Raw genomic sequence first — 57,671 nt, forward strand, 5'->3', positions numbered from 1 at the left:
ACGGTGCTCGCCGTGGCCGTAGCGCTGGTGGTGCTCGCGGAGAGCATCCGTTTCTGGGTGTCCTCCGGAGCACCCGCTGTACATGACGAAGGAGAACCCGCATGATCGGCCTCGTACTGGCGGCCGGCGCCGGCCGGCGTCTGCGCCCCTACACCGACACGCTGCCCAAGGCCCTGGTGCCCGTCGGCCCCGAGCAGGACGGCGGCGCGAAGACCGTCCTCGACATCGCCCTGGGCAACTTCGCGGAGGTCGGACTCACCGAGGTCGCGGTCGTGGTCGGCTACCGCAAGGAGGCCGTGTACGCGCGCCGGGCGGAGCTCGAAGCCACGTACGGCGTCACGATCACCCTGATCGACAACGACAAGGCCGAGGAGTGGAACAACGCCTACTCCCTCTGGTGCGCCCGTGAGGTCCTGAAGCAGGGCGTCATACTCGCCAACGGCGACACCGTGCACCCGGTCTCCGTCGAGAAGACCCTGCTCGCCGCCCGTGGACAGGGCCAGAAGATCATCCTCGCCCTCGACACGGTGAAGCACCTCGCCGACGAGGAGATGAAGGTCATCACGGACGGCGACGACGCCGTCTCGAAGATCACCAAGCTGATGGACCCGGCGTCCGCCACCGGCGAGTACATCGGCGTCACCCTCATCGAGCCCGAGGCGGCCGACGAGCTCGCCGACGCCCTGAAGGTCACCTTCGAGCGCGACCCCGACCTGTACTACGAGGACGGCTACCAGGAGCTGGTGAACCGCGGCTTCCGCGTCGACGTGGCCCCGATCGGTGACCTGAAGTGGGTCGAGATCGACAACCACGAGGACCTGGCGAAGGGCCGTGAGATCGCGTGCCAGTACTGACGAGGCTCATCCCGTCCCCGGTCGTCGTCGACATCAGCGGCGGCGCCCTGGACGGGCTGGCCGGGCTCCTCGCCGACCAGCGGATCTCCGCGTCGGGGAAGCTCGCCTTCGCCATAAGCGAGGGCTCGGGCCAGGCGCTGCGCGAGAAGCTCGCGCCGGTGCTGCCCGGCGCCGACTGGTACTCGGTCGCCGACGGCACCATCGACTCGGCGGTGCGGCTGGCCGACGGCATCAAGGGCAAGCGGTACGACGCGGTGGTCGGCCTCGGCGGCGGCAAGATCATCGATGTGGCGAAGTACGCGGCGGCCCGGGTGGGCCTGCCGATGGTGGCCGTCGCGACGAACCTCTCGCACGACGGCATCTGCTCGCCGGTATCGACTCTGGACAACGACAACGGACGCGGCTCCTACGGGGTACCGACCCCCATCGCGATCGTCGTCGACCTCGACGTGATCCGCGAGGCGCCGCCCCGCTTCATCCGCTCCGGCGTCGGCGACGCGATCTCCAACATCTCGGCCATCGCCGACTGGGAGCTGTCCCACCAGGTCAACGGCGAAGCGGTCGACGGACTCGCGGCGGCCATGGCCCGCACCGCGGGCGAGGCGGTCCTGCGCCACCCCGGCGGGGTCGGCGACGACGAGTTCCTGATGGTGCTCGCCGAGGGGCTCGTCCTCTCCGGCATCGCGATCTCGATCAGCGGCGACACCAGGCCCTCGTCGGGCGCCTGCCACGAGATCAGCCACGCCTTCGACCTGCTCTTCCCCCAGCGTGCGGGCAGCCACGGCGAACAGGTGGGCCTCGGTGCCGCCTTCGCGATGCACCTGCGCGGCGCGGCCGACGAGGCTGGACTCTTCGCGGACGTCCTGCGCAGGCACGCCCTGCCCGTACTGCCCGGGGAGCTCGGCTTCAGCGTGGACGAGTTCGTCCAGGCCGTCGAGTACGCCCCGCAGACCCGCCCCGGGCGCTTCACCATCCTCGAACACCTCAACCTGTCCACAGACCAGATCAAGGACGCTTACGCCGACTATGCAAAAGCCATCGGTAGCTGAACTCCGCCCGGTCGTTCACCCTCCGGGCGTCAAGGACCGGCGGAGCGGCGAGCACTGGGGCGGCCGGTTCTACATGCGCGAGGTATCGCTGCGCATCGACCGCCACCTGGTGAACACGCGCATCACGCCCAACCAGCTGACCTATGTGATGACCGTCGCCGCCGCCTTCGCCGCCCCCGCCCTCCTCGTACCGGGGATCTGGGGCGCGGTGCTCGGCGTGCTGATGGCTCAGCTCTATCTGCTTCTCGACTGCGTCGACGGCGAGGTCGCCCGCTGGAAGAAGCAGTACTCGATGGTGGGCGTCTACGTGGACCGCGTAGCCGCCTATGTGCTCGACGCCGCGGTGCTGGTCGGCTTCGGTCTGCGCGCCGCCGACCTCTGGGGCTCCGGGCGGATCGACTGGCTGTGGGCCTTCCTCGGCACCCTCGCCGCCCTCGGCGCCGTCATGATCAAGTCCGAGACCGACCTCGTCGGCGTCGCCCGTCACCAGCAGGGGATGCCGCCGGTCAAGGAGACGGCGTCCGAACCGCGCTCCTCCGGCATGGCACTGGCCCGCCGTGCGGCCGGGGCGCTGAAGTTCCACCGGCTCGTCCTCGGGATCGAGGCGTCCCTGCTGATCCTGGTCCTGGCGATCGTGGACCAGATCAGGGGGGACCTGTTCTTCACCCGGCTCGGTGTCGCGGTACTGGCCGGCATCGCGCTGCTGCAGAGCGTGCTCCACCTCGTGTCCATCCTGGCTTCGAGCAGGCTCAAGTGAGCGCCCCGATGAAGGTCGGCGCGGTGATCATCACCATGGGCAACCGCCCCGACGAGCTGCGCGCTCTGCTCGACTCGGTCGCCAAGCAGGACGGCGACCACGTCGAGGTCGTCGTGGTCGGCAACGGCGCCCCGGTGCCGGACGTCCCCGAAGGCGTACGCACCGTGGAGCTGCCCGAGAATTTGGGCATCCCCGGCGGCCGGAACGTCGGCATCGAGGCCTTCGGGCCGGGCGGCAGTGACATGGACGTCCTGCTCTTCCTCGACGACGACGGTCTGCTGCCGAACACCGACACGGCCGAGCTGTGCCGCCAGGCCTTCACCGCCGACCCCGAGCTGGGCATCATCAGCTTCCGGATCGCCGACCCGGACACCGGAGTCACCCAGCGCCGCCACGTCCCGCGGCTGCGCGCCTCCGACCCGATGCACTCCTCTCGCGTGACGACGTTCCTCGGCGGAGCCAACGCCGTACGGTCGAAGGTCATCGGCGAGGTCGGCCCGCTCCCCGGCGAGTTCTTCTACGCGCACGAGGAGACCGACCTGGCCTGGCGGGCCCTCGACGCGGGCTGGATGATCGACTACCGCGCCGACATGGTCCTCCACCACCCGACGACCGCCCCCTCCCGGCACGCGGTCTACCACCGCATGGTGGCCCGCAACCGGGTCTGGCTGGCCCGCCGGAACCTTCCCGCACCACTGGTGCCGGTCTATCTGGGCGTCTGGATGCTGCTCACGCTGCTCCGCCGGCCCTCCGGGGCCGCGCTCAAGGCCTGGTTCGGGGGGTTCAAGGAGGGCTGGACGACGCCCTGCGGACCCCGTCGTCCCATGAAATGGCGTACCGTCTGGCGGCTGACCCGACTGGGTCGGCCCCCGGTGATCTGAGAAGCTCCACCCTGAGAGCATCGGGCGTATTTTTGGGACCTGGCCCCTGCGCCTCGCCTGCACCCGATTCCGGCAGCGCATCTTGAACACGAAAGTTTCAACTTGTGAGTGACACAACCCATGGCGGTGCGGTCGCGCTGAGCGACCGCCCGTCTCCCGACGACGGTCTGTCCTCGGCCGAGCTGGCCGGAAAGTACGGCCTGTCGGTGAGCGGTGCCAGGCCTGGGCTCCTGGAGTACGTCCGCCAGATCTGGGGCCGACGCCACTTCATCCTGGCCTTCTCCTCCGCGAAGCTGTCGGCCCAGTACAGCCAGGCCAAGCTGGGGCAGCTGTGGCAGGTGGCCACCCCCCTGCTCAACGCGGCGGTCTACTACTTCATCTTCGGCCTGCTCCTCAACACCAAGAGGGGGCTGTCGCACGACGTCTTCATCCCCTTCCTGGTGACCGGGGTGTTCGTCTTCACCTTCACGCAGAGTTCGGTGATGGCCGGCGTCCGCGCGATCTCGGGCAACCTCGGGCTGGTGAGGGCGCTGCACTTCCCGCGCGCCTCGCTGCCCGTCTCGTTCGCCCTCCAGCAGCTCCAGCAGCTGCTGTACTCGATGATCGTGCTCGTGGTGGTGGCCGTCGGCTTCCACAGCTATCCGTCGCTGTCCTGGCTGCTCGTCATCCCCGTGCTCGCGCTCCAGTTCGTGTTCAACACGGGACTCGCGCTGATCATGGCGAGGCTCGGCAGCAAGACCCCCGACCTGGCGCAGCTGATGCCGTTCGTGATGCGCACCTGGATGTACGCGTCCGGCGTGATGTTCTCCATCTCGGTGATGCTCAAGGGCAAGCCGCCGTGGATCGCGCACGTGCTCCAGTGGAATCCGGCCACGGTCTACATGGACCTGGTCCGGTTCGCCATGATCGACGGGTACGGATCCGAGAATCTGCCTCCGCACGTCTGGGTGGCCGCAGCGGGCTGGGCGGTTCTGCTGGGCGTCGTGGGCTTCGTGTACTTCTGGAAGGCTGAGGAGCGGTACGGCCGTGGCTGAGGAAATGAACCAGGCGCGCATCCCCACGGTCATCGCCGACGATGTGCACATCGTGTACCGCGTCAACGCCGGTGGCGGCGGCAAGGGCGCGGCCACCGCGGCGCTCAGCCGGATCGTGGGCAAGGACAAGAGCGCGTCGCGCGGAGTCCGCAAGGTCCACGCCGTACGCGGGGTGACCTTCACGGCGTACCGGGGCGAGGCCATCGGTCTCATCGGATCCAACGGGTCCGGCAAGTCGACCCTGCTGCGGGCCATCGCCGGACTGCTGCCGACCGAGAGCGGCAAGGTCTACACCGACGGCCAGCCCTCCCTGCTGGGGGTCAACGCCGCGCTGATGAACGACCTGACCGGCGAGCGCAACGTCATCCTCGGTGGCCTGGCCATGGGCATGTCGCGCGAGGAGATCCGCGAGCGGTACCAGGGGATCGTCGACTTCTCCGGCATCAACGAGAAGGGCGACTTCATCACCCTGCCGATGCGGACGTACTCCTCCGGCATGGCGGCCAGGCTCAGGTTCTCCATCGCGGCGGCCAAGAACCACGACGTCCTCATGATCGACGAGGCGCTGGCGACCGGCGACCGCAAGTTCCAGATCCGTTCGGAACAGCGCATCCGCGAACTCCGCAAGGAGGCCGGCACGGTCTTCCTCGTCAGCCACAGCAACAAGTCGATCAGGGACACCTGCGACCGCGTCCTGTGGCTGGAGAAGGGCGAGCTGCTGATGGACGGTCCGACCGAAGAGGTCGTCAAGGCGTACGAGAAGGAGACCGGCAAGTAACCGGTCCACCGCAGAAGCCCCCCGCCGGATTTTCCGGCGGGGGGCTTCTCGTCTGCGGATCGCCGGACGGACCCGTCGGCCGCGGCGGGATCCGGGCATCCGGCGGCGCGTCACGCACTGCTCCTGATGAGTCAAGTGATCGTCAAGTACTGTGCGCGCAGGGAAGGTTGTCGGCGATTGAAGTGTTCTTGTGATGTGCGCTGCACCCCGCCGACGTGCCAGGCGTTGTACAACGTAAGCTGTACCGGTGCTGATTCACGGCAAGTGGGGCCATAACCCCGCGTCGCCATCCCGGCGTCGCCTTGCCTGAAGGTCCGCGCGGCGTGTCCGAAATGGGATGTATTGAGTCAGCAGTGTAGAACGGGAGATGTGACGGCAATGGCAACGGACGTGTCCCAGCTCCGAGATGTTCTCGCCGTTCCCGCGCCTGGCAGCATGCGGTGACGGGCGTCCGGGACGCGGGCACCGACAGCCATGCGCGCACCACGCTCGACAAGGCCTCCGGCGAGAACTTCCCGGTGGCCCCGTTCTTCCTGCCACGTGCCTGGCGCGACGACCTGATGGCTGTGTACGGGTACGCCCGCCTCGTCGACGACATCGGCGACGGCGACCTCGCCTCACCCGCCACCGACGCCCGCCTCCTGGGCCTCGATCCCGCGCTGGCCGACGACCGGCTCGCGATGCTCGACGCCTTCGAGGCCGACCTCCACCGGGTGTTCGGGGACGCGCAGGAACAGCCGCGCCACCCCATCCTGCGCACGCTCCGGCCGACCGTCCGCCGCTGCGCCCTGACACCCGAGCCGTTCCTCGGGCTGATCCGGGCCAACCGCCAGGACCAGACGGTGCGGCGCTACGAGACGTACGAGGACCTCCTCGCGTACTGCGAGCTCTCGGCCAATCCCGTCGGCCGCCTCGTCCTGCAGATCACCGGTACCGCCAGCCCGGAACGCATCCGGCGCTCCGACGCCATCTGCACCGCGCTGCAGATCGTCGAACACCTCCAGGACGTCGCCGAGGACCTCGGCCGCGACCGCGTCTATCTCCCCGCCCTGGACATGAAGCGATTCCACGTCCGGGAAGCGGATCTGGCCGTGCCGAGCGCGGGTGCTTCCGTGCGGGCGCTCATCGCCTACGAAGCCGAACGCGCCCGGGGTCTGCTGAATGAAGGCACCCCGCTGGTGGGTAGCGTCCACGGCAGGCTCAAGCTGCTGCTCGCCGGGTTCGTCGCCGGTGGAAGCGCCGCTCTCCAGGCGGTCTCCGCCGCCGGATTCGACGTGCTTCCCGGACCGCCCAAGCCCACGAAGCTCACGCTGTTGCGCGAAGTGGGAGCCGTCTTGCGAGGAACGCGTAGAGAGGGGTGAGCCGGACAGTGGAGGGACACACGCTGGTCTCCGGGCCCGTAATGGCTGCATACACGTACTGCGAGGCAGTCACGGGGCAGCAGGCGCGTAATTTCGCGTACGGCATCAGGCTGCTGCCCGCCGACAAGCGGCAGGCGATGTCCGCGCTGTACGCCTTCTCGCGCCGCGTCGACGACATCGGCGACGGTGAACTGGCGCCCGACGTCAAGCAGGAGCGGCTGGAGTCGACCCGCGAACTGCTCGGACGGATCCGTGAAGGAGCCGTCGACGAGGACGACACCGACCCGGTCGCGGTGGCCCTCGCCGACGCGGCACGCCGGTTCCCGATTCCGCTCGGCGGGCTCGACGAACTCATCGACGGCGTACTGATGGACGTGCGCGGCGAGACCTACGAGACCTGGGACGACCTGGAGGTCTACTGCCGTTGCGTGGCCGGTGCGATCGGCCGGCTCTCGCTCGGCGTCTTCGGCAGCGGCACCGGCACGGCCGACGCCGAACGGGCCTCCGAGTACGCCGACACGCTCGGTCTCGCCCTCCAGCTCACCAACATCCTGCGCGACGTCCGGGAGGACGCGGGCAACGGACGCACGTACCTGCCCGCCGACGACCTCGCCAAGTTCGGCTGCTCCGCGGGCTTCCACAGCGCGACGCCGCCCGAGGGCTCCGACTTCGCGGGTCTGGTGCACTTCGAAGTGCGGCGCGCCCGCGCGCTCTTCGCCGAGGGGTACCGGCTGCTGCCCTACCTCGACCGCCGCAGCGGAGCCTGTGTCGCCGCGATGGCGGGCATCTACCGCCGTCTCCTGGACCGCATCGAAAGGGACCCCGAGGCGGTCCTGCGCGGACGTGTCTCGCTCCCCGGCCGGGAGAAGGCGTACGTCGCGGTGCGCGGCCTCTCCGGTCTCGACACCAGGCACATCTCGCGGCAGAGCGCCCGGAGGCGCGCCTGATGCCCCTCGACAGACCCGCTCCGCGAACCGCGGTCCGGCGGCACTCAACCTCCCGGGGGACCGGCGCGTCCCTGACTGCGATGCCCTGCTGTCCGGACCCGGCCGCCGGGGCCGAGAAGGAGGGCGTATGACAGCCGGAGGAACGCGCTCCGCGCACGCGGTGGTGATCGGCGGAGGCCTCGCCGGGGTCACGGCCGCGCTCGAACTCGCCGACGCCGGAGTGCGGGTGACCCTGCTCGAAGGCCGGCCGCGGCTGGGCGGCCTCGCCTTCTCCTTCCAGCGCGGCGAGCTCACCGTGGACAACGGCCAGCACGTCTACCTGCGTTGCTGCACCGCCTACCGCTGGTTCCTCGACCGGGTCGACGGAACGGCCCTGGCTCCGCTGCAGGACCGGCTCGACGTTCCCGTACTCGACGTCGCACCGGCCGGTGGCCCGCGGCTGGGCCGGTTGCGCCGCAGCGCGCTGCCCGTGCCGCTGCACCTCGCCAGGAGCCTCGCGACCTATCCGCATCTCTCGCTCGCCGAGCGGGCGAGCGTCGGCCGCGCCGCGCTGGCTCTCAAGGGACTCGACCTGGCCGACCCGGCACTCGACGCCGTCGACTTCGCGAGCTGGCTGCGCCGCCACGGCCAGTCGGACCGCACCATCGAGGCCCTCTGGGACCTGGTGGGCGTCGCCACACTCAACGCCACCGCACCCCACGCCTCGCTGGGACTCGCCGCGATGGTCTTCAAGACCGGGCTGCTCTCCGAGGCGGGGGCCGCCGACATCGGCTGGGCCCACGTACCGCTCGGCGAACTGCACGACACACTCGCCCGCAAGGCGCTCGACTCCGCGGGGGTGCGCACCGAACTGCGTACCCGTGTCACGGACATCTCCCGTAACGACAACTCCGGTGCGGGCGAGGAGAGTTGGCGCGTCGAGGTGGACGGCGGGACGCTCACGGCCGACGCCGTCGTGCTCGCGGTGCCGCAGCGTGAGACCCATGCCCTGCTCCCCGAAGGCGCGCTCGAAGCCCCCGGGAATCTGCTGGAGATCGGAACCTCACCGATCCTCAACGTCCATGTCGTGTACGACCGCAAAGTACTCCGGAAGCCCTTCTTCGCCGCGCTCGGCACCCCCGTCCAGTGGGTCTTCGACCGCACGGACGCCTCGGGGCTGAAGGGCGGCGGGCAGTACCTGGCGCTGTCCCAGTCCGTCGCGGACGACGACATCGACCAGCCCGTGTCCGTGCTGCGGCAGCGTTATCTTCCCGAGCTGGAACGGCTGCTCCCCGCCGCGCGCGGCGCGGGTGTACGGGACTTCTTCGTCACCAGGGAACGGACCGCGACGTTCGCGCCCGCCCCCGGTGTCGGGCGACTGCGCCCGGGTGCACGTACCCGGACACCCGGGCTCTATCTGGCGGGTGCGTGGACCGCCACCGGCTGGCCGGCGACCATGGAAGGCGCAGTGCGCAGCGGCTTCAGCGCCGCTGGTGCCGCGCTCTCCGGACTCGGCCGCCCCCACGATCATCCGCTTCAGGAGGCGGCATGAGCACTGTTACTGGAACAAGAGGAGAGCCTGTGACCCCGGCCGCAGACACCGTCGACATCGTCGCGCTTCTGGAGCGCGGACGGACCCTGTCCTCACCGGTGCTGCGCGCTGCCGTTGACCGGCTCGCACCGCCCATGGACACCGTCGCCGCCTACCACTTCGGCTGGATCGACGCCGAGGGCCGCCCCTCCGACGGGGACGGCGGCAAGGCCGTGCGCCCGGCGCTCGCGCTGCTCTCGGCGGAGGCCGCGGGCGCCGCGGCGGAGGTCGGCATCCCCGGCGCCGTCGCCGTGGAACTCGTCCACAACTTCTCGCTGCTGCACGACGACCTGATGGACGGGGACGAGCAGCGCCGCCACCGGGACACCGTCTGGAAGGTGCACGGCCCCGCCCAGGCGATCCTCGTCGGCGACGCGCTCTTCGCACTGGCGAACGAGATCCTGCTGGAGCTCGGCACCGTGGAGGCCGGACGCGCCACGCGCCGGCTCACCACCGCCACCCGCAAGCTGATCGACGGTCAGGCCCAGGACATCTCCTACGAGCACCGCGAACGGGTCACCGTCGAGGAGTGCCTGGAGATGGAGGGCAACAAGACGGGCGCCCTGCTCGCCTGCGCCGTCTCCATCGGCGCGGTGCTCGGCGGCGCCGACGACCGGACGGCCGACACGCTGGAGGCGTACGGCTACCACCTCGGCCTGGCGTTCCAGGCCGTCGACGACCTGCTCGGCATCTGGGGCGACCCGGAGGCGACCGGCAAGCAGACCTGGAGCGACCTGCGCCAGCGCAAGAAGTCCCTGCCGGTCGTCGCGGCACTCGCGGCCGGCGGACCGGCGTCGGAACAGCTGGGCGAACTGCTCGCTGCCGACGCCAAGAGCAATGACTTCGACACCTTCTCCGAGGAGGAGTTCGCCGCACGGGCGGCTCTCATCGAAGAGGCGGGCGGCCGGGAGTGGACCTCCCAGGAAGCCCGCAGACAGCACGCGATCGCCATCGACGCGCTCACCGGTGTCGAAATGCCGGAAAGGGTAAGGGCGCAGCTCATCGCGCTCGCCGACTTCGTCGTAGTACGGAAGAGATGATCACCATCGCCACATAATTCGCAGTCGCCGGCCGGCGTCCGTGGACGCCGGCCGACGGAGACCCCAGCACAGCAGAGGAAGTACTGCACGAAGGGGAAGCCATGACAGCGACGACCGACGGAAGCCCCGGAGCCATGGAGCCCCGCGCAGCCTCGGCCAGTGAAACAACCGAAACTATCCCCGTCGGCGATCCGGTACGTGACGCCGCCGAGCGGGCCGCAGCGAACTCCGTCGAGTACCTGCTCCGAGCCCAGGACGCCCAAGGCTGGTGGAAGGGCGATCTGGAAACCAACGTCACCATGGACGCCGAGGATCTGCTGCTGAGACAGTTCCTCGGAATCCAGGACGCGCGGACCACCGAGGCCGCGGGCCGGTTCATCCGGGGCGAGCAGCGCGAGGACGGCACCTGGGCCACCTTCTTCAAGGGCCCCGGTGAACTCTCCGCCACCATCGAGGCGTACGTGGCCCTGCGGCTCGCCGGGGACGCACCCGACGCACCGCACATGGCACTCGCCTCCTCCTGGATCCGCGCCCACGGCGGGGTCGCCGCGAGCCGGGTGTTCACCAGGATCTGGCTCGCGCTCTTCGGCTGGTGGAAATGGGACGACCTCCCCGAGCTACCACCTGAGATGATTTTCCTGCCGAAGTGGTTCCCGCTCAACATCTACGATTTCGGCTGCTGGGCCCGGCAGACGATCGTGCCGCTCACCGTCGTCTCGGCGAAACGCCCGGTACGCCCGGCCCCCTTCGCCCTGGACGAGCTGCACATCGACCCCGGCGACCCCAATCCGGCCAAACCGCTTGCATCCGTGTCCAGTTGGGACGGGGCGTTCCAGCGTCTCGACAAGGCGCTGCACGTCTACCACCGCATCGCACCGCGAAGATTCCGCAAGGCGGCGATGAACGCGGCGGCCCGCTGGATCATCGAGCGGCAGGAGAACGACGGCTGCTGGGGCGGTATCCAGCCACCCGCCGTGTACTCGGTGATCGCCCTGCACCTGCTGGGATACGACATCGACCACCCCGTGATGCGGGCGGGCCTCGCGTCGCTGGACCGGTTCGCCATCTGGCGCGAGGACGGCGCCCGCATGATCGAGGCGTGCCAGTCCCCGGTCTGGGACACCTGCCTGGCCACCATCGCGCTGGCGGACGCGGGGCTGAGCCCCGATCACCCGGCGCTCGTCAAGGCCGCCGAGTGGATGCTCGGCGAAGAGATCGACCGGCCCGGCGACTGGTCCGTACGCCGTCCCGAACTGGCCCCCGGCGGCTGGGCGTTCGAGTTCCACAACGACAACTACCCCGACATCGACGACACCGCCGAGGTCGTCCTGGCCCTGCGCCGCGTTCAGGTGCCGGACCGGGGGCGCCTGGAAGGTGCCATCGCGCGGGGCGTGCGCTGGAATCTCGGTATGCAGTCCAAGGACGGCGCCTGGGGAGCCTTCGACGCCGACAACGACAGTCCGTTCCCGAACCGGCTGCCGTTCTGCGACTTCGGTGAGGTCATCGACCCGCCGTCGGCCGACGTCACCGGGCACGTCGTGGAGATGCTCGCCATCGAGGGGAAGGCCCACGACCCGCGCACCCGGCGCGGGATCGAGTGGCTCCTCGCCGAACAGGAGGCGACCGGAGCCTGGTTCGGGCGCTGGGGCGTCAACTACATCTACGGCACCGGGTCGGTGATCCCGGCACTCACCGCGGCCGGGCTGCCCACCTCCCATCCGGCCATCCGCCGTGCGGTCTCCTGGCTGGAGTCCGTACAGAACGAGGACGGCGGCTGGGGCGAGGACCTCCGCTCCTACAAGGAGGAGGAGTGGATCGGGCACGGCGCCTCGACCGCGTCGCAGACCGCCTGGGCACTGCTGGCGCTGCTCGCGGCGGGGGAGCGGGAGAACAAGGCCGTGGAGCGGGGCGTCAGCTGGCTCGCCGAGACACAGCGTCCGGACGGCGCCTGGGACGAGCCGTTCTTCACCGGCACCGGCTTCCCCTGGGACTTCTCGATCAACTACAACCTCTACCGGCAGGTCTTCCCGCTCACCGCACTGGGACGGTACGTCCACGGTGAGCCCTTCGCCGCGACCCGGCAGGGGAGCTGATGGCGGAGGCTCCTGACAGTGCGCCGCTGCTGATCGCCTGTGCGCTCGGCATCGAGAAGTTCGCCCTGCGCACCGGCGGGCGCGGCGGCGCACCGGGTCCGGTGACCGTACTCCGTACGGGCATGGGGCCCGAGGCGGCGGCACACGCCGTCACCCGCACGCTCGGCGAGGCCCCCGCGCGGGACTCCGCCGTGATCGCCTCCGGCTTCTGCGCCGGTCTGCTGCCCGGGATGAACCCGGGCGACGTGATCGTCGCCGACGAGACCAGGGACGGCGCGGGGGTCACCCCCTGCGTGGGCACCGAACTCCTCGCCAAGGCGCTGGCCGCCGCCCTGCCCGGCCGAACCGTGCACACCGGTCCGATGACCGGCTCAGACCATGTAGTACGCGGCCACGAAAGGGCCGAGCTGCGTGCCACAGGGGCGATCGCCGTGGACATGGAATCCGCGGCGACGCTCTGGAGCGCCGTAAGGGCCGGGCCCCGCCCGGTTGCGGCCGTACGAGTGGTCGTGGACGCTCCAGAACATGAACTCGTCCGAATCGGGACGGTACGCGGTGGAATATCGGCCTTCCGCGTTCTCCGTGCCGTCCTTCCAGCTTTCTATGAATGGCACCGTTCTTTGCTGCTCCCCAGGAGGTGAGCTAGATGGCCATGCCGCTCCGTCAGACCATCAGGGTCGGGACGTATCTCTTCGAACAGAAACTCCGCAAGCGCGAGAAATTCCCATTGATCGTCGAGCTGGAGCCTCTCTTCGCCTGCAACCTCGCGTGCGAGGGCTGCGGGAAGATCCAGCACCCGGCGGGAGTTCTCAAGCAGCGCATGCCGGTGGCACAGGCCGTGGGCGCGGTGCTCGAATCGGGCGCTCCGATGGTTTCCATCGCAGGTGGCGAGCCCCTGATGCACCCGCAGATCCATGAGATCGTGCGGCAGCTGGTGGCGAAGAAGAAGTACGTCTTCCTCTGCACCAACGCGATGCTGATGCGCAAGAAGATGGACAAGTTCACCCCCTCGCCCTATTTCGCGTTCACGGTGCACATCGACGGGCTGCGCGAGCGGCACGACGAATCCGTGGCGAAGGAGGGGGTGTTCGACGAGGCCGTGGAGGCCATCAAGGAAGCCAAGAAGCGCGGATTCCGGGTCACCACCAACTCCACGTTCTTCAACACCGACACCCCGCAGAACATCATCGAGGTACTCAATTACCTCAATGACGATCTCGAAGTGGACGAGATGATGATCTCGCCCGCCTACGCCTACGAGAAGGCACCGGACCAGGAACACTTCCTGGGTGTCGAGCAGACCCGGGAACTCTTCAAGAAGTCGTTCGCCGGCGGGAACAGGGGACGGTGGCGTCTCAACCACTCGCCGCTCTTCCTGGATTTCCTGGAAGGCAAGGTCGACTTCCCGTGCACCGCGTGGGCGATCCCCAACTACTCGCTCTTCGGCTGGCAGCGCCCCTGCTACCTGATGAACGACGGGTACGTCCCCACGTACAAGGAGCTCGTCGAGAAGACCGACTGGGACAAGTACGGACGCGGCAAGGACGACCGCTGCGCCAACTGCATGGCGCACTGCGGCTACGAGCCGACCGCCGTACTCGCCACGATGGGCTCGCTCAAGGAGACCATCCGTGCCGCCCGAGAGACGGTCTCCGGAAACCGCGGGTGACGTGATGACCGGTGGGGAGCCGGTGACACCGGCTCCCCCCGCGCCGCCGGCCCGGCCTGTCGCGGTGCGCCGCCCCTCGCGGCGCATCCAGGCCGGGCCGGCGGCAGTCGCGCCGGGGTTCCCGACGCCGCTGTGAGCGATAAGAAATCCGAGAGGGGGCCCAAGCGTGTCGATCTTGGAAAATATCCGGGGGCCGCGCGACCTGAAGGCGCTGGAAGACACTGAACTCGGTGAACTGGCAGAGGAAATAAGGGAGTTCCTGATCCAGGCGGTGGCCAGGACCGGCGGACATCTGGGACCGAACCTGGGGGTCGTCGAACTCACCATCGCCCTGCACCGGGTGTTCGACTCGCCCGCCGACCGCATCCTGTGGGACACCGGCCACCAGAGCTACGTGCACAAGCTGCTCACCGGCCGGCAGGACTTCTCCAAACTGCGCAGCAAGGGGGGCCTCTCCGGCTATCCCGCCCGCGCGGAGTCGGAACACGACGTCATCGAGAACTCGCACGCCTCCACGGTCCTGGGCTGGGCCGACGGCCTCGCCAAGGCCAACGAGGTGCGGGGCAGGACCGGCCATGTGATCGCGGTGACCGGCGACGGAGCGCTCACCGGCGGGATGGCGTGGGAGGCGCTGAACAACATCGCGGCGGCCGGTGACCGCCCGCTGATCATCGTCGTCAACGACAACGGACGGTCGTACGGGCCCACGATCGGCGGCCTGTCCCACCACTTCGCCACGCTCCGGACCACCGACGGCTACGAGCGCTTCCTGGCCTGGGGCAAGGACGTGCTCCACCACACCCCCGTCGTGGGGCAGCCGCTCTACGAGTCGCTGCACGGCGCGAAGAAGGGGTTCAAGGACGCCTTCGCACCCCAGGGGATGTTCGAGGACCTGGGGCTCAAGTACGTCGGGCCGATCGACGGGCACGACCTGGAAGCCGTCCAGACGGCGCTGGTCCGCGCGAAACGCTTCCACGGTCCGGTGCTCGTGCACTGTCTGACCGAGAAGGGCCGCGGATACCGGCCCGCCCTGGAGGACGACGCGGACCGTTTCCACACCGTCGGCGTCATGGACCCGCTGACCTGCGAGCCGCTCGCCGCGTCCAGCGGCCCGTCCTGGACCTCGGTGTTCGGCGCGGAGATCGCCGAGATCGGCGCCGAACGCCCCGACGTCGTGGCGGTCACCGCGGCGATGCTGCACCCGGTCGGGCTCACCGAATTCGCCGAACGGTTTCCCGACCGGGTCTGGGACGTGGGCATCGCCGAACAGCATGCGACGGTCTCCGCCGCCGGACTCGCCACCGGCGGACTCCATCCGGTGGTCGCGGTGTACGCGACCTTCCTCAACCGGGCCTTCGACCAGCTGCTGATGGACGTGGCGCTGCACAGGTGCGGGGTGACGTTCGTACTCGACCGGGCAGGTGTGACCGGGGACGACGGGGCCTCGCACAACGGCATGTGGGACATGTCCCTCCTCCAGGTCGTGCCCGGCCTCCGGATAGCCGCGCCCCGCGACGCCGACCAGCTCCGGGCCCAGCTGCGGGAAGCCGTCGACGTCGACGACGCGCCGACCGTGCTGCGCTTCCCCAAGGAATCCGTGGGCGAGCCGGTTCCGGCGATCGACCGGGTGGGCGGGATGGACGTACTGCACCGCGCCGACCGCCCCCAGGTGCTTCTGGTGGCCGTCGGCGTACTCGCGCCGGTCTGCCTGCAGGCCGCCGAACTCCTGGAGGGCCGGGGGATCGGCTGTACGGTCGTCGACCCCCGCTGGGTCAAGCCGGTGGACGAGCAGCTGCCCCCGCTCGCCGCCGGGCACCGGCTGGTCGCGGTCGTCGAGGACAACAGCCGCAGCGGCGGTGTGGGCTCGGCCGTCGGGCAGGCGCTGCGCGACGCGGGCGTGGACGTACCGCTGCGGACCTTCGGAATCCCCGAGCAGTTCCTCCCGCACGCCAAGCGAGGCGAGGTACTGGCCGACATCGGGCTCACGCCCGTCGAGATCGCAGGACGGATCAGCGCCGCCCTGAAAGCCAAGGAGAAGACGGAATGACGGAAGGCGCGCCCAAGGGGTTCGACCTGGCGACCCTGCTGGCCGAGCGGGGCGGTGAGCGTTACGAGCTGCACGCGCGGTACCTGAACCACCAGCTGCCGCGGATGCTGCACACCATCGGCTTCGACCGTGTCTACGAACGGGCCGAGGGAGCCCACTTCTGGGACGCGGACGGCAACGACTACCTGGACATGCTCGCGGGCTTCGGCGTGATGGGGCTCGGCCGCCACCACCCCGTCGTACGCAAGGCACTGCACGACGTGCTGGACGCCTCGCTCGCCGATCTGACGCGCTTCGACTGCCAGCCGCTGCCCGGCCTGCTCGCCGAGAAACTGCTGGAGCACTCGCCGCACCTGGACCGGGTGTTCTTCGGCAACAGCGGCACGGAAGCGGTGGAGACCGCGCTGAAGTTCGCCCGGTACGCCACCGGGAAGCCCAGGATCCTTTACTGCTCCCACGCCTTCCACGGGCTGACGACCGGCTCGCTCTCGGTCAACGGGGAGGACGGCTTCCGGGACGGATTCGCGCCGCTGCTGCCCGACACCGCGATCGCGATGGGCGATCTGGCTGCGCTGGAGCGGGAGTTGAAGCGCGGGGACGTGGCCGGTTTCGTCGTCGAGCCGATCCAGGGCAAGGGCGTCCTGGCGTCGCCGCCCGGATTCCTGCGGGCCGCCCAGGAGCTGCTGCACCGTCACAAGGCGCTGCTGATCGCCGACGAGGTGCAGACGGGGCTCGGCCGGACCGGGGACTTCTACGCCTACCAGCACGAGGAGGGCGTCGAGCCGGACCTGGTCTGTGTGGCCAAGGCCCTCTCCGGCGGATACGTCCCCGTCAGCGCGACGCTCGGCAAGGACTGGATCTTCAAGAAGGTCTACTCGTCCATGGACCGGGTGCTCGTGCACTCGGCCAGCTTCGGATCCAACGCCCAGGCGATGGCCGCCGGGCTCGCGGTCCTCTCGGTCATGGAGGACGAGCAGACCGTCGCCAACGCCCGGGTGACGGGGGAGCTGCTGAAGTCGCGGCTGGCGGCGCTGATTCCGAAGTACGAGCTGCTGCACGACGTCCGCGGGCGCGGGCTGATGATCGGTATCGAGTTCGGCCGTCCTTCGTCGCTGAAGCTCCGCAGCAGGTGGACGATGCTCCAGGCCGCCCGCAAGGGACTCTTCGCGCAGATGGTCGTCGTACCGCTGCTGCAGAAGCACCGCATCCTCACCCAGGTCTCCGGCGACCATCTGGAAGTGATCAAGCTGATCCCGCCGCTGACCATCGGTGAGGCCGAGGTGGACCGCTTCGTCGAGGCCTTCACCGCTGTGATGGAAGACGCACACGGCGGGGGCGGTCTGATGTGGGACTTCGGGAGGACACTGGTGAAGCAGGCCGTAGCCAACCGCTGACCCGTCCTGCTGGACCCATGGATTTTGCCTCAGAGGCAAGAAATTTGCCTCTGAGGCATTTTGCTGTCCCAATGGGTACATGAGCACTCCCGCCGAGGAACTCCCCGACGTCGCGCCGCGCCTGCGTGAACTGCGCCGCCGCGGACGTCTCACGCTGGAGGCCGCCTCCCACCGGGCCGGTCTCTCCCCGGCGCACCTCTCCAGGCTGGAGACGGGCGCGCGGCAGCCTTCACTGCCGATGCTGCTCTCCCTCGCCCGGATCTACGGCACCACCGTCTCCGAGCTGCTCGGTGAAATGCCGCCCGAGCGGGAGCCCGTCATCCGCGGCGGGAGGAGCGAGCCGGTCGAGGCCGACGGCTGGACGTACCACACGGCGGGCGGCTCCGGGCGAGCGATGCAGGCCCTGCGGGTGCAGGTCCCGTACGGGGCGCAGGGCGAGCTCGTCCGCGTCCATCCCGGCGAGGAGTGGCTGTACGTCCTCACCGGGAGGCTGCGGCTGAGCCTCGGGGACGCCGTGCACGAACTCGCCCCCGGGGACAGCGCCCATTTCGACTCGCTCACCCCGCACCGCATTGCCGCGGCCACCCGCGAAGGGGCCGAACTGCTCTTCGTGCACACCCTGTTGCAGAGCCCGGATCTGCACTGATGCCCCGCAACCAGATCAGTTCCGACGAGAGGCCTGCCATGTCCGCCATGAACAACGAGGAGAAGAAGTTCCCGCGGGGACTCGTCATAAGGCTGTTCGCCTACCTGGTGGCGGGCCATCTCTTCGCCGGGTTCATCTACCTGCTGTTCACGCTGGGCGGCCAGCAGTAGGCGCACCCGGCGGGCGGAGGCGGGGAACGGGGCGCGGTCGGCTCAGGACGCGTCGTCCAGCAGCCGGGCGCGCAGCTTCTCCCGCGTCTGCGGGGTGACCTTCAGCCCCTCGGCGATATAGCGGTCGGTGGTGCCCCACACCTCGTCGATGGTGGCGAATGCCCTGTCCAGGTACTCGGCGCGGGCCTCGAAGAGCGGGCTCAGCAGGCTCATCACCTCGGGGGACCGTGCGGCGGCCGACTGGTCGCCGCGCTTGACCTGGTACCGCCGGTGCGGTTCGTTCGACTTGAGGTAGTCGGCCTTGATGGCGTCCCGCTCCACGCCCACGGCGAGCAGCGAGACCGCTATGGACAGCCCGGCCCGGTCCTTGCCCGCCGCACAGTGCAGCAGGGCGGGGACACTGTCCTCGGCGAGGGCGTGCAGAACCTGGCTGTGCTCGGCGGTACGGGTGGTGATGATGGTCCGGTACGAGTCGGCCATCCCGTCCGCGGCGCGGCCGTCCCCGAGGGCCTCCCGCAGCTTGTCGAGCTTGCCGTCGCGGACCATCTTCCAGAACTCGGAGCCGTCCGCCGGGTCGGTCAGCGGGATGTTCACGTGGCGCACCCCGGGCAGCTCCACGTCCCGGCCGTCGAGCGCCAGATCCGCCGCGTTGCGGAAGTCGAAGATCGTGTGCAGCCCGAGCGAGGACAGGAAGGCCGCGTCCTGCTCCGTGGCGTGCGCGAGGTGACCGCTGCGGAACAGCCTTCCCTGCCGCACCCGACGCCCGTCCACGGTCGGCAGCCCGCCCACGTCACGGAAGTTGCGTACCCCGGCCAGCTCGGGTTCTGTCGACGGGACCTGCGGCAGCTGCTGTGTCACGGGGGCTCCTCCGTGTCTGCCGACGAGGGCCGGTGGCCGCCGTCGGCGCGGTATGGACCTGCTGATCCGGGCCGCGTCCTACGGCCCTGCGATTTCCGACGATACGACATCGGTTCCTCATGCAACCATCTCGCCCGGCGCCGCGGGGGCGGCGGTCTTATTCCAGCTTTACCAAAACTGACCGGGTGGTCTATCTCACGGCCTGTCACCCCCCTATTACGGTCGCGTAGGTCACATCGCGCGGTGCAGGATGAGCCGTTGTGGCAGACGATTCGGCAACAGAAAACAGCGACATCATCGGGTCGTACGCGGCGATCGGCGACAGTTTCACCGAGGGCGTCGGCGACCCCGGCCCCGACGGAACCTTCGTGGGCTGGGCCGACCGGCTCGCCGTGCTTCTCGACGACCGCGTCCCCGAGCACACCTTCCGGTACGCGAACCTCGCCGTGCGCGGACGCCTCCTCGACCAGATCGTCGAGGAGCAGGTCCCGCGCGCCAAGGAGCTCGCCCCCGACCTGGTCAGTTTCTCCGCGGGCGGCAACGACATCATCCGTCCGGGCTCCGACCCGGACGACGCGGCCGAGCGCTTCGAGCGGGCCCTCGCCGACCTGTGCGGTTCGGTCCGCACCGTCATGGTGACCACCGGCTTCGACACCCGGGGCGTTCCGGTCCTGCGCCATCTGCGCGGCAAGATAGCGACGTACAACGAACACGTCCGGGTCATCGCCGCACGGCACGGCGCCCCGGTGCTCGACCTCTGGTCGCTCAAGACCATCCAGGACAGGCGGGCCTGGGACGACGACCGGCTGCACCTCTCGCCCGAGGGGCACACCCGGGTCGCGCTCCGCGCCGCCCAGGTGCTGGGACTCGACGTACCGGCGGACCCGGACCAGCCGTGGCCGCCGGAGCCGCCGCGCGGCTCGGCCGAGGTGCGCCGCGACAACATCCACTGGGCGCGCGAGCACCTCGTCCCGTGGATCGGCCGCCGGCTGCGCGGCGAGTCCTCCGGGGACCATGTCGAGGCGAAGCGCCCCGACCTGCTGCCGCTGTGACCGGCCTCCGGCGCGGTCCCGGCCGAGAGGTCACCCGACAGCCTCCGAGGGGCCGTCCGGTTCGGGGATCGTTCACGGGCCCGTCCCTCCTCCGTCGCGTCGTCCGCACATAATGGATCGACATCGAACACCAGGAGGTCCCTGTGCCCGATTCCCGTTCTCTGCGGCCACGGCTCCGCGCACTGCGGCCGGAGGGCTTCGGTGCGGACCCGGCCGGGGAGCGAATGGCGCGCATCCGCCGCTCGCCCAACTTCGCCGACGGGGTGTTCCAGAACCCGGTGGGGGCCAGGACGCGACCGGCCGGATCCATGGGGGAGTTCGCGAAGGTCTACTTCCGCAAGGAGGAGCGGGTCCTCAGGTCTCCCGGCGGGACCGTGCCCGTACACGCCACGACCCTCGCCGACCTCGCCAAGCCGCCCGTTTCGGGGCTGCGGCTCACCTGGATGGGGCACTCCACCGTGCTCGCCGAGATCGACGGGCGGCGGGTGCTGTTCGACCCGGTCTGGGGCGAGCGCTGCTCCCCGTTCTCCTTCGCCGGGCCGAAGCGGCTGCACCCCGTTCCGGTGCCGCTCGCCACGGTCGGGTCCGTCGACGTCGTGGTGATCTCCCACGACCACTACGACCATCTCGACCTCCCCACCATCAAGGCCCTGGCACGTACGGACACGGTCTTCGTGGTGCCGCTCGGTGTCGGCGCCCATCTGGAGCGCTGGGGCGTGACCCCGGACCGGATGCACGAGCTGGACTGGAACGAGACCGCCGAGGTGGCCGGGCTCCGGCTCACCGCCACCCCCGCCAGGCACTTCTGCGGACGTGGCCTGCGCAATCAGCAGCACACGCTCTGGGCGTCCTGGGCCGTCGCGGGTCCGGACCACCGGATCTACCACAGCGGCGACACGGGGTATTTCCCCGGCTTCAAGGACATCGGCGCGGAGCACGGGCCGTTCGACGCCACGATGATCCAGGTCGGGGCGTACAGCGAGTACTGGCCCGACATCCACATGACCCCTGATGAGGGCATCCGTACCCACCTGGACCTGCAGGGCGGCCCGCACGGGGTGATGATGCCGATCCACTGGGGGACGTTCAATCTGGCGTTCCACCCGTGGGCGGAACCTGCCGAGCGGACGATGCTGGCCGGACACAAGGCCGGTGTCGCCACGGCCGCGCCACGGCCGGGCGAGCCGTTCGAACCGGCGGACCGGCCGGAGGTGACGCCGTGGTGGCGGTCGGTCGCCGCGCTGCCCGAGCACGGCTGGCCCACCTGGCCCCCGGCGGAGACGGGGCGGCCCCGGCCCACCGGTACCTCCCGGCGGACCGCCGGCGCCACCGAGTGACGGGCGGTCCGGGTACTCCGGGCGGCTGAGGAACGCCCCCGGCGGGAAGCGCGGTCCGGGGGGCGCCTTCACCGCGATGCGACGGCCGTACTCTCCCGTTCCAGTAACTGGGGGAGCGGTACCTGCACGGCGCGGGCGGGCCCCCCGTCGACCAGTGCGGTCAGTTCCCGGGCCGCGGCCCGGCCGAAGGCGACCGTGTCCCGGGAGAGCGCCGTCAGCCACGGATGGACCATGCGGCACAGTGCCGAGTCCTCGAAGGAGACGATGGACACGTCACGGGGAACGCCGAAGCCGAGGCCGGTCGTGACCGCGGCCCCGGCCGCCGCCATCACGTCGTTGTCGTAGACGAGAGCGGTGGGCGGTGCGTCGCCCAGCAGGACCCGGCGGGTGACCGCAGCGCCCTCCGTGTCGGAGTAGTCCGTCGGTACCGAGCGGACCTCGGCCAGGCCCCGGCGGTCGGCCTCGGCGCGCAGCGAGCGGATGCGGCGCTCGGTGTGGGCGAGTGAGGGCAGGCCCGCGATGTGCACGATGCGCCGGTGGCCGAGTGCGTGCAGACGGCCGACGACGGAGGCCATCGCGCCTGCGTCGTCGGCCCGGATCTGCGACAGATTCGGGTGGGAACCGGGCAGTCCGCCGATGACCACCCCGGGCAGCCCGAGTTCGTCCAGCAACTCCGGGCGGGGGTCGTCGACCCGCAGATCGACGACCAGGACGCCGTCGACGCGGCGCTCGGCCCACCAGCGCCGGTAGACCGCGCACTCGGCTGCCGTGTCCTCCACCACCTGGAACAGCAGGCCCAGGTGACGCTCCGCCAGAACTTCCTGGATGCCGGAGATCAGCTGAAGGAAGAACGAGTCGACGCCCAGCATCGCCGCGGGCCTGGCCAGCACCAGACCCACGGTCGCGGAGCCCTCGCCGGAGAGCGCGCGGGCCGCGGTGTTCGGGCGCCAGCCCAGCTGTTCGGCGACCCGGCGCACCCGGTCGCGGGTGATCTCCGAGACGCCCGGCCGGTCGTTCAGCGCGAACGAGACGGCGCTCTCCGAGACACCGGCGCGGCGGGCGATGTCCTTCATCGTCGGACGGCGTGCCGCGCTGCGTCTGGCCGGCGGAGTGCCGTCGCCCGACGGGAGGTTCGTTGTCACCCGTACTCGCCTTCCCAGCGTTCCGATTACTCCGCGTGTGCGCTCTGTCGCGCATCATACGGCCCCTGGCACGCGTCGGCCGACGCTGTTCGTTCCGTGGACTAATGCGCTTGAGTGCAAGCAACCTAAAGCGCATTAGTAGTTCAGCGCAACCCTTGATGTGCACCTGCCTGACCTGCACAGTTGGACCTGGGAGCGAGTTCGGTCGGGCGAATGTATTGACTTTTCCGCAGCAGGCATTGCAATGTCTGCTGGGTGTAGACGTCCGGCGGCCTCGCAGCGTCGGCCTGCGCCTTCACGCCTGGTCCGAGCAAAGGAGCCGTTCACCGTGCGTATCTCCCGCAGAGCAGTCGCCGCTGCCGTCGTTCTTGCCACCGTCCTGCCGCTCAGCGCCTGTGGCGGTGGGGCCGACTCCGGCTCCGCCGACTCCTCGGGCAAGATCGAGGGCAACATCACCTTCCAGACCTGGAACCTGCAGGCCAACTTCAAGGACTACTTCAACGGCGTCGTCGCGGACTTCGAGAAGAAGTACCCGGGCACCCATGTGAAGTGGGTCGACCGTCCGGCCGAGGGGTACCCCGACAAGATCAGCGCCGACGCCGCGGGCGGCACGCTCCCCGATGTCGTCAACGTCTCGCCCGACCTGGTGGCCCCGCTGGCCAAGGCCGGCATCGCGATGGACCTCGACAAGGACAAGACGGCGGCGAAGTACGCCAAGGAGTACCTGCCCGGCGCCTGGAAGAGCCATCAGATACCGGGCATGCAGGGCACCTACGCCTTCCCCTGGTACCTCAACACCGGGCCGCTCTTCTACAACAAGACCCTCTTCGAGGAGGCGGGCCTCGACCCCGCGAACCCGCCGAAGACGTACGACGAGGTCTTCGCCGCAGGGCTGAAGATGGCCAAGAACAGCAAGGGCAAGATCGCGACCCTGGCGAACATCCCCACCATCGAGGACTTCGGCCGCTACGGCGGGCAGCTCATGAACAAGGCGGGCACCGGCTTCGCCTTCAACGACGCCAAGGGTGTCGAACTCCTCACCCACTACAAGGAGTTGTACGACGCGAAGGCGCTCGACCCGGAGGCGCTGACCGCCACCCCCGAGTCGACGGGCCACAAGTTCCAGACCGGGTCCGTCGCGATGAACCCGGGCAGCGCGCTCGACCTGGACAACTTCAAGAAGCAGGCCCCGAGCCTCTACAAGAACATCGGGATCACCGACCAGGTCAGCAGCACGGGCCACGCCAACATGTACGTCATGGGCGTGATGGTGAACTCCAGGACCAAGAAGAAGCCCGCCGCCGTCGCCTTCGCCCACTTCGTGACCGACGCGACCCGGCAGATGGAGTTCGCCAAGAAGGTGGCCATCTTCCCGAGCACCGAGGGCTCCCTGGACGACCCGTACTTCACCAAGGAGGACGGCACCGACGTGACCCGGGTGCGCGTCGCCGCCGCCAAGTCGCTGAAGACGGCGGTCAATTACACGCCGGTCCTGTTCAGTGACCAGATGAAGACCGAGCTGCGCAACGCGGTGGCGCGGGCGCTGCAGGGCAAGGAGAGCCCGAAGGAAGCCCTTGACAACGCTGTCAAGGCCTGTGACCGCCTCCTGCAGCAGAGCTGAGCCGAGCCCGCGATGAACTCCTCCACCGCCCCCGAGGTGATCTCCTCGGTCAGTACGCCGGCGGGCCCGGCCGACCGGAGCCACGGCTCCGGCGGCCGTGCGGCCCGCAGTGGCATCAGGCGCCAACTTCCCTTCAGTCCCTGGCTGTTCGCCGCGCCTGGACTGCTGGTCGTCGGCGTGTTCATCCTCTATCCGTTCTTCAGCACCCTGGTCAACGCCTTCACCGACCGCCGGACCCTCGTGCCCGGCCACTTCGTGGGGCTCGCGAACTTCCAGGAACTGCTGCACGACGACATGTTCTGGATCGGGCTGCGCAACAGCGTCCTGTACATGGTCGGTGTCGTCCCCGCACTGGTGATCCTGCCGCTGCTCCTCGCGATGCTGGTGCAGCGGCACATCCCCGGAATCGCCTTCTTCCGCGCGGCGTTCTACACCCCGGTCGTCGCGTCCATCGTCGTCGTCGGCCTGATCTGGGTGTGGATGCTCGACGACCGCGGACTGATCAACGCGCTCCTCGAAGCGGTGGGGATCGGCAAGGTCGGCTTCCTCAGCGACCAGTGGCTGCTGCTCGGCAGCGCGATGGCGGTCACGGTCTGGAAGGGGCTCGGCTACTACATGATCATTTATCTCGCCGCGCTGTCGAACGTCCCCCGCGAACTGCACGAAGCCGCCTCGGTCGACGGAGCGGGCGCCGTACGCCGCTTCTTCGCCGTCACCGTTCCCGCGGTCCGCTCCACCATGGTGCTGGTGGCCGCGCTCGCCTCGGTCAGCTCCTTCAAGGTGTTCTCCGAGGTCTATCTGATGGCCGGACCCAGCGGGGGCCCGGCAGGCGAGGACACCACCCTGGTGATGCTCGTCCAGCGGGTGGGCACCGGACTCTCCGGCCGCGTCGGCTACGCCTCGGCCATCTCGGTCGTGGTGTTCGTCGTCACCGTCGTACTGATGCTTCTGGTGCTCCGCGCCGACCGCAGGGAGGACGCGTGAAGACCATGACGATCACGGACAAGGACGGGAAGCGCGTCCCCGGCTGGCAACTCGTCCTCCGCTATGTGCTGCTGCTCGCGGTGCTCGCCCTGACCGTGGGCCCGTTCGTGTGGCAGCTGTCCACCTCGCTCAAGGGCCCGACCGAGGACATCTTCAGCTCACCGCCGAAGTTCCTGCCCAGCCACCCCACTTTCGGCAACTACACACGCGTCGCCGACACCATCCCCGTGTGGGACTACGCGCTGAACTCCGTCAAGGTCGCCGCCGCCAACGTCGTCACCAACTGCGTCGGCGCCGCACTGGCCGGCTACGCGCTGGCCCGGCTGCGCTACCGGGGGCGCAAGGCCGCCACCCTGGCGTTCATCCTCGCGATGCTCGTCCCCGTCGAGGGCATCATCATCGCCCAGTTCACGACGATGCGTGACCTCGGCCTGAACAACACCCTGATCGCCGTGCTGCTGCCCGGCAGCATCGGCGCGATGAACGTCCTCCTGATGCGCAACGCCTTCCTCAACCTCCCGCAGGAGGTGGAGGAAGCGGCCTTCGTCGACGGGGCGAACGTCTGGCAGCGGTTCCTGCGCATCGCCCTGCCCGCGGTGAAGGGGACCCTCGCGGTCGTCGCGATCTTCGCGTTCATGGGCTCGTGGGACGACTTCCTGTGGCCCCTGATCGTCCTCAGCGATCCGGACCACTTCACCCTGACCATCGGCCTGAACTATCTGCACGGCACCTTCGCCAACGACGAACGCCTCGTCGCCGCGGGCACGATCATCGCCGTACTCCCGCTGATCATCCTCTTCGCCGGACTGCAGCGCTTCTTCTTCCGCGGGGTCGGCGAGGGCGCCGTCAAGGGCTGAGCCCCACCCCATCCGTGCCGCACCACAGAACCAGGACACTTCCTCCCCCATGAGCTCCTCCGTTCCGCGCTTCGGCGCCAACTACACCCCCAGCCAGGGCTGGTTCCACCACTGGCTCGACTTCGACATCGACGCCGTACGCGCCGACCTCGACGCGATCGCGGGCCTCGGCCTCGACCACATCCGGGTGTTCCCGCTCTGGCCGCTCTTCCAGCCGAACCGCACCCTGATCAGGCCACGCGCCGTCGAGCAGCTGGTGCAGCTCGCGGACGCGGCCGGGGAGCGCGGCCTCGACGTCGATGTGGACGGGCTGCAGGGCCACCTGTCGAGCTTCGACTTCCTGCCCGCCTGGACCCGGACCTGGCACCGGCGCAACATCTTCACCGACCCGGATGTCGTGTCCGGGCAGGCCGAGTACCTGCGTACGCTCGCGGCTGCCCTCGCCGACCGGCCGAACTTCATCGGCATGACCCTCGGCAACGAGATCAACCAGTTCGCGAGCGGCCCCCACCCCGATCCGGACCGCATCTCGACCGGCCAGGCGGAGAGCTGGCTGCGCCGGATGCTGGAGGCCTGCGAGGAGGGCGCGCCCGGGAAGATGCATCTGCACGCCGAGTACGACGCCGCCTGGTACCAGAACGAGCAGCCGTTCACCCCCGCGCACTCGGCCCGCCTCGGCGCCGCCACCACCGTGCACTCCTGGGTCTTCAACGGCACCGCGCAGCGGCACGGCCGGACCGCCGTGCCCACCGAGCACCACGGCGCGTACATGATCGAGCTCTCCAAGGCGTGGGCGCTCGACCCGCACCGGCCGGTGTGGCTGCAGGAGGTCGGCGCCCCCGCCCCGCTCGTCCCGGCCGAGCACGCCGCCGCCTTCACCGAGGCGACCGTGGCGAACGCGCTGGACTGCGAGGACGTCTGGGGTGTCACCTGGTGGTGCTCCCACGACGTGTCACGCTCGCTGGCGGACTTCCCCGAACTGGAGTACAGCCTCGGCCTGTTGACCAACGACGGGCAGATCAAGCCCGCCGGACGGTCCATCGCCCGGATCGTCGAGGAGTGGCGCGGCAGGGAGAACCGTCCCGCGCCCCGCGCCACCGCCCTCGTCGTCGACGCGGGCGACGACGAGACCGCCCCCCGGCGCTCGACCTGCGCCCCCGGCGGAGAGTTCTTCGAGGCCTTCTTCCGGCTCACGGCGGAGGGTGTCCGCCCCACCGCCGTACTCGCGAGCCTCGCCGCCGACCAGGAGCACCTGGCTGCCCGGGGCATCACCGAGGTCCTCACCCCGGACCAGGTTCGCTGACCGGTGACCTGCCCCGCCCTCGCACCACCGGTAGTACCGACCCGCACCCCCACTCACAACGGAGTACCCCCTCATGCATGACGACCGCGCCCTGGTCGAAGGCCGCCTCAAGCGCGTACTCGACGAGCGCATCCGCCCCGCCGTGTACCCCGAGTCCGTACCGCTGGACGTCGCGGTGTGGAACGCACCGGGCGAGCCCGTCCCCGTCGCCGAAGGGCTTGCCGCCACGCCCGAACCGATCGCGGTCGGCGACGCGTGGGGGGCTCCCTGGGGGACCAGCTGGTTCCGCGTCACCGGCACCGTCCCCGCCGAGTGGGCGGGGAAGAGCGTCGAGGCGATCCTCGACCTCGGCTTCGACGAGAACATGCCCGGCTTCCAGTGCGAGGGGCTCGTCTACCGCCCCGACGGCACGCCCGTGAAGGGGCTCAACCCGCGCAACCAGTGGGTCCGCATCGGGGCGCCCGTCAGCGGCGGCGAAGAGGTCCGGCTGCACATCGAGGGCGCGTCGAACCCGGTGATCCTCGACTACCACCCCTTCCTGCCGACCCGGTTGGGCGACAAGGAGACGGCGGGCACCGAACCGCAGTACAAGCTGGCCCGGATGGACCTGGCGGTCTTCGACGAGACGGTGTGGCAGCTCGTCCAGGACCTGGAGGTGCTGGGTGAGCTGATGGCGGAACTGCCCGTCGACGGCGCCCGCCGCTGGGACGTCCTGCGCGCGGTCGGCCGTGCGCTCGACGCGGTCGACCTGCAGGACGTGAACGGCACAGCAGCCGCCGCCCGCGAGCAGCTCGCCGGTGTCCTCGCGTCGCCCGCGACGCCGTCCGCCCACCGCATCAGCGCCGTGGGCCACGCCCACATCGACTCGGCCTGGCTGTGGCCGCTGCGCGAGACGGTGCGCAAGGTGGCGCGTACGACGTCGAACATGACCGCGCTCCTGGAGGACGAGCCCGAGTTCGTCTTCGCGATGTCGCAGGCGCAGCAGTTCGCCTGGATCAAGGAGCACCGGCCCGAGGTCTACGCGAAGGTCAAGGAGGCCGTCTCGGACGGGCGGTTCGTGCCGTCCGGCGGGATGTGGGTCGAGTCGGACACGAACATGCCGGGCTCGGAGGCGATGGCCCGCCAGTTCGTGCACGGCAAGCGGTTCTTCCTCGACGAGTTCGGCATCGAGAACGACGAGGCCTGGCTTCCCGACACCTTCGGCTTCGCCGCCGGGCTGCCCCAGATCATCAAGGCCGCCGGGTCCAAGTGGCTGCTCACCCAGAAGATCTCCTGGAGCCAGACCAACAAGTTCCCGCACCACACCTTCCAGTGGGAGGGCATCGACGGCACCCGGATCTTCACGCACTTCCCGCCCGTCGACACGTACAACTGCTCGATGAAGGGCAGCGAAATCGCCCACGCGGCGAAGAACTTCAAGGACAAGGGCGTGGCGGAGCACTCGCTCGCGCCCACCGGCTGGGGCGACGGCGGGGGCGGCACGACCCGCGAGATGATCGCGAAGGCCGCCCGGCTGCGGGACCTCGAAGGCTCCGCGACGGTGACCTGGGAGACGCCCACCGACTTCTTCACCAAGGCGGAGGCGGAGTACCCGAACGCACCGGTCTGGGTCGGCGAGCTCTACCTGGAACTGCACCGCGCGACCCTGACCAGCCAGGCGAAGACCAAGCAGGGCAACCGGCGCAGCGAACATCTGCTCCGCGAGGCCGAACTGTGGGCGGCGACCGCGGCCGTGCGGGCCGGATTCTCCTACCCGTACGAGCAGTTGGACCGGATCTGGAAGACCGTACTGCTGCACCAGTTCCACGACATCCTGCCGGGATCGTCGATCGCCTGGGTGCACCGCGAGGCCGAGAAGACGTACGCCGCCGTCGCCGCGGAGCTGAACGGCATCATCGACGCCGCGCAACGCGCACTCGCCGGTGACGCGTCGGCCGGCTCGGAGCTGGTCTTCAACGGCGCCCCGCACCAGCGGAACGGCGTCGCGTTCGGCGGGGCGTCGGCGCCGGTGGCCGGTCCGGCGGCCCGGCTCACCGCGCGCGAGGGCGGCGGCTTCGTGCTCGACAACGGCCTGCTGCGGATCGAGGTCGACGGCCGGGGTCTGGTCGTCTCCGCGTACGACATCGAAGCGGACCGCGAGAGCGTGGCGCCGGGCAGCGCGGCGAACCTGCTGCAGATCCACCCGGACTTCCCGAACATGTGGGACGCCTGGGACGTCGACGAGTTCTACCGGAACACCGTCACCGACCTCACGGACGCCGACGAGGTCTCCCCGGTCGAGGACGCGGGCACCGTCGCGGTGCGCGTGGTCCGCAGCTTCGGCGAGTCGAAGGTCAGCCAACTGCTGACCCTGGCGCCCGGGGCCAAACTGCTCGACATCGCCACCGAGGTCGACTGGCACGAGACCGAGAAGTTCCTCAAGGCCGCCTTCCCGCTGGACGTGCACGCCGAGCGGTACGCGTCGGAGACGCAGTTCGGGCACTTCTACCGTCCGACCCACACCAACACCAGCTGGGAGGCCGCCAAGTTCGAGGCGTGCAACCACCGCTTCGTCCACCTGGAGGAGCCGGGCTGGGGCGTCGCGCTGGTCAACGACTCGACCTACGGTCACGACGTGACCCGCACCGTCCGCGCGGACGACGGCGGCACGACGACCACGGTGCGGGTCTCCCTGCTGCGTGCCCCGCGCTTCCCCGACCCGGAGACCGATCAGGGCGTCCACCGCTTCCGGCACGCGCTGGCGCCGGGCGCGAGCGTCACCGACGCGGTGCGTGAGGGCTACCGCGTCAACCTGCCCGAGCGGCGGGTGACCGGCGACGCCGAGGTCGCCCCGCTGGTGTCGGTCGACAACGACGCGGTGGTGGTCTCCGCGGTCAAGCTCGCCGACGACGCGAGCGGAGACGTCGTCGTCCGTCTCTACGAGGCGGCCGGCGGCCGGGCCCGCGCCCGTGTCGCAGCGGGCTTCGAGGTCGCCGGAGCGGTCGCGACCGACCTCCTGGAGCGCACCCTGGAGGACGCGCCGCTGCCCGAACTGGCCGACGGCGCGGTGCGGTTGACGCTGCGGCCCTTCGAGCTGGTGACGCTGCGGCTGAAGCGCGGCTAGCCCCGACCGGGCCTACCGGAGCCCGTGGTCCCGCCCTCTGCCCGGGGGCGGGACCACGGCGTCCGGTAGCGGCGCCGCTGCGTCAGGCGGTGCCGCGGGCGGCGCAGCGGTGGCCGGCGCGGTCCGTCGCTGGACGGTGACCAGTGCGATCCCGCCGCAGCACACCGCGAGCAGTGCGAGCTCGGCCGCCGACGGAGCGGCGGCCGAGCCGAGCGCCCAGTCCCCGAGCCGCACCGTGAACGGGACCGCGAGCTGGACGGCCGCGGTGAAGACCGGGCCGCGGAGCAGGATGAGCCGGTGCTGCACGAGGTAGGCGGGGGCGTAGACCGCCGCGCCCAGCAGCACGATGCCGCCGGTCGCACCGAGGGACGGCGGGCGGTGCACCAGGGCGGGCAGGGACATCGGTACCAGCAGACAGGTCGCCGCGCCGAGCAGTACGGGCAGTACGGCGAGCGGCGGCAGATGTGCGAGCCGGTCGCGGTAGAGGAACCCGTACACCGCGAAGGCGACGGTCGCCGCGCCCGCGAGCAGCAGGCCCATCGCGTCGATGTCGCCCGCGTCGGCGCCGAGCGCCGCGTACCCCGCGGCGGCTGCTGCCGCCACAGCCGCGCCGAGCACCTTGCGTACCGTCGACCGCTCCCCGAAGCAGACCGCCCCCACGGCCACCGAGGCGCACGGCATCAGCGCCACGACGAGGTTGGTGAGCGAGGTGCCGATGCGGGGGATGGCGAGGAGGGTGCCCGCCGCGTACCCGGCGAAGCCGAGCAGCCCCAACAGCCAGACGGTGCCGGGCCGGGCCACCGCCCGTCGCAGGTCGGCCCGGCCGGCGGAGGTCGAAGCGGCGACCGCGGTGAGCGCCGCGCAGCACACCGCGGTGCGGCCGACCGCGACGATCAGCGGGTCGGTCCCGGTGACCAGGGACCCGGAGAGCAGCCAGGTACCGGAGAGCAGCAGCACCAGGGCAACCGGCATCAGGGAGCGCCTTTCGACAGAGGTCCGCGGTCGCCGGTCACGGCCGCCCGGCCGGATTCGGCCGGGCGCCCGGCAATGCGGGTGGCAACGACGCACAGAATAGTTTCGTCACCTGGTCACACAACAGTGCGCTGACAACGCGGCAGCTGTCCGTGCCGCGTCACCCGGAACACGCCCCGGGTCAGAACAGGCTGCGGTCGTCGCTCCGGGCGTCCTCACGGACGATGTACCGGTCGTAGAGACCGGCGCGCGCCGTGCGCCGCCACGGCCTGGCCAGTGAGTTCACGATGGCGTCCGAACCGCACTCGATGTCGACGACCACCACCGACGGCGTCCCGTCCCGCGGACACCGGACGGCCCACTCGCCGTCCGGGGCGACCACCCCGGCCGGTGCGACCGAACTCTGCTGTGCGGGCACGGAGAAGCTGGCCCAGTAGCTGTTGACCGCGGCGTGCCCCCGTACTTCGGTGGCGAAGCCCGGGGCGCCGCCCGTCGTCGAGAAGAGGACGCAGTCGACGTCGAGCCGCTCGTACTCGCCGAAGATCTCGGGGAAGTGGGCCTCCATGCCGAGCGAGCACCCGAACCGCACGGCGTCGACCTCGAAGGTGACCGGCACCGAGCCGGGCGTGTACATGTAGGAGACCTTCGTGTTCGACAGCATGCGTTCGTCGTAGCGCGTCACCACCACGCCCCGGTCGGAGATCACATACAGACTGTTGTGCGGCCGGTTCGGCCCGGTGAGCCGGTGGGCCGAGCCCAGCACGGTCCAGAGCCCGAGCTCTCCGGCCAGTTCCGCCGTCGCGGTCAGTTCCGAGCGCAGCACCGTCCACTCGAACCGGTTCCAGTCCGCGGGCCCGACCCTGTCCGGGCCGTCGACGGACATCACCCGCTTGTCGGGGAAGCAGATGGCTCCCTCGGTGAAATGTACGATCCTGGCGCCCGCCCGGTGGGCTTCCCGCATCAGACCGCGCAGTTCCCGCCCGCTTGCGCGCAGTTCGGCGCTCTCGCGGGGGTCTTCGCGGACAGTGGTCTGAGCAACGGCCAACCGCACATGCTTCGTTTCCGGCATCACGTCTCCGATGGGATTCGACCGGAAGTGCCGGAGGGCAGTGGTATAGGACTGACCCGTTCTGGCGGCGCGGGCACGGACCCGGCGCTTGAGGTTCCTATGGGCTGTCATCTGGCCTTCCACGCCCCGAACGGGAGCCCCCCAGCGACCACGCCCGAGACGATCGGACCAGAACAGCGACCTGAGAACAGGATTCCCTCTGCCTTCGTGGAAGACCGCGCCGGGGGCGGTCGGAGAAGGTCGGGCGTAGGCCACGCCGTGAACATGGTGCCGTCGCGGTCGGCCGCCGTCAACCCGGCGCGACCGCGACGGCAACCTGCGTCATGACAGCAGCATATTTTTCGGCCGGACGTACGAACCCTCATACCAGAGCGGGACGTCGGGCGCGCAAGTTCGGCAACTGCGCACCGGGCGTGGCGGCGTGGCGACTACTGTGAGTGGCTGCTGATCAACAGGGAGCCGCGGCGGGTGAGTTGCGCCCCTGTCGGTAAGCCCTGGTATCCCACGTACCGAGGACGCTGATGTCTCATCTTCGCGCACCCGATGCGCGGACGGACCGCCAAGAAGGCGGACGGCACGGACGGACGGGCACCCGCCCCGTTCCCCCGCCGGGCCCCGCCCCGGCTCCGCCCGCCGCCCGCCGTACCCGGTCCGCCCCGCCGACGCCCGAGGCCCGCATACGGCCTCAGCTGCTGCGCACCGCCATTCTCCCGACCGTCGTAGCAGCGTTGAGCGGCACGGCGGCCGTCGTCTACACGATCCACTCCGCGGGAGTCCCCCAGGCGTCTGCGCTGCCGGCGCTGCGGGCGGTACTCGCCGGATGCGCGGCCCTCGCCGCCGCCGCCATGGCCGCAGCGGCGCTGGGCGCCGACCGGGTAGCCAGGACGGTGCTGGACCGCTGCAACGCCCTGCGCCGCTCCAGCGCGCGTGGCCAGGTCGAGCTGCGCGCCGTCGTCGAGCAGCTCGGCCGGGGGGAGGAGCCGCCCGCCCGGCGGCCTCTGCCCTCGGGGTCGGCCCGGGGCGACGCCTTCGAACTGCTCGCCCGGGAACTGGCCCGGGCCCAGGAGACCGCGGTCGCCTCCGTGGTCCAGGCGGCCCGGCTCGCCGCGCCGTCCGCCGGGACCACGGTGTCCCCCGCGGCGGCGGTGGCGACCACGCGCGCCGGATCCCGTGCGCCGTCCGCGGACAAGGCCGACGAGCAGAAGGTCGAGGTCTTCGTCAATCTCGCCCGGCGGCTCCAGTCGCTGGTGCACCGCGAGATCCAGCTGCTCGACGAGCTGGAGAACCAGGTCGAGGACCCGGAGCTGCTCAAGGGCCTCTTCCACGTGGACCATCTGGCCACCCGTATCCGCCGGCACGCGGAGAACCTCGCCGTGCTCGGCGGTGCCATCTCCCGGCGCCAGTGGTCCAACCCGGTCACCCTGACCGAGGTGATGCGCTCCGCCATCGCCGAGGTCGAGCAGTACCCGCGCGTCAAACTGGTACCGCCCATCGACGGCACCCTGCGCGGACACGCCGTCGCCGACGTCATCCACCTGCTGGCCGAACTGGTCGAGAACGCGACCGTGTTCTCCGCGCCGCACACCCAGGTGCTGCTGCGCGCGCAGCACGTCACCGCCGGGCTCGCCGTCGAGGTCGAGGACCGCGGACTGGGCATGTCCGTCACCGAGGCCGACCGGATGAACGCCCTGCTCGCCGACCCCGACCAGGTCGACGTCGGCCATCTGCTCCAGGACGGGCGGATCGGGCTGTACGTCGTGGCCGCGCTCGCCCGCAGGCACCGGGTCTCGGTCCGGCTGCAGGCCAACATCTACGGCGGAGTCCAGGCCGTACTCGTCCTGCCCGCAGGGCTGTTGGGGGCCGACCAGGCCGGACTGCAGCCGTCGGGTGCTCACGGCCCCCAGCAGCTGGCCCGCCCCGAGCCGCAGCCACTGCCGCAGCCGGCCGACCGGGTGGAGGAACGGTCCGCCCCCGCCCCGTCCACGGACACCGCGCCCACGCCCGCCCCGCCCGCACCCGCCCGGTACAGCGCCGATCCGCCCACCGGCACCGCTCCCGCTGTCCACAACCCCGGACCCTCGCCGCTGCCGGTACGGGACACCCGGAGCGAGCGGCCCAATCCGGCAGCCGCGCTCCCCGGTGTCCAGCACGGTCCGCCGCCCGAGCCCGGCGCGCCGGGCCACCCCGCCCAGTACGACATCGGGACCGGCCCGAAGCTCTCCCCGGCGCTCCGCCCCGACCTGCCCAGGCGCCGCAGCCAGGAGCATCTGGTCCCGCAGCTCAAGGACATTCCCGCACCACGTGCGGACGAAGAACATCCGGCGGTCCACGACCCGGGTCTGATGGCGGCCTTCCAGCGCGGCATCAGCCTCGCCGAGGCGCAGCCCGAACGGGGGTTCGGCGACGGACCGCCGTACGACGAAGACGTTTTCAAGGAGGAGATGCACCATGGTGAGTGAAGCGCCGACCGCGCACGCGTCCGATCTCGACTGGCTGTTGAGCGGGCTCGTCCAGCGCGTCCCGTTCACCCGCAACGCCGTTCTGCTGTCCGCCGACGGTCTGGTGAAGTCGGTGCACGGCCTCGACGCCGACAGCGCCGACCACATGGCGGCCCTCGCCTCCGGCCTGTACTCGCTGGGCCGCAGCGCGGGAGCCCGCTTCGGCGACAGCAGCGAGGTACGGCAGGTCGTGGTGGAGCTCGACTCCACCCTGCTCTTCGTCTCGACGGCGGGCTCGGGCACCTGCCTCGCGGTACTGGCCGGCCGGGAGACCGACGCGGCGGTACTGGGGTACGAGATGGCGATGCTGGTGAAGAGCGTGCGTCCCTATCTGGTGACGCCGGCCCGCAGGCGGGCCGGCGCATCGAGTGCCACGGGGCGCTGAACGTGCCGTTCCCGCAGGACAGCCCCTGGCTCGACGAGGCCGCCGGGCGGCTGATCCGCCCGTACGCCGTGAGCAACGGCCGCACGCGCCCCACCGCCGAACTCGACCTGCTGTCCCAGGTGATGGCGACCGGGGTGGTGCTGCCCGCCCACCTCGGCCCGGAACACGCGCAGACCCTCGGGCTCTGCGAGCGGCCCACCTCGGTGGCGGAGATCGCCGCCTATCTGCGGCTGCCCGTGGTCGTCTCCAAAGTGCTGCTCTCCGACCTGATGGACTGCGGGGCGGTCACCACGCGCGCGCCCCGCCCCGACGAAGACCCCACCGACCTTTCCTTGCTGGAGGCAGTGCTCGATGGCCTACGACGACGGCTCTGATCTCTTCCCCACCGCGCTGAAGATCCTCGTCGCGGGTGGCTTCGGGGTCGGCAAGACGACCTTCGTGGGAGCGGTCAGTGAGATCTCACCGCTGAGTACGGAGGAGATGCTCACCCAGGCGGGCGAGCAGACGGACAGCCTGGAGGGGGTCGAGTCCAAGTCCACCACCACCGTGGCCATGGACTTCGGGAGGATCACCCTCGACCCGCAGCACGTGCTCTATCTCTTCGGCACACCGGGCCAGGAGCGCTTCTGGTTCATGTGGGACGAACTCTCCGCGGGCGCCCTCGGGGCCGTGGTGCTCGCCGACACCCGCCGCCTCACGGAGTGCTTCGGAGCGATCGACTTCTTCGAACAGCGGGGCATCGGATTCGTCGTCGCCGTCAACGAGTTCGACGGCGCGTTCCGCTACGGACCGGACGAGGTCCGCGCCGCGCTGGACCTCGATCCGGACATCCCCGTGGTGCTGTGCGACGCCCGTATCGCCAGTTCAGGGGTCCGGACCCTGGTCACGCTCGTGGGCCACCTGCTCGACATCACGCCCGCAACGAACCACGGAGTCCACCCATGACGTACGACCCGACAGGACGGCTCCTGCTGACCCCGGTCGACCGGGAAGGGCCCGACCGGGTCCGGCGGTTGCGCAGGCTCGGCCTGGGACAGCACCCCGACCCGGCCTTCGACGACTTCGCACGACGGCTCGCCGAGCTGACCGGAGCGCCGTACTCGATGGTCAACTTCATCGACGCGAACCGGCAGTTCTTCGCCGGGCTGCACACCCCGGCGGGCACTCACTCCGGCAGCGACCTGAGCGCGGTGGCGGCGGCCTGCGGGATCAACCGCGTCATGGCCCGCGACCACGGCTACTGCCCGCACGTGGTCGCCCGCCGCAAGGCACTCGTCCTGGAGGACGTCTGCGACTACCCGCGCTTCGCCGGGAACCCGGTGGTCGACGAGATCGGGATCCGCTCCTACCTGGGCGCGCCGCTCATCGACCGCACGGACACCGCGCTCGGCGCGGTCTGTGTGGTCGACACGGTGCCGAGACGGTGGGGGGTGGCCGGCCTGGAGACGATCAAGGCGGCGGCGGCGGAACTCGTCGCGCAGATCCACCGCCGTGAGGACGGTGGGATCTGACGGTCCGCCGCCGGCCGCCGGGGCCTCTCCCGGTCAGGCGCTGACGCTGGTCCCGTCCGGGAACGTCAGCGTGACCGAATCCTCCGCGACCGCCACCGAGACGGACTCCTGGAGCGCGCGGGGGTGCACCGTGTCGCGGGAGAGCGCGACGAGAGAGACGTGCACGCTCCGCCCGCCGGGGTGCTCGGTCCGGGTCAGGCACGGCGTCGCGGAGTGCGGGCCGTACGCGTTGGCCTGGACGTCGCGGGCGACCGAGGCCTCCCCGGAGTCCCAGCCGTACAGCCCGACCAGCGCGCTGGTCAGCCCGTCCGCGGTACGGGCCAGGGCCCGGCCGGAGCCCTCCTCGGCCTGCGGGCGTTCCCGGTGCGCGACCGGGTGGCCCCCTTCCCGTACGGTCACGCCCGCCGGGGCGTCCACCCGGTGCACCCGGATCTCCCACGGGCCGTGCAGCACACTGGTGGTCTCGACCCGGGAACCGGCGTCCTCGTACCAGGAGGAGGCAGTCCGTCCCGAACAGGTCAGCGGGTGGATCCGGCGGCGGCGGGACGGTGTGCCGTCCGGGCCGATCAGCGCGAGGTGGTTGTCCACCGCCCGCTCCCGTGCATGGGGCGCCGACTCGGGGGCGGTCGCCGTGGAGTAGCCGAACGTGGCGTAGTGCGGATCGTCCTCCCCCTCGCCCTGCGGCGGATTGTGGTCACTGCCGTGGTTGACGAGACGGACGATGCCGTCGTCCCGGGTGCCGTGCAGCAGCCATCCGGGCGCGGGCAGCGCGGTGTACTGGTCCGACTCCTCGATGGGCAGGGCCTGTTCGCGCGCCGTCCAGGTGGGGTGGTCGGCCGGCAGCAGCAGCCCGAGGAATCCCTTGGACGCCCAGTAGGGGGAGGCGGGCCCCGAGTACGGCTGGGTGGTGGGCAGGAACGTGTCGTACCAGCCGAGAGTAAGTAGCCCGCGCTCGTCGGGCACGCCACGCTCGGCGAAGTGCCGCATGGTGCCGGACGCGAGACGGCGGGTGCGGCCGGGGGAGAGCGGTGTGCAGTCGGCCAGGGCGCCCATCCAGACCGGGGCGAGGGCCGCGTACCGGTAGGTGAGGGAGCGTCCCTGGTGGACGGGGGCGCCGTCCGTACCGAAGAAGTGCTGGTAGCCGTCGAGGAACTGGCCGAGCCGCTCCCGGTAGACCTTGGTACGGCCCGTCTCGGGATCCTCGCCCGCCATCCGGGACCAGAGCAGCGGGTACAGGTGGAGCGCCCAGCCGATGTAGTAGTCGAAGTTCCGCCCGTCGCCGTCGGTGTACCAGCCGTCGCCGACGTACCAGTCCTCGATCCTGTCGAGACCGCCGTCGATGTCCGACTGGCTGTACGGAGCGCCGACCGAGGCCAGGAACTGCTCGGACACCACCTGGAACAGCCGCCAGTTGTTGTCCCAGGTGCGGTGCCCGACGAAGCCGGAGAACCAGTCCACGACCCGCTCCTGGACCCGGGTGTCCAGCTTGTCCCATATCCAGGGGCGGGTCTCGTGCAGCGCCACGGCGACCGACGCCGCCTCGACCATCTGCTGGGAGCACTCGGTGAGCTTCGGCCATGCCTCACGCGAATCCGGATCGGTGCCCGTGGCCAGACCCTGTGCGTAGCGCTCCACCAGACGGGGATCGACGTCCCCGCCCGCACCGGCGATCCGGAAGGCCGCGAGCAGGAACGAGCGCGCGTACCCTTCGAGACCGTCCGACACCACCCCGGACCAACTGCCGCGCCCCGGCAGCCGGTACTGGGCGAAGCCCGGCGTCGCGTACGGCACGAGCGCGTCCAGCATCCGGTCGGCGAGGGCCTCCCAGTGGGCGCGGGTCCAGCCGGTACGCGAGGACAGCAGACGGTCGGTCGGGGGAAGGTGGAGGAAGGGCGAGGTCATCCGGGTCATGCTCCTTGTGAGTCCGGCACTTGACGAATCCGACGCCGGTGCGTCGGACGGTGCGCCGGTGGCGACGGGCGGGTCGTGCGGTCGGAGGGCGGCGATCTCGGCGCTCTCGGCGGCGTCGAGGGGGAAGGTCCCCTCCGGTACGAAGACGTCACGGGATCAGCCGAGTTCGGCGGTGTGCGTGTGGCCGCGCGAGCCGCCGACCGCGATCGTGAGGACCGGCCGGCGGCCGGTGGCCACGCTCACCGTGCTGTCGGCGCGGGTCACCCTCCGTACGGGGAAGGGCAGTTCGACCGTGAGCGTGCTCAGGCTGTGCCCCGGGTCGGCCACCGCGACCGAGACGCCGTGGCCGTGGCGGCGTACGAGCACGGACGCCGGGCCGTCGGCGGTGAGGCCGGCGGCGGTCCCGGCCTGCCAGAAGGTGGCCGCGGTCAGTCCGTCGCGGGGGACCTCGACGACCTGCGCGGTGGCCGTGTTCGCCACGACACGCACCGGCCGGGAGCGCGCCCAGGACGCCGTGGCGCTCGGCGAGGCACCGGGCAGCAGGACGTAGGCGTACGACGCGCCGGTGGGGGAGAGGCCGTGATCGAGCCAGAGCGTCGCGTACCGGCGGGTGACCGGTGTCGTCGAACCGGCCGTGTCCGCACCGGTGTCCAGGTCGCTCCACTTCCCGGTGCGCTCCTCGCGCAGGGCGCGCAGCGACGTACCCGAGGACGGGAAGACGTAGCCGCCGACGCCGTCGAGATGGGCCCAGCGGGCCCTGTCGAAGCTGCCGCTCCAGCCCTGCCGGCCCGGCTGCCGCTCGCCGTCGATGAGCAGCTGGGCGGTGCCGGACGCGTGCAGATTGCGGTTCTCCACGACGGTCTCGACCCGGCGGCCGTCGGTGGCCGTGATGCCCGCGCCGAGTGCGATCACCGCGTTGTCGACGAGGAACCACGACTTACGGGCCGTCAGGCTGCTTGCCTGTGCGCGCAGTTCCATGGCCGCGGCGCCGTAGCGGCCGTCGAGCACCGCGCCGCCCGCGATGCTGTTCTCCGGCAGGTGGTACCCCCCGGCGGTGATGTCCGCGCGCCGGCCGGTGTCCACCGTGGTGCCCGGCAGCCGGTAGGGATCGACCGTCGGCCAGAACCCGTCCCCGAACTGCCCGAGATCGTCACCGGTGTACAGATAGGTCATGCCGTCGCCGGTGTACCAGCCGTGCAGGTTCTCGCCGTTGCCCGCCTCGTAGGCGGCGATCCGCTTCGACGAGAGCGAGAGCGCCAGGGACCAGCCGGGCCGCCGGTGCACCACCCGGTCCATGTCTGCGAAGACATGGTGCCCGGTCAGCCGGTCCGCGGCCACGACGCCCCGGTCCGTGAGCAGCGCCTTGGCGAGTGCCACCTGCGGAATCCCGACGAGTCCGAGATAGGGGTCGGTGCGATTGCGCTGGATCCAGCCCTTGACGGTCGCCCGCCACCCCGCGGACCGGTCGGCGGGCGCGGAGCTCGCCAGCAGCAGGATGTTCGACACGGCGGTGGCGCCGTCCGTGTGGTCCACGGCCCGCTCACGCGATATGGCCCGCCCGCGCAGCGCGTCCATCATCAGCCCGTCGAAGATCACCGGCGAGAAGGTCCGGTCGACCGCGTCGTACATCACGGAGATCTGCGGATCGCTGATCGCCCAGGGGGAGTCGGCGAGCAGGGCGGACAGGTAGGCGGCCCCGCCGAGCAGCACCACTCCGTACGACCCGGTGTAGGCCACCGCGTCGTGCTGGACGAACGAACCGTCCGCGTAGAAGCCGTCGCCCGAAGTGACGTACTGGAAGAGGCTGTTGCGTCCGTCGTCCCGCACGTCCGACAGGCCGTCGCGGGCCAGCGCGACCTTCGCCGGGTCGCGGGCGAGCAGCCCGTGCAGCGCCACGATGACGGTCTTGTCGGCGCGGTTGGCACCGGTCTCGGCCAGCGTGGGGGAGTTGGTGCGGCGGTCCGGGTCCGGTGCGAACCTCTCGACGGTCGCCAGCTGGGCGGTCAGCTCGTCGGCCGGGATGCGGGTCCGCAGGAGGACACAGGAGTCCAGCAGCGCGCGCGGCGCGCCGATCTCCCAGAACCACCAGTTGCCGCTCTCGTGCTTGTCCTGGTTGTACGCCGTCTCCCGCAGGAAGCGCAGCGCGGACACCAGTGCGTCCGCCACCTCGGCGCTGCCGCTGAGGCCGGTGCCGGGGGTGGCCCAGGCGGTGGCGACCGTGCGCAGCCGGGTGTAGCTCTGGCCGAACATTCCCGGGTCGGTGACGGGCGTGTACTCCGCCCAGAGCGTGGTGCGACCGGCGCTGCGGTCCAGCTGGTTCCAGAAGCCGGTCGCCGAGGAGTCCAGGGCGGCCAGCGCGGTGGCGAAGTCGGGGTCGGCCGGGTCGAAGTCGCCCCCGGTGATGAGCTGTTCGGACCGCGCCAGCAGGGTCTCGTACACATCGGTGGCGTCGGCAGCGGCAGCGGCCCTGGCGGAGGTCCCGGCGGTCCGCGCGGCTCCGGGGCTCGCGGCCCCGGTGAGGGCCGGAACGACGGCCGAGGCCGCGCCGGCTGCCAGCAGAGTTCTCCGGCTGAGGGCGGAGCGTGGCAGATCCATGGCTGTTCCTTTCCGTTCGGCAGGCGGTGCGCGGGCGTCAGTCGCTGAGCGTGCTGGGGTCGACGGGCGGCGCGGGCAGCCGGAGCGCGGCGATCTCCGCGATCCCGGTGGCGTCGATGGGGAAGGCCCACTTGTTCACGAAGAAGTCGGTCAGGTCGTGGCCCGCGACCCGGCTCGCGTAGGTGGAGAGCGCCCGGTACTGCCTGGCCTCCAGGGCGGGGTCGTGGTCGTAGTCCTCGACCGGGGCGTCGTGCTGGTGCTCGGTGCGGACCAGCTTGTGCAGCTTCGGCCAGAAGTCGTCGCCGAAGGCCAGCTCCAGCTGGCGCAGTGGGACGAGCTGCTCGTACGGGCCGAACGTCGTCTCGTACGCGATCCCGGGCGCACCGAGCTTGGGCGCCGACGACTGGAACCAGTTGAGACCGGTGGTGGCGTCCTTGGTGAGAAGGTTCGACGGCTGTCCGAGGGTGCGCTGGGCGGCCAGGGAGTAGATGTTGACGGTGACCTCGGTGAGTCCGCCCGCCTGGTAGGCGGCCTGCTGGTTGAGGTGACCGAGCTCGTGGTAGAGCCCCCAGCCCCGGGTGCGCAGTCCGGTGACGGTGCAGAGCCGGTCCATGTAGGCGCGGGGGAAGCCGTTGAAGCCGTGCCAGGCGTAGGCGCCGACCCCCTTGGGGACGATGCTCACCTCGTTGAAGTGGTAGCGGCCCGCCTTGGGGCGGTTCAGCGCCGTCGACCCGTCCAGACCGCTGATCCTGTTGTGCGAGTCGATGATGGTGTCGAAGAGCCGCAGCAGCGCGGCGTGGTCCTCGTCGCGGTAGAGCAGCGCGCCTTCCCGGGTCAGCGTGAGGATCGCGTGCTCGGTGGTCAGTTCGACCCAGGGCACCTCGGTGAGGGTGTCCAGCTGCTTCTGGAACTCGGCCTCGGTGGTGCGCCCCAGCTCGAAGCCCGCCATCCGGACCGTGCCGGAGACGAAGGTGAACTCGGCCCGCTGACCGTGACCCGCGAAGCTCAGATAGACCGGCCCGCCGTAGCTGTCGGAGACGGTGTTGCGCCCCGCGTGCAGCGGGAACGTACGCGGCGTCTTGAGCGCCACGTTCTCGTTGTAGTCGTCGAACGTGCCGATGTGCAGGACGGGGAGCACCCCGTGCGAGGGCCGGACCTGCACCGTGACCTCGGTGCCGGGCGCCGCGTAGTGGCCGGTGGGGATGAACTCGCTGGCGCGCAGCGACCGGTCGAGCCGCAGCCGCTCGGTCTCCGCGTCGGGGAACGCCGTGAGCAGCAGCGTGTCACCGCCGGAGTGGTGAGTGGCGTGGTCCGCCGGCCCGTGGGCCGACGCGGTGCCCGCGCCGAGCAGCGTGACCGCGCCCGCGCCCACCAGCGCGGCGAGCGCGGAGCGGCGGCTGAAGGCGGTGGGGGCGGCGGTGGGGGCGGTGACGGGGGTGGTGGCGGGCAGGTGGGCAGGGCGCATCCGGACTCCCGTGTGGCAGAGGTGGCGAAGTGGTGTGCGAACTGCGCGTCAGCATGTAAGCGGTTGCTATCAACCCGCAAGAGGGTCCGAGAAGTTACTGTCTTTTACTATGGCCAACTGGGGACAGGACCGTAGTAAGCGGTCACCCCGGAATCAGGTCCGACGGCCGCGTCCGGAGGGCGGTGCCACGGAATCGCGTACGACGAGGTGCGTCCCGAGCCGGATGACCCCGGTGGTCGGCTCGCGCCAGTTGTCCTCGTCGTCGCTCGACACGGCCAGCCGTACGGCCTGCCGCCCCATCTCCTCCAGCGGGATGTGCACGGTCGTCAGCCGCGGACGCAGCTGCTGCGCCACCGGAATGTCGTCGTACCCCACGAGGGACATGTCCTGCGGCACCCGGACACCCGCCTCCTCCAGGGCCTGGGCCACACCCGTGGCGACGTTGTCGTTCGCCGCGAAGACCGCGGTGAAGTCCGGCCCGTCCTTGAGCAGTTCGGCCGTCCGGCGGTGCCCGAAGGCCCGGCTGAACGATTCGAGCTGCTCCAGTTCCGGGTCGCGCGCGATGCCCCGCTGGTGCAGTGCGCGCCGGTACCCGGCCAGCCGGTCGCGGCTGGTCGAGAGCCCCGGAGCGCCGCCGAGATAGAGGATCCGTTCATGGCCCTGCGTCAGCAGATGGTCGGTGACGGCGAACGCGCCGCCCTCGTTGTCGTACTCCACGGCCGCGCTCAGCGCCTGCTCGCCGAGTGCGGGCCGCCCGCACAGCACGAGTTTCGACCCGCTCGCGTCCAGCTCCTGTGCCCTGCGGGCCAGTTCGGCGGTGTACGTACGGTCGGCCACGCTGCCGCCGACGACGATCACCGCGTCGGCGCGCCGCTCGTGCATCAGCTCGATGAAGGCCAGTTCGCGCTTCGGGTCACCCTGGGCGCAGCACACCAGACAGAGCCGGCCGCCCAGGCTGGCCTCCCGCTCCACGCCGCGGGCGATGTACGCGTAGAAGGGGTCGATGAGCTCGTTGACGATGATCCCGACGGTACGGCCGGACACCCCGGCGAGGGCGCGGGCGTGCGCGTTCACGACGTACCCCAGCTCGCGCATCGCCTCCTCGACCCGCTCACGGGTCGCCGCGGCCACCGGGTAGTTGCGGTTGAGCACCCGTGACACGGTCGCGGTCGACACGCCCGCGACCCGCGCCACGTCCGTGACGGTCGCGCGGCGACGGCTCTCCCGGGCCGAACTCTGACGGCGCATCCGGCCCACCCCCTGGTTCTCGTTCAGTGCCGTCGAGTTTAGACCGCCCGGTGAGGTGGGGATGTTCACGCGATCCGCTCCAAGTCCGCGAGGTGCACCGGGTGGTTGAAGGGCAGTCCGCGGGCGTACCGGGACAGTTCGTCCACGGCCAGCGCGCCGAGCCGGCCGACCTCGTTGCCCTGGGCTCCGGCCATGTGCGGGGTGATGAAGACGTTCGGCAGGTCCCACAACGGATGGCCGCCGGGGAGGGGTTCGGGATCCGTCACATCGAGTACGGCGTCGAGCCGCCCGCTCACCAGGTGCCCGGTGAGCGCCTCGGTGTCCACCAGCCGTCCCCGCGCGGTGTTGACCAGCAGCGTGCCGGGACGCATCAGCCCGATCCGCCGCGCGTCCAGCAGGTGCCGGGTCGCGGGGGTGTCGGGCGCGTGCACGGTCACCACGTCGCTGGTGGCCATCAGCGTGTCGAGATCGGTGGACGTCACGCCCAGCAGCTCGGCCTCGGCCGCGCTCACGTACGGGTCGTACAGCAGGACTTCGGCGTCGAGCACCCGCAGCAGTTCGATCACCCGGCGGCCGATCCGGGACGCGCCCACGACACCGACGGTCAGCCCGTGGGTGCCGATCCAGTGCTGCCGGTCGAGGTCGGCGGAGGTGCGGTGGGTGCGGCGGGTGCGGAAGAGGTGGGCGAGCGGGAAGGCCCGTTTGGCGCCCATGATGATCGCCGCCAGGGTGAACTCGGCGACCGGCACGGCGTTGGCCTCGGCGGCCGAGGAGACGGCGATCCCGCGTTCGTACGCCTCGGGGGCGAGGAAGGTCTTGACGGTGCCGGCGGCATGGATCACCGCGCGCAGTTCCGGCGCCCGCTCCAGCAGTGAGGCGTCGATGGGCGGGCAGCCCCAGCCGGTGAGCAGCACCTCGGCGCGGGCGAGTGCGTCGACCGCCTCCGGGGAGTGGAACTCCTTGATGACATAGGGCGGGTGGAGATCGGCCGACTCCTCCAGCCGGGTCCTCACCCGTGGTGGAAAGACGTCGTCGAGCAGTCCGGGGTCCATGGCCAGTACGGTCCGAGGCCGCCGCGGGGGCGGATCGGGCATGTCCGTACCGGTCTGGGCCGGTGCCTCGTCGGTGGTTCGCACCCTGCCTCCGGACAGTAAACGCGTTCTATGGATTGGCCGCACGCTAGGGATTGAACCTGCCGGACGTCAAGCGATCGGCTCGGCGATCTGCCCTGTTCAAGGGCCTATTTGGTCATATGGCTGGTTGATCTTGCTCGTAGAAACATCGCGTAACGCAGTCGTTTCTTCCGATCTCTTGACGCTGGGGTTAACCGCTTACTACGTTGCGGCGGCAGAAGGCTCCGCTCTTCGTCATCCCGCCGAACAGGACTGCACCATGGCTGAAACAGCACCTCCGCTGCCGCTGAACAAGCGGCGCCGGAAGTCCAAAGCATCGTCTCCACCCGCCGTTGCCCAGCGTCGGCTGTCCCTGTGGCAGCGGATCAAGCGCGACAAGGTGATGCTGCTGCTCACCCTGCCCGGCTTCCTGTACTTCGTGGTGTTCCACTACATTCCGCTGCTCGGCTACATGGTCGCCTTCCAGGACTACCAGCCGTATCTCGGATACATGCACAGCGCGTGGACCGGCTTCGCCAACTTCACCAACGCCTTCGCCGATCCGGCCTTCTGGTCGGCGACGGGGAACACGGTGGAGATCGCCTTCGTCCAGCTGATCTTCTTCTTCCCGGTACCGATCGCACTCGCCCTGCTGCTGAACAGCATCGTCAGTGACAAGCTCCGCCGGTTCATCCAGAGCGTGGTCTACCTGCCGCACTTCATCGGCTGGGTCATCATCGTCTCGATCTTCCAGCAAGTCCTGGGCGGAGCGGGCCTGTTGCCCGGTCTCCTCGCGGACATGGGGCTGCCCCGCTACGACATGATGAGCGACCCGAACGCCTTCCCCTGGCTGATCGCCCTCCAGTCCATCTGGAAGGACGCGGGCTGGGGAACGATCATCATCCTCGCCGCGCTGCTGGGCATCGACAAGCAGCAGTACGAGGCCGCCGCGATCGACGGCGCGGGCCGCTGGCGCCGGCTCTGGCACGTGACGCTTCCCGGCATCGCCCCGGTGATCATCCTGTTGCTGATCCTCAACCTGGGCCAGATCCTGTCCGTCGGCTTCGAGCAGATCCTGCTGCAGCGCGACGCGGTCGGCCCCGGCTCCGGTGAAGTCCTCGACACCTACGTCTACTACCACGGCATCAAGGACAACCAGTGGGGCATCTCGGCGGCCGTCGGCCTCGTGAAGGCCGTCGTGGGAACCGTCCTCGTCCTCGGCGCGAACAAGTTCGCCCACCGTCTCGGCCACGAAGGGGTGTACCGCGGTGCAGACAGCTGAAAAATCACCGGTGAAGGCGCCCGACGCAGTCGTGCCCGCCACGGCGGCGCCCCGGATCAGGCCCTCCGACGGCCGCCCGCCGTGGATGGAGCGGCCGACCCGCCTCGGCCTCACCGGCAAGGGCATCGTGCTGGTCCTCGTGGTGGTCGCCGTCGCGTACCCGCTGCTCGGCGTGATCGGCACGAGCTTCGCCTCGCAGACCGACATCATCAAGTCCACCGGACTCGTCCTGTGGCCGAAGCACCCGACGCTCGACGCCTACCGGACCATCTTCACCGGCGGGGTCGTCACCCGGGCCCTGCTGGTGAGCGTGGGCATCACGGTCTTCGGCACCGCCGCCAGCCTGCTGGCCACCATCGGTATGGCCTACGGGCTCTCCCGCCGCAATGTCACGGGCTCCCGCTTCATCCTGATGACGGCGCTCTTCACGATGCTCTTCAACGCGGGCATCATCCCCAACTTCCTCCTGGTCAACCAGCTGGGCCTCTACAACACGTACGCCGCACTGGTCATCCCGACGCTGATGAGCGCGTTCAACCTGGTCGTCCTGCGGGCCTTCTTCATGAACCTGCCCGAAGAGCTGTACGACGCCGCGCGCGTCGACGGCGCCGGGGACTTCCGCATCCTGCTCCAGGTCGTCCTGCCGCTCTCCAAGGCGGTCATCGCGGTGGTCGGCCTCTTCTACGCCGTCGCGTACTGGAACGCCTTCTTCAACTCGCTGCTGTACCTCCAGGACTCCGACAAGTGGCCGCTCCCCATGGTGCTGCGCACCTTCGTCCTCCAGGGCCAGAGTCTCAGCGGCGCCGCAGCCGGTGAGAGCGTCGCCCCGCAGGAGGCCGTGCAGATGGGCGTCCTGGTGGTCGCCGTCGTACCGATCCTGCTGGTCTACCCGTTCGTCCAGCGCTACTTCACCAAGGGCGTGCTCACCGGCGCCATCAAGGGCTGAGACCCGCTCCGTCACACCACCGGCCACACCCGCCACACCGCCATACCCGCCACCCCCCGGCCTTCCCTCCCTTCTCTCAAGGAGATGTCCGTGCCGAGCTCCACTCCGATGAACCGCAGAACGCTCTTCCGCATGGGCGCGGGCATAGGCCTCGGCCTCGCCGCCACCCCGCTGCTCGCCGCTTGCGGCGACGGCGGTACGGCCGCGAAGGCCGAGGTCAAGAGCGCCGGCCTGTTGCCGGTCACCACGGTGCGCAACATCGGCCTCAAGCCCGACCTGCCGGGGACGGCCGCGGGCGTCCCGCAGGCCTTCTTCAAGTACCCGGCCACGCCGCTGCGCGCCACCAAGGGCAGCCCCCTCAAGGGCGCCAAGCCGATCTCGGCAGCGATGGAGACCTTCTCCCCGCCGCCCGCGGCGCGCGGCAAGAACGCGGCCTGGAAGGCGATCGAGAAGCTGCTCGGCGGGCGGGTCGACGTCACGGCGGTGCCGACCGACGACTACTCCACGAAGTTCACCACGATGGTCGCCAGCGACACGCTGCCCGACCTCTTCATGTACCCGGAGACCGGCGGCGTCGACAACAGGGCCGCGTTCTTCGAGGCCAAGTGCGCCGACCTGACGCCGTTCCTCTCCGGTGACAAGGTCAGCGACTACCCCAACCTCGCCGCGATCCCGGCGGCGGCCTGGCAGGGCGCCATCTTCGGCGGGAAGCTGTTCGGCATCCCGATCTCCCGGATGGGAACGGGCGGTGTGGGCTTCTACCGTCACGACCTCTTCGCCGAGGTCGGCATCTCCAGCCTCGACCAGATCACCGACCTGGACAAGTTCGTCGAGGTCTGCAAGGAGCTGACCCGCCCCAAGAAGGACCAGTACGCCATCATCGCGGGCGCCAACAACCTCCTCGCCATGTCCGCGGGTGCGCCGAAGGACTGGCGCATGGACCCGAAGACCGGCAAGTTCGTGACGGACCTGGAGACCGACGAGTACCGCCTGGCCATCGAGACGGCCCGCAAGCTCTACAAGGCGGGCTGCTACTACCCGGGCACGATCGGCATGTCGGGGGCGCAGAAGTCCCAGTACACCGACATGTTCAAGAACGGCAAGGGCGCCTACGTGTACGACGGCATGCCGTCGTACACCACCCCGAGCACCGGCTACGTCGCCGCGATGGCGGCCGTCGACAAGAAGTACGACCCGCGGCCCATCACCCCGTTCGGCAGCAAGGCCATCGCCTGGATGGACAACGTCGCCCTGCAGAACACCCACATCAAGAAGGCGTCCGCCGACCGCGTCAAGCAACTGCTGGCGCTCGCCGACTTCGCCGCCTCGCCGTTCGGCAGCCAGGAGTACACGCTGATCAACTACGGCGTCGAGGGAACCGACTTCACCCGCGACGCCAAGGGCAACCCGGTGCTCACCAAGCAGGGCAGCCAGGACGTGACGGTCCCCTGGAAGATGTTCGCCTCGGCGGTCCCCGCGGTGTTCAGCGCGGACACCGAGACCGGCGTCCGGTACGTCCACGAGGCGTACGCCAAGATGATCCCGATCATGGAGCAGGACCCGACCCTCAAGGTCTCCTCGCCCACCTGGGACTCCAAGGGCTACGGCAGCCTCTACACCCTCAAGCTGGACGGCCTCAAGGACATCGTGTCCGGCCGCAAGCCCATGTCGTACTACGACCAGCTGACCAAGGAACACCTGGCGAAGGGCGCCGAACAGGCCCGCCGTGAGTTCGAAGAGGCCGTTCAGAAGGGGAAGAAGTGACGACCCGACGCTCGGTCCTCCAGTTCGGCGGCGCGGCGGTCGCCGCAGCCGTCGCCGTACCCGTACTCGGCACGCCCGCCCTGGCCCGCGGTTTCGACCCGGAGCCCGGCTCGGCCGGCGTCGGTGACCCGCTGTTCCCGACCCTCGGCAACGGCGGCTACGAGGTCTCGCACTACGACCTGACCTTCGACTTCACCCCGGTCACCTACGACTTCACCGGTGTCGTGAAGATCTCGGCGAGGGCGACCCAGGACCTGTCCGCGTTCAACCTGGACACCGACGGCCACACCATCGACGCGGTCACCGTCGACGGCCACCGGGCCGGGTGGGAGCTGTCGCCCGGCAGCAGCGGCCAGGAACTGACGGTCACCCCGGCCCGGCCGCTGCACAACCACCGGCCGTTCACCGTGGAGGTCCGCTACCACGGCAACGGCAAGGCCAAGCGCCTCGGCCTCACCGGCTGGGTCTTCGGCAGCGAGGGCGGCTTCGCGTCGGCGGCCCAGTCCTCCCGCGCCGACACCTTCCTGCCCTGCAACGACACTCCGTCCTCCAAGGCGACCTGGGCCTTCCACATCAGCGCCCCCCAGGGCTATGTGGCCGCGGCCAACGGTGAACTGCTGCACCGGACCCCGCGCGCCGACGGCTCGGCCGTCTGGCACTTCGCGCTGCGCGAGCGGATGCCCACCGAACTGCTCGGCATCGCGGTCGTCAAGGGCACCTACCTCTACGGCACCAGCCACACCGGGCTCCCGCTGCGCCACATCGTGCCGCAGGGCCAGGAGGACACGTACGCGCCGATCGTCGCCCGTACCGCCGACCATCTCGCCTGGCTGGAGGCGAAGTTCGGCCGCTTCCCGTTCTCCACCTACGGCGTCCACATCTACGACGGCTACACGGACGCCCTGGAGAACCAGACCCTCACCCTCATGGGCACCAACTGGTTCAAGCCCAACGCCACGGGCAACCCGACGTACGAGACCACCATGGTCCACGAAATGACCCACCAGTGGTTCGGCGACTCCGTCACCCCGCACGACTGGCAGCAGGCCTGGCTCAACGAAGGCCCCGCCACCTACTACGCCGCCGTGTACGGCGAGGAGCGCGGCTGGTCGGTCGTCGCGGACAAGATGAAGGCCACCTACGCGACCCTGGACGCGGTCCGCGCGGCCGACGGCCCGCCCGGTCTGCCCAAGGCCCTCGGTGGCGCGAACATCTACGACGGCGGAGCTCTCGTCCTGTACGCACTCAACCAGCAGGTCGGGCAGCGGAAGTTCGACCGGATCATGCGCGAGTGGGTGAAGCGGTTCAAGGACTCCACGTACACCAGCGAACAGTTCATCCGCCACGTGGTCGACGTCACGGGCGACCGCGGCCTGGACCGATTCCTGCGCGACTGGCTGTTCGGCGCCACCAACCCGCCGATGCCGGGCCACCCCGACTGGAAGGCCAACGTATGAACCGCCGTATCACCACCGCGTTCGCGGCCGTCGCCGCGCTGATCGCCACCGCGCCGGTCGCCCAGGCCGCGGGCCCCGCACACCAGCACGTCCTGTACGCCGCACCGGACGGCAAGGGATCGGCCTGCACCCACAGCCGCCCCTGCTCCCTGGACGGTGCCAGGGACACGGCGCGCACCGTCCACGGCGGTGACGTGACCGTCCAGCTGGCCGGCGGTACGTACACCCGCGGCGCGGCCCTGGAACTCACCGCAGCCGACTCCGGCACCACCTGGACCGCGGCGCCCGGCGCGCACCCGGTCCTCTCCGGCGGCGTCGCGATCACCGGCTGGACCAAGGCGCGGAACGGGACCTGGACCGCCCGCGTCCCCGACGGCGTCACCCCGCGCCAGCTCTTCGTCAACGGCGTGCGGGCCACCCCCGCCCGCGGTGAGGCCTGCACGGCAGACGTCTGTGACGCGACCAAGGACGGCATGACCGGGGCCGAGGCCACCGGGATCGCGCACTGGAAGCGGCCCACCGACGCCGAAGCCGTCATCAAGGTCCGCTGGCGCAACTACCACTGCCGGATCGCCGGGGTCAGCGGCGACAAGCTGACCTTCGCCCAGCCCTGCTGGACCAACTCCGCGAGCGGCACCGACCGCACCGGACCCGCCTGGGACACCACCACCGTGGACTCCACGCGCTACTCGGGTGTGGCCTTCTTCGAGAACGCACCCGAACTCCTCGACCAGCCGGGCGAGTTCGTCCGCGACTCGGCCGCGCACACCGTGACGTACCTGCCGCGCAAGGGCGAGGACATGCGCCGGGCCACGGCCGTCACGCCCTCCACCGAGCAGCTGGTGACCGTCCACGGCGCGCACGACGTCCGGATCCAGGGGATCGGCTTCGCGTACGCCGCCTACCGGCAGCCCGACACCGACGACGGATACGCCGGGATGCAGGCCGGGCTGACCCTGACCGGAGCCACCGGTCCCGTCGACCACGCGGGCCGCTACTACACCAAGCCGTCCGCCGCGCTCACCGTCGACGGCGGTCGTCATGTCACCGTCGACCGGGCGTCGTTCACCCACCTCGGCGGGGCGGGCGTCACCCTCGAAGCCGGTACCAAGGACTCGGGGATCACCCGGTCCGACTTCACCGACCTGTCGTCCGGCGCCGCCTACATCGGCGACACCGAGCCGGTGCCCGCCCCCGCGCTGGCCGGTGAGCGGAACACCTTCTCGTACAACACGGTCACCCGGGCCGGCGTCGAGTACACCGACGCCGCCGCCGTGTGGGCGGGTTACGAAGCCGGGCTCACCGTCGACCACAACACCCTCGACCAGCTTCCGTACTCCGGCATCTCGGTGGGCTGGGGCTGGAACCAGCCCGAGTCCCAGAAGTCGGTGCTGCGCGACAACCGGATCACGGACAACCGCATCACCAACGTCATGCAGGTCAAGGACGCGCAGCACGACGGCGGCGCGATCTACACCCAGGGCGCCCAGCCCGGCTCGGTGATCTCCGGCAACTACATCAACCGCTCCGCCTACGGCAACACCGAGCGCGACGGCAACGGCATCTACCTCGACGAGCAGTCCTCGTACCTGACCGTCGAGAACAACGTGCTGACCAGGCTGGGCTACAAGTGGGTCTCCAACTGGGCCGATTACGGCATCCAGAACACCGCCCGAGGGAACTGGACCGACACCGACACCCCGCCCATCGCCGGCACCGGTTCGACGATGACCGACAACCACACCCGCCTCGACCGGCTCCCGGCCGCGGCACTGAAGGTGGCCGCGGCAGCGGGCGCCCACGGGGGTGCGGTCGAACAGCTCAGCCCGGACCTGGCCCGCACCGGCACCGCTTCGCAGTCGTCCACGGACGGGGCGGGCACCGCGCAGCTCGCCGTCGACGGGGACACCACGACCGACACCCGTACGCTCTCCGAGCCGGGCGCCTGGTGGCAGGTGGACCTCGGATCCGTCCGGCACGTCGGCCGGGTCGAGATCTGGAACGACGCGTCCACCACCACGGCCGGTTTCGACGTCCGAACCGACAGGAAGACGGTCCACGTCAGCGGCAAGGCGCTGCACCCGACGCTGCTGGACCTGGACACCGACACCCGGTACGTAAGGATCCAGCTCACCGGGACCGGACGGGTGGGGCTGGCCGAGGTCGCCGTCCATCCGTGACACGAAAGTCCCGGGAGAAGTCCCGAGAGAAGTCCTGAAAGAAGGAAGTGCCATGTCCGACCTCCGTATCGGCGTCCTGGGCTACGGCCTGCGCGGCAGCATCGCCCGCACGGCCCACCGCCCAGGAGCGGGCTCGCGTGTCACCGCACTCGCGGACCCCGACCCGGCAGCCCGTACGGAGGCGGCCCTGGCCTTCCCCGGCGCTCTGATCTCGTCCGGCCACCGCAGGGTCATCGAGGACCCCGACATCGACGCGGTCCTGGTCCTGACCCCCGACCACACCCATGCCGACCTCGCCTGCGAGGCGCTGCGCGCGGGCAAACCGGTCTTCGTGGAGAAGCCCCTCGACATCACCGTCGAGCGTTGCGACGAGATCCTCCGCACGGCGTACGAGACCGGAACCCGGCTCTACATCGGCCACAACATGCGCCACATGCCGGTCGTCCGCCTCATGCGGGACCTCATCGCACGCGGCACGATCGGCGAGGTCAAGACCGTCTGGGTCCGGCACTTCGTCGGCTTCGGCGGCGACTGGTACTTCAAGGACTGGCACGCCGAGCGCAAGCACACCACCGGGCTGCTGCTCCAGAAGGCCGCCCACGACATCGACGTACTGCACTGGCTCGCGGGAGGGTACGCCCGCGACGTCCAGGCCATGGGCGACCTGATGGTCTACGGCGACAACCCGCACCGCCGCGAGCCCGGCGAGCCCAAGGCCGCCGACTGGTACACCAAGGACGGCCACTGGCCGCCGCACACCCAGCGCGCCCTGAACCCCGTCATCGACATCGAGGACGTGTCCCTCCTCAACATGCGGCTGGACAACGGCGTACTGGCCGCCTACCAGCAGTGCCACTTCACCCCCGACTACTGGCGCAACTACACCGTGATCGGTGACGCGGGCCGTCTGGAGAACTTCGGCGACGGCCCCGGCAGCCAGGTCAAGGTCTGGAACACCCGCCGCTCCGTCTACCGCGAGGACGCCGACGAGATCCATCCGGTCCCGGAGGCGCAGGACGAAGCGGGGCACGGCGGGGCCGACCCGCTGCTGATCGACGAGTTCGTACGGTTCGTACGCGAGGGCGGCACCACGGACACCTCGCCGGTCGCCGCCCGGATGGCCGTCGCGGCGGGCGTCCAGGCCACGGACTCGCTCCGGGACGGCGGGACCCCGCGCCGGGTCACCCCGCTGGCGAAGGAGCTGACGGACTACTTCGAGCGCGGCCAGGAACGGTCCTCGTAACCCGGGTCCGCCGCGCCGGACTCCTCAGCCGCCCGGCCGGTCGTCATCCCGCGGCGTGGGGCAGGAACTCCGTGATCCGCCGCCGCAGCGACGCCGCGTCCAGGCCGTGGGCGGTCAGATGGTCGTCGATCTGCCCGTAACGCCGCAGCTCACGCCGCCCTACGCCGAGTCCCAGCACCCGGTGGGGGAGGTCGGCCAGGGCGTCGTTCGCGGCGGCGGTCGAGGTACCGGCGAGGTAGGGCTCGACGAGTACCACATCGGCCCGGTCCGGGGCGCCCGCCGCCCAGCGAAGCGCCGCGTCGTCGAAGGGCCGCACGGTCGTCGCGTACAGAACGGTGACATCGATCCCCTCCGTCGCTTCGAGGACGGCGTCCAGCATCGGGCCGACCGCGATCACGACGCCGCCGTGGCCCTCCCGCACGGTGCTGAATCCCTCCCCGGCGACCGGGCGCGGCCGGTGGTTGGCCTGCAACGACAGCCGCACGTAGACGCGGTCGTCACCCGCCACGGCGTGGCGCAGCAGGGTCTCGGCCTCGTCGGGATGGCCCGGCACATGCACCGTCCAGCCGTCGAGCGTGTCGATGAGCGCCACATCGGCCGGTGACATGTGGGTGAAACCACCGGCCGGCCAGTCGTACGAGCCTCCGGCGCTCACCAGGACCGCACCGACCCCCTGATGGCCGAGATCCAGCTTGACCTGCTCGAAGGGCCGCTCGACCAGGAAGCTGGCGAAGGTGTGCACGACGGGACGCATCCCGGTGAGCGCCATCCCCGCGCCCGCACCGATCAGCAGCTGCTCCCGGATCCCGACATTGACCACCCGGTCCGGGTGCTTCTGCGCCGCCCCCGCGAATCCGTCGCTGGTGATCTCGGCCAGTACGACGGCGACCCGGGGGTCCTCGTCCAGCAGCTGCGCCGTGGTGGAGACGAACCGCTCACGCATGGTGTCCATGACTGACTACCTCTTTCGCTTCTCGGATGCCGGGCTTCTCGGCTTGCTCAGGGGTTCTTCGGCTCGACCCGGGCGACCACGGCGTGCGGCCTGCCCGGATGCGGGGCGGTGAAGGCCGCGTACAGCTCCTCGTGGTCCCGCCCGTCGACCGAGCGGACCGACCACTCGGCCGCCTCGAAGCGCGCCGCGATCCCGCCCGGCCTGCCGTAGCGCGCGGAGGCGTTGTCGATCACCACGGTGTGCAGCTGTTCGAGACCCGCCGGCCCGGCGTAGGCGATGGCCTCGTGCACGGACCCCTCGTCCAGCTCGGCGTCGCCGATCAGCACCCAGACCCGCGGCCGGGTCAGCCGCTGCGCGCGCAGCCCGAGCACGGTTCCGACCCCCAGCGGCAGGCCGTGCCCCAGCGACCCGCTGCCGATCTCGGCGCCGGGCACGAGCAGCCGGTCCGGATGGTGGCCGAGCGGCGAATCGTACGAGCCGAAGCCCGCCAGCAGGTCCTCGGGGAAGAAGCCCTTCGCGGCGAGGACCGCGTAGTACGCCATCGGGCCGTGCCCCTTCGACAGCAGGAACCGGTCCCGGTCGGCGGCGTCGGACGTCTGCGGTGTCACCCGCAGCACCCGGTCGTAGAGCACCCGGAGTACGTCCAGTGTCGAGGTCGCCGCGGGGCCGTGCTTCTCGTCACCCGTCATCAGGGTCATCAGCCGGTCGAGGTCCGGCGCCATGTCTGTGGTCATGCGGTCGACGATCCGACATCAAGTGCGCTTGAGGTCAAGCGGGGGAAAGGATTCGTGACCACCTGCCCGAGTGCGGTATTGTTTCGATGCGCGTTCAGCCAGGGAAGCTTCCTGGTCAGGCGGGCAACGGGACGTGGCGCAGCTTGGTAGCGCACTTGACTGGGGGTCAAGGGGTCGCAGGTTCAAATCCTGTCGTCCCGACTCGGAAGAGTCGTAGGTGAAGGGGCCGTTTCGGAGGATTCCGAAGCGGCCCCTTCACTGTGTGTGCTGCCGGTTGCGGGCCGAGGGGCTCCCCGCGGCAGCTCGGAGGGGTCAGAGGTCCAGGGTCAGCCGGCCGCCTGGGGTACGGCAGCGGGAGACACAGATCATCAACGTTTCGTCGGCGGCGCGCTCCTCCTCGGTGAGGACGGTGTCGCGGTGGTCGGCCTCGCCCGAGAGAAGGTCGGTCTCGCAGGTGCCGCAGGTGCCCTCGGCGCAGGAGTAGAGGACGGTGACGCCCGCCCGCTGGACGGTCTGCAGGATGCTCCGGTCCGCCGGGACGGTCAGCAGAAGGCCGGACCGGGCGAGTTCGACCTCGAACTCGGAGTCGCCGGAGCTGCCCGGAGTCGCCGACGTGAAGCGTTCGAGGCGCAGCGCGGAAGCCGGGACGCGGGACTCGACCGCCTCCAGCAGTGACGCCGGGCCGCAGGCGTAGACGAGTTCGCCGGGCTGGAGGCCGGCCAGGTGGGTGTCGAGGTCGAGGTGGCCGGTGGCAAGAGTGACGCGGTCGGCGGGGTGGTGCGCGGACACCTCCTCGGCGAAGGCCATGGAGGCGCGTGAGCGCCCGCCGTACAGCAGTGACCAGTCCGAGGACGAGGACGAGGCTGCGGCGAGCATCGGGAGGATCGGCGTGATGCCGATCCCGCCGGCGACGAAGCGGTGGCGCGGCGCCGGTTCCAGCGGGAAGTGGTTGCGCGGGCCCCGCGCCCGCACCCGGGCGCCGGGCCGGAGGGAGATGTGGACGAAGTCCGATCCGCCGCGGCCGTCCGCCTTGTGCAGGACGGCGATCCGCCACTGCGCGCTGTCGGGCGAGCCGCACAGGGAGTACTGCCGCTCCAGTCCCTCGGCCAGCAGCAGGTCCACATGCGCGCCGGGCTGCCAGCCGGGCAGGGCGCCGCCGTCGGCCCGGCGCAACGTCAGGGAGATCACGCCTACCGCCTCCTCGCGGCGGTCGGCGACGATCAGGTCGATGGTGTCGTTCAACGGGGGGTGTCCTTGGGGGTGAGGTGGTCCGGGTGGGCGAGCATCCAGTCCCACATCTCGACAGGATCCTGGGACTCGTGCTCCGCGTCGCAGTGGCAGGTGCCGAGCAGCACGTCGGTCCCGGGGAGCCAGCGGATGCGGAAGACGGCGGAACTCGGGGACGGGCGCCGCACGCTCACTCCGCGGCCAGCCCGGCCAGGATCCGCCGTGCGGCCAGGGCGCCCGTGTCGATGTTGATGCTCAGCTCCTGGTAGCCCGCGGGTTCCGTGTCCAGGGAGCGCTGCAGCAGGTTGAGCGCGTCCACGTCCTGCATGACCACGGTGTGGTTGAACTCCCGCAGGAATGCGGTGACTTCCTCGTCCTCGACGGCGAAGTTCCGCGAGACGGCCCAGAAGTCGTAGACCTTGCCGGGCGCCGAGGGGGTGATCGCGTAGGTGATCTCGGTACGGAACAGGGGAGTGTCCTGCCACGCGGGGCTGATCCGGCTGTGCAGCAGGTAGAGGCAGGGCGCGAAGTACTCGATGTCCTGCAGCCGCTGGATGCGTCCCTCGATGCCGG

At 70.3% G+C, this 57,671-nt stretch carries 50 protein-coding genes and 1 tRNA gene (2 of these 51 only partly in view); 37 read left to right on the forward strand and 14 right to left on the reverse strand.

What is annotated here, in order from left to right:
* The 18 genes from NBY69_RS21975 to NBY69_RS22060 form a co-directional block, all read left to right on the forward strand.
* Positions 1-105, forward strand: the 3' portion of a protein-coding gene (locus NBY69_RS21975) for a DUF5941 domain-containing protein (protein ID WP_250303141.1). Its footprint begins 1,671 nt before the window's first position; only the last 105 of its 1,776 coding nucleotides appear in the window; its start codon lies beyond the left edge, outside the window; it ends in the stop codon at positions 103-105.
* Positions 102-854 (forward strand): sugar phosphate nucleotidyltransferase, encoded by a 753-nt coding sequence (locus tag NBY69_RS21980; RefSeq protein ID WP_250302917.1) that lies wholly within the window; start codon positions 102-104, stop codon positions 852-854. Before NBY69_RS21975 ends, NBY69_RS21980 begins: the two co-directional genes overlap by 4 nt.
* The gene (locus NBY69_RS21985; protein WP_250302919.1) at positions 842-1,903 is read left to right on the forward strand and encodes an iron-containing alcohol dehydrogenase family protein; all 1,062 of its coding nucleotides are present in this window, start codon (positions 842-844) and stop codon (positions 1,901-1,903) included. Before NBY69_RS21980 ends, NBY69_RS21985 begins: the two co-directional genes overlap by 13 nt.
* On the forward strand, positions 1,881-2,660 hold the full coding sequence (locus NBY69_RS21990; RefSeq protein WP_250302921.1) for a CDP-alcohol phosphatidyltransferase family protein: 780 nt from the start codon (positions 1,881-1,883) through the stop codon (positions 2,658-2,660). The genes NBY69_RS21985 and NBY69_RS21990 overlap by 23 nt, the downstream gene beginning before the upstream one ends.
* Positions 2,657-3,541 (forward strand): glycosyltransferase family 2 protein, encoded by an 885-nt coding sequence (locus NBY69_RS21995; protein WP_250302923.1) that lies wholly within the window; start codon positions 2,657-2,659, stop codon positions 3,539-3,541. Before NBY69_RS21990 ends, NBY69_RS21995 begins: the two co-directional genes overlap by 4 nt.
* Before the next feature lie 104 nt (positions 3,542-3,645).
* A complete protein-coding gene (locus NBY69_RS22000; protein WP_250302924.1) occupies positions 3,646-4,575 on the forward strand; it encodes an ABC transporter permease in 930 nt (309 codons plus the stop codon).
* Positions 4,576-4,579: 4 nt separating this feature from the next.
* Positions 4,580-5,353 carry an ABC transporter ATP-binding protein gene (locus tag NBY69_RS22005; protein ID WP_374211320.1) on the forward strand — a complete coding sequence of 258 codons (774 nt, stop codon included), beginning with the start codon at positions 4,580-4,582 and terminating at the stop codon, positions 5,351-5,353.
* Between the two features lie 440 nt (positions 5,354-5,793).
* Positions 5,794-6,714 carry a squalene synthase HpnC gene (gene hpnC / locus NBY69_RS22010; RefSeq protein ID WP_250302927.1) on the forward strand — a complete coding sequence of 307 codons (921 nt, stop codon included), beginning with the start codon at positions 5,794-5,796 and terminating at the stop codon, positions 6,712-6,714.
* Entirely contained in the window at positions 6,711-7,661 is a 951-nt protein-coding gene (gene hpnD / locus NBY69_RS22015) for a presqualene diphosphate synthase HpnD (RefSeq protein ID WP_250302928.1), read from the forward strand. Before hpnC ends, hpnD begins: the two co-directional genes overlap by 4 nt.
* Before the next feature lie 88 nt (positions 7,662-7,749).
* On the forward strand, positions 7,750-9,192 hold the full coding sequence (gene hpnE / locus NBY69_RS22020) for a hydroxysqualene dehydroxylase HpnE (protein ID WP_374211321.1): 1,443 nt from the start codon (positions 7,750-7,752) through the stop codon (positions 9,190-9,192).
* Positions 9,189-10,271 (forward strand): polyprenyl synthetase family protein, encoded by a 1,083-nt coding sequence (locus NBY69_RS22025; protein ID WP_250302932.1) that lies wholly within the window; start codon positions 9,189-9,191, stop codon positions 10,269-10,271. Before hpnE ends, NBY69_RS22025 begins: the two co-directional genes overlap by 4 nt.
* Before the next feature lie 101 nt (positions 10,272-10,372).
* Entirely contained in the window at positions 10,373-12,364 is a 1,992-nt protein-coding gene (gene shc, locus NBY69_RS22030; RefSeq protein ID WP_250302935.1) for a squalene--hopene cyclase, read from the forward strand.
* Entirely contained in the window at positions 12,364-13,005 is a 642-nt protein-coding gene (locus NBY69_RS22035; protein ID WP_250302936.1) for a 1-hydroxy-2-methyl-2-butenyl 4-diphosphate reductase, read from the forward strand. Before shc ends, NBY69_RS22035 begins: the two co-directional genes overlap by 1 nt.
* Before the next feature lie 5 nt (positions 13,006-13,010).
* Complete coding sequence (hpnH, locus tag NBY69_RS22040; protein WP_250302938.1) at positions 13,011-14,033, forward strand: adenosyl-hopene transferase HpnH; 1,023 nt, start codon at positions 13,011-13,013, stop codon at positions 14,031-14,033.
* 166 nt (positions 14,034-14,199) lie between these two features.
* Positions 14,200-16,080: a 1-deoxy-D-xylulose-5-phosphate synthase gene (dxs, locus tag NBY69_RS22045; RefSeq protein WP_250302940.1), complete on the forward strand. Its 1,881-nt coding sequence runs from the start codon at positions 14,200-14,202 to the stop codon at positions 16,078-16,080.
* Positions 16,077-17,474: an aspartate aminotransferase family protein gene (locus tag NBY69_RS22050; protein WP_250302941.1), complete on the forward strand. Its 1,398-nt coding sequence runs from the start codon at positions 16,077-16,079 to the stop codon at positions 17,472-17,474. Before dxs ends, NBY69_RS22050 begins: the two co-directional genes overlap by 4 nt.
* Before the next feature lie 79 nt (positions 17,475-17,553).
* Positions 17,554-18,120, forward strand: a complete 567-nt coding sequence (locus NBY69_RS22055) for a helix-turn-helix domain-containing protein (protein WP_250302943.1) — start codon at positions 17,554-17,556, stop codon at positions 18,118-18,120.
* A 38-nt stretch (positions 18,121-18,158) separates the two neighbouring features.
* Positions 18,159-18,290: a DUF6126 family protein gene (locus tag NBY69_RS22060; protein WP_250303142.1), complete on the forward strand. Its 132-nt coding sequence runs from the start codon at positions 18,159-18,161 to the stop codon at positions 18,288-18,290.
* 42 nt (positions 18,291-18,332) lie between these two features.
* On the opposite strand, the gene NBY69_RS22065 is transcribed toward NBY69_RS22060, so the two are convergent.
* Positions 18,333-19,148: a tyrosine-protein phosphatase gene (locus NBY69_RS22065; protein ID WP_250302944.1), complete on the reverse strand. Its 816-nt coding sequence runs from the start codon at positions 19,146-19,148 to the stop codon at positions 18,333-18,335.
* A 260-nt stretch (positions 19,149-19,408) separates the two neighbouring features.
* On the opposite strand from NBY69_RS22065, the gene NBY69_RS22070 reads away from it, so the two are divergent.
* Positions 19,409-20,200, forward strand: coding sequence for an SGNH/GDSL hydrolase family protein (locus NBY69_RS22070; protein ID WP_250302946.1), 792 nt, complete (start codon positions 19,409-19,411; stop codon positions 20,198-20,200).
* 143 nt (positions 20,201-20,343) lie between these two features.
* Positions 20,344-21,537 carry an MBL fold metallo-hydrolase gene (locus NBY69_RS22075; RefSeq protein WP_250302948.1) on the forward strand — a complete coding sequence of 398 codons (1,194 nt, stop codon included), beginning with the start codon at positions 20,344-20,346 and terminating at the stop codon, positions 21,535-21,537.
* Between the two features lie 68 nt (positions 21,538-21,605).
* Here NBY69_RS22075 and NBY69_RS22080 read toward each other — a convergent pair whose 3' ends face one another.
* Positions 21,606-22,610 (reverse strand): LacI family DNA-binding transcriptional regulator, encoded by a 1,005-nt coding sequence (locus NBY69_RS22080; protein ID WP_250303143.1) that lies wholly within the window; start codon positions 22,608-22,610, stop codon positions 21,606-21,608.
* Between the two features lie 397 nt (positions 22,611-23,007).
* Between NBY69_RS22080 and NBY69_RS22085 the strand changes: the two genes are divergently transcribed.
* The 5 genes from NBY69_RS22085 (at position 23,008) to NBY69_RS22105 (ending at position 30,547) form a co-directional block, all read left to right on the forward strand.
* Positions 23,008-24,300, forward strand: coding sequence for an ABC transporter substrate-binding protein (locus tag NBY69_RS22085; protein WP_250302950.1), 1,293 nt, complete (start codon positions 23,008-23,010; stop codon positions 24,298-24,300).
* A 12-nt stretch (positions 24,301-24,312) separates the two neighbouring features.
* The gene (locus NBY69_RS22090; RefSeq protein ID WP_250302952.1) at positions 24,313-25,284 is read left to right on the forward strand and encodes a carbohydrate ABC transporter permease; all 972 of its coding nucleotides are present in this window, start codon (positions 24,313-24,315) and stop codon (positions 25,282-25,284) included.
* A 5-nt stretch (positions 25,285-25,289) separates the two neighbouring features.
* Positions 25,290-26,141, forward strand: a complete 852-nt coding sequence (locus NBY69_RS22095; RefSeq protein WP_250303144.1) for a carbohydrate ABC transporter permease — start codon at positions 25,290-25,292, stop codon at positions 26,139-26,141.
* Positions 26,142-26,190: 49 nt separating this feature from the next.
* Positions 26,191-27,444, forward strand: coding sequence for a glycosyl hydrolase (locus tag NBY69_RS22100; protein WP_250302953.1), 1,254 nt, complete (start codon positions 26,191-26,193; stop codon positions 27,442-27,444).
* Positions 27,445-27,517: 73 nt separating this feature from the next.
* Positions 27,518-30,547, forward strand: a complete 3,030-nt coding sequence (locus NBY69_RS22105; RefSeq protein ID WP_250302955.1) for a glycoside hydrolase family 38 C-terminal domain-containing protein — start codon at positions 27,518-27,520, stop codon at positions 30,545-30,547.
* Between the two features lie 12 nt (positions 30,548-30,559).
* Here NBY69_RS22105 and NBY69_RS22110 read toward each other — a convergent pair whose 3' ends face one another.
* Entirely contained in the window at positions 30,560-31,519 is a 960-nt protein-coding gene (locus NBY69_RS22110) for a DMT family transporter (protein ID WP_250302957.1), read from the reverse strand.
* A gap of 181 nt (positions 31,520-31,700) precedes the next feature.
* Positions 31,701-32,570, reverse strand: coding sequence for a carbon-nitrogen hydrolase family protein (locus NBY69_RS22115; protein ID WP_250303145.1), 870 nt, complete (start codon positions 32,568-32,570; stop codon positions 31,701-31,703).
* A gap of 539 nt (positions 32,571-33,109) precedes the next feature.
* On the opposite strand from NBY69_RS22115, the gene NBY69_RS22120 reads away from it, so the two are divergent.
* Genes NBY69_RS22120 through NBY69_RS22140 form a run of 5 tightly spaced genes read left to right on the forward strand, consistent with a single transcriptional unit; the run spans position 33,110 to position 36,982 of the window.
* Positions 33,110-35,047 (forward strand): ATP-binding protein, encoded by a 1,938-nt coding sequence (locus tag NBY69_RS22120; RefSeq protein ID WP_250302959.1) that lies wholly within the window; start codon positions 33,110-33,112, stop codon positions 35,045-35,047.
* A complete protein-coding gene (locus NBY69_RS22125) occupies positions 35,037-35,471 on the forward strand; it encodes a roadblock/LC7 domain-containing protein (protein WP_250302961.1) in 435 nt (144 codons plus the stop codon). The genes NBY69_RS22120 and NBY69_RS22125 overlap by 11 nt, the downstream gene beginning before the upstream one ends.
* Positions 35,472-35,473: 2 nt before the next feature.
* Positions 35,474-35,845: a DUF742 domain-containing protein gene (locus NBY69_RS22130; protein WP_250302963.1), complete on the forward strand. Its 372-nt coding sequence runs from the start codon at positions 35,474-35,476 to the stop codon at positions 35,843-35,845.
* Entirely contained in the window at positions 35,823-36,416 is a 594-nt protein-coding gene (locus NBY69_RS22135; protein WP_250302964.1) for an ATP/GTP-binding protein, read from the forward strand. The genes NBY69_RS22130 and NBY69_RS22135 overlap by 23 nt, the downstream gene beginning before the upstream one ends.
* A complete protein-coding gene (locus tag NBY69_RS22140) occupies positions 36,413-36,982 on the forward strand; it encodes a GAF domain-containing protein (protein WP_250302966.1) in 570 nt (189 codons plus the stop codon). The genes NBY69_RS22135 and NBY69_RS22140 overlap by 4 nt, the downstream gene beginning before the upstream one ends.
* A 33-nt stretch (positions 36,983-37,015) precedes the next feature.
* Here the strand turns inward: NBY69_RS22140 and NBY69_RS22145 are convergent, their stop codons facing one another.
* From NBY69_RS22145 to NBY69_RS22165, 5 genes are all read right to left on the reverse strand, one after another.
* Positions 37,016-38,884, reverse strand: coding sequence for a DUF2264 domain-containing protein (locus NBY69_RS22145; protein WP_250302968.1), 1,869 nt, complete (start codon positions 38,882-38,884; stop codon positions 37,016-37,018).
* Between the two features lie 165 nt (positions 38,885-39,049).
* A complete protein-coding gene (locus NBY69_RS22150) occupies positions 39,050-41,488 on the reverse strand; it encodes a polysaccharide lyase 8 family protein (protein ID WP_250302969.1) in 2,439 nt (812 codons plus the stop codon).
* A gap of 37 nt (positions 41,489-41,525) precedes the next feature.
* Positions 41,526-42,953 (reverse strand): M60 family metallopeptidase, encoded by a 1,428-nt coding sequence (locus tag NBY69_RS22155; RefSeq protein WP_250302971.1) that lies wholly within the window; start codon positions 42,951-42,953, stop codon positions 41,526-41,528.
* Between the two features lie 153 nt (positions 42,954-43,106).
* Positions 43,107-44,201, reverse strand: a complete 1,095-nt coding sequence (locus NBY69_RS22160) for a LacI family DNA-binding transcriptional regulator (RefSeq protein ID WP_250303146.1) — start codon at positions 44,199-44,201, stop codon at positions 43,107-43,109.
* A 65-nt stretch (positions 44,202-44,266) separates the two neighbouring features.
* Positions 44,267-45,253 (reverse strand): hydroxyacid dehydrogenase, encoded by a 987-nt coding sequence (locus tag NBY69_RS22165; protein ID WP_250303147.1) that lies wholly within the window; start codon positions 45,251-45,253, stop codon positions 44,267-44,269.
* 340 nt (positions 45,254-45,593) lie between these two features.
* Between NBY69_RS22165 and NBY69_RS22170 the strand changes: the two genes are divergently transcribed.
* The 6 genes from NBY69_RS22170 (at position 45,594) to NBY69_RS22195 (ending at position 54,185) form a co-directional block, all read left to right on the forward strand.
* Entirely contained in the window at positions 45,594-46,595 is a 1,002-nt protein-coding gene (locus NBY69_RS22170) for a sugar ABC transporter permease (RefSeq protein WP_250302973.1), read from the forward strand.
* Between the two features lie 85 nt (positions 46,596-46,680).
* Positions 46,681-47,541 (forward strand): carbohydrate ABC transporter permease, encoded by an 861-nt coding sequence (locus NBY69_RS22175; RefSeq protein WP_250303148.1) that lies wholly within the window; start codon positions 46,681-46,683, stop codon positions 47,539-47,541.
* A 90-nt stretch (positions 47,542-47,631) separates the two neighbouring features.
* A complete protein-coding gene (locus tag NBY69_RS22180; protein ID WP_308409497.1) occupies positions 47,632-49,305 on the forward strand; it encodes an extracellular solute-binding protein in 1,674 nt (557 codons plus the stop codon).
* Positions 49,302-50,762 (forward strand): M1 family metallopeptidase, encoded by a 1,461-nt coding sequence (locus NBY69_RS22185; protein WP_250302977.1) that lies wholly within the window; start codon positions 49,302-49,304, stop codon positions 50,760-50,762. Before NBY69_RS22180 ends, NBY69_RS22185 begins: the two co-directional genes overlap by 4 nt.
* A complete protein-coding gene (locus NBY69_RS22190) occupies positions 50,759-52,942 on the forward strand; it encodes a right-handed parallel beta-helix repeat-containing protein (RefSeq protein ID WP_250302979.1) in 2,184 nt (727 codons plus the stop codon). The genes NBY69_RS22185 and NBY69_RS22190 overlap by 4 nt, the downstream gene beginning before the upstream one ends.
* A gap of 52 nt (positions 52,943-52,994) precedes the next feature.
* Positions 52,995-54,185 carry a Gfo/Idh/MocA family protein gene (locus NBY69_RS22195; protein WP_250302980.1) on the forward strand — a complete coding sequence of 397 codons (1,191 nt, stop codon included), beginning with the start codon at positions 52,995-52,997 and terminating at the stop codon, positions 54,183-54,185.
* Positions 54,186-54,228: 43 nt separating this feature from the next.
* Here NBY69_RS22195 and NBY69_RS22200 read toward each other — a convergent pair whose 3' ends face one another.
* Together NBY69_RS22200 and NBY69_RS22205 are read right to left on the reverse strand one after the other, a co-directional pair.
* Positions 54,229-55,137, reverse strand: coding sequence for a transketolase family protein (locus tag NBY69_RS22200; RefSeq protein ID WP_250302981.1), 909 nt, complete (start codon positions 55,135-55,137; stop codon positions 54,229-54,231).
* Between the two features lie 47 nt (positions 55,138-55,184).
* Positions 55,185-55,871: a transketolase gene (locus NBY69_RS22205; protein WP_250302983.1), complete on the reverse strand. Its 687-nt coding sequence runs from the start codon at positions 55,869-55,871 to the stop codon at positions 55,185-55,187.
* Positions 55,872-55,998: 127 nt separating this feature from the next.
* Here NBY69_RS22205 and NBY69_RS22210 point away from each other — a divergent pair.
* A tRNA-Pro gene (locus tag NBY69_RS22210) sits at positions 55,999-56,072 on the forward strand.
* A gap of 111 nt (positions 56,073-56,183) precedes the next feature.
* Here the strand turns inward: NBY69_RS22210 and NBY69_RS22215 are convergent.
* The 3 genes in view from NBY69_RS22215 to NBY69_RS22225 are tightly spaced (at most 2 nt apart) and all read right to left on the reverse strand, a layout consistent with a single transcriptional unit that may run on beyond the window.
* Complete coding sequence (locus tag NBY69_RS22215; protein WP_250302985.1) at positions 56,184-57,113, reverse strand: PDR/VanB family oxidoreductase; 930 nt, start codon at positions 57,111-57,113, stop codon at positions 56,184-56,186.
* The gene (locus NBY69_RS22220) at positions 57,110-57,286 is read right to left on the reverse strand and encodes a hypothetical protein (RefSeq protein ID WP_250302987.1); all 177 of its coding nucleotides are present in this window, start codon (positions 57,284-57,286) and stop codon (positions 57,110-57,112) included. The genes NBY69_RS22215 and NBY69_RS22220 overlap by 4 nt, the downstream gene beginning before the upstream one ends.
* A gap of 2 nt (positions 57,287-57,288) precedes the next feature.
* Positions 57,289-57,671, reverse strand: partial view of an aromatic ring-hydroxylating dioxygenase subunit alpha gene (locus NBY69_RS22225; RefSeq protein ID WP_250302989.1) — the 3' portion only. It continues 631 nt past the right edge of the window; the window shows 383 of its 1,014 coding nt (coding positions 632-1,014); its start codon lies beyond the right edge, outside the window; its stop codon occupies positions 57,289-57,291.

It is taken from the genome of Streptomyces sp. A 4/2 (assembly GCF_940670765.1).
Taxonomy (GTDB): Bacteria; Actinomycetota; Actinomycetes; order Streptomycetales; family Streptomycetaceae; genus Streptomyces.

Coding starts and splice junctions, on each gene's coding strand:
- NBY69_RS22090 (WP_250302952.1), top strand. CDS start 24,313: ATGAACTCCTCCACCGCCCCCGAGGTGATCTCCTCGGTCAGTACGCCG.
- NBY69_RS22120 (WP_250302959.1), top strand. CDS start 33,110: ATGTCTCATCTTCGCGCACCCGATGCGCGGACGGACCGCCAAGAAGGC.
- NBY69_RS22135 (WP_250302964.1), top strand. CDS start 35,823: ATGGCCTACGACGACGGCTCTGATCTCTTCCCCACCGCGCTGAAGATC.
- NBY69_RS22165 (WP_250303147.1), bottom strand. CDS start 45,253: ATGGACCCCGGACTGCTCGACGACGTCTTTCCACCACGGGTGAGGACC.
- NBY69_RS22170 (WP_250302973.1), top strand. CDS start 45,594: ATGGCTGAAACAGCACCTCCGCTGCCGCTGAACAAGCGGCGCCGGAAG.
- NBY69_RS22055 (WP_250302943.1), top strand. CDS start 17,554: ATGAGCACTCCCGCCGAGGAACTCCCCGACGTCGCGCCGCGCCTGCGT.
- NBY69_RS22125 (WP_250302961.1), top strand. CDS start 35,037: ATGGTGAGTGAAGCGCCGACCGCGCACGCGTCCGATCTCGACTGGCTG.
- shc (WP_250302935.1), top strand. CDS start 10,373: ATGACAGCGACGACCGACGGAAGCCCCGGAGCCATGGAGCCCCGCGCA.
- NBY69_RS21980 (WP_250302917.1), top strand. CDS start 102: ATGATCGGCCTCGTACTGGCGGCCGGCGCCGGCCGGCGTCTGCGCCCC.
- NBY69_RS22050 (WP_250302941.1), top strand. CDS start 16,077: ATGACGGAAGGCGCGCCCAAGGGGTTCGACCTGGCGACCCTGCTGGCC.
- NBY69_RS22060 (WP_250303142.1), top strand. CDS start 18,159: ATGTCCGCCATGAACAACGAGGAGAAGAAGTTCCCGCGGGGACTCGTC.
- NBY69_RS22200 (WP_250302981.1), bottom strand. CDS start 55,137: ATGGACACCATGCGTGAGCGGTTCGTCTCCACCACGGCGCAGCTGCTG.
- NBY69_RS22005 (WP_374211320.1), top strand. CDS start 4,580: ATGAACCAGGCGCGCATCCCCACGGTCATCGCCGACGATGTGCACATC.
- NBY69_RS22190 (WP_250302979.1), top strand. CDS start 50,759: ATGAACCGCCGTATCACCACCGCGTTCGCGGCCGTCGCCGCGCTGATC.
- NBY69_RS22150 (WP_250302969.1), bottom strand. CDS start 41,488: ATGGATCTGCCACGCTCCGCCCTCAGCCGGAGAACTCTGCTGGCAGCC.
- NBY69_RS22035 (WP_250302936.1), top strand. CDS start 12,364: ATGGCGGAGGCTCCTGACAGTGCGCCGCTGCTGATCGCCTGTGCGCTC.
- hpnH (WP_250302938.1), top strand. CDS start 13,011: ATGGCCATGCCGCTCCGTCAGACCATCAGGGTCGGGACGTATCTCTTC.
- NBY69_RS21990 (WP_250302921.1), top strand. CDS start 1,881: ATGCAAAAGCCATCGGTAGCTGAACTCCGCCCGGTCGTTCACCCTCCG.
- NBY69_RS22025 (WP_250302932.1), top strand. CDS start 9,189: ATGAGCACTGTTACTGGAACAAGAGGAGAGCCTGTGACCCCGGCCGCA.
- NBY69_RS22175 (WP_250303148.1), top strand. CDS start 46,681: ATGGAGCGGCCGACCCGCCTCGGCCTCACCGGCAAGGGCATCGTGCTG.
- NBY69_RS22205 (WP_250302983.1), bottom strand. CDS start 55,871: ATGACCACAGACATGGCGCCGGACCTCGACCGGCTGATGACCCTGATG.
- NBY69_RS22100 (WP_250302953.1), top strand. CDS start 26,191: ATGAGCTCCTCCGTTCCGCGCTTCGGCGCCAACTACACCCCCAGCCAG.
- NBY69_RS22195 (WP_250302980.1), top strand. CDS start 52,995: ATGTCCGACCTCCGTATCGGCGTCCTGGGCTACGGCCTGCGCGGCAGC.
- NBY69_RS22080 (WP_250303143.1), bottom strand. CDS start 22,610: ATGAAGGACATCGCCCGCCGCGCCGGTGTCTCGGAGAGCGCCGTCTCG.
- NBY69_RS22145 (WP_250302968.1), bottom strand. CDS start 38,884: ATGACCTCGCCCTTCCTCCACCTTCCCCCGACCGACCGTCTGCTGTCC.
- NBY69_RS22155 (WP_250302971.1), bottom strand. CDS start 42,953: ATGCGCCCTGCCCACCTGCCCGCCACCACCCCCGTCACCGCCCCCACC.
- NBY69_RS22095 (WP_250303144.1), top strand. CDS start 25,290: ATGACGATCACGGACAAGGACGGGAAGCGCGTCCCCGGCTGGCAACTC.
- NBY69_RS22105 (WP_250302955.1), top strand. CDS start 27,518: ATGCATGACGACCGCGCCCTGGTCGAAGGCCGCCTCAAGCGCGTACTC.
- NBY69_RS22160 (WP_250303146.1), bottom strand. CDS start 44,201: ATGCGCCGTCAGAGTTCGGCCCGGGAGAGCCGTCGCCGCGCGACCGTC.
- NBY69_RS22140 (WP_250302966.1), top strand. CDS start 36,413: ATGACGTACGACCCGACAGGACGGCTCCTGCTGACCCCGGTCGACCGG.
- NBY69_RS22110 (WP_250302957.1), bottom strand. CDS start 31,519: ATGCCGGTTGCCCTGGTGCTGCTGCTCTCCGGTACCTGGCTGCTCTCC.